Origin of the sequence: Halorientalis regularis (assembly GCF_023698535.1) — an archaeon.
GTDB classification, from domain to species: Archaea; Halobacteriota; Halobacteria; order Halobacteriales; family Haloarculaceae; genus Halorientalis; species Halorientalis regularis.
In genome coordinates this window covers 166,458-221,421 of record NZ_JALJCL010000005.1, presented here as the reverse complement: position 1 = coordinate 221,421, position 54,964 = coordinate 166,458, and the positions used below count along the sequence as shown (strand labels likewise).

The 54,964-nt window shown below is 68.3% G+C and carries 57 protein-coding genes (2 of these 57 only partly in view); 20 read left to right on the top strand and 37 right to left on the bottom strand.

The features are described from left to right. On the top strand, positions 1-485 hold the 3' portion of the coding sequence (locus MU521_RS08540; protein WP_092690228.1) for a hypothetical protein. It extends 472 nt beyond the left edge of the window; the window shows 485 of its 957 coding nt (coding positions 473-957); its start codon lies beyond the left edge, outside the window; its stop codon occupies positions 483-485. A 24-nt stretch (positions 486-509) separates the two neighbouring features. On the opposite strand, the gene MU521_RS21445 is transcribed toward MU521_RS08540, so the two are convergent. The 7 genes from MU521_RS21445 to MU521_RS08510 form a co-directional block, all read right to left on the bottom strand. Continuing rightward, a complete protein-coding gene (locus MU521_RS21445) occupies positions 510-644 on the bottom strand; it encodes a hypothetical protein (RefSeq protein ID WP_281187030.1) in 135 nt (44 codons plus the stop codon). 2 nt (positions 645-646) lie between these two features. Then, positions 647-1,573 carry a putative sodium/potassium/calcium exchanger gene (locus MU521_RS08535; RefSeq protein WP_092690232.1) on the bottom strand — a complete coding sequence of 309 codons (927 nt, stop codon included), beginning with the start codon at positions 1,571-1,573 and terminating at the stop codon, positions 647-649. Further along, the gene (locus tag MU521_RS08530) at positions 1,570-2,595 is read right to left on the bottom strand and encodes a signal peptidase I (protein WP_092690234.1); all 1,026 of its coding nucleotides are present in this window, start codon (positions 2,593-2,595) and stop codon (positions 1,570-1,572) included. Before MU521_RS08530 ends, MU521_RS08535 begins: the two co-directional genes overlap by 4 nt. Continuing rightward, entirely contained in the window at positions 2,592-3,713 is a 1,122-nt protein-coding gene (locus MU521_RS08525; RefSeq protein WP_092690237.1) for a hypothetical protein, read from the bottom strand. Before MU521_RS08525 ends, MU521_RS08530 begins: the two co-directional genes overlap by 4 nt. Then, positions 3,710-4,519, bottom strand: coding sequence for a hypothetical protein (locus MU521_RS08520; RefSeq protein WP_092690240.1), 810 nt, complete (start codon positions 4,517-4,519; stop codon positions 3,710-3,712). Before MU521_RS08520 ends, MU521_RS08525 begins: the two co-directional genes overlap by 4 nt. Before the next feature lie 225 nt (positions 4,520-4,744). Then, a complete protein-coding gene (locus MU521_RS08515; protein ID WP_092690243.1) occupies positions 4,745-6,166 on the bottom strand; it encodes a vWA domain-containing protein in 1,422 nt (473 codons plus the stop codon). Between the two features lie 3 nt (positions 6,167-6,169). Continuing rightward, positions 6,170-7,045: a TasA family protein gene (locus tag MU521_RS08510; RefSeq protein ID WP_092690247.1), complete on the bottom strand. Its 876-nt coding sequence runs from the start codon at positions 7,043-7,045 to the stop codon at positions 6,170-6,172. A gap of 302 nt (positions 7,046-7,347) precedes the next feature. On the opposite strand from MU521_RS08510, the gene MU521_RS08505 reads away from it, so the two are divergent. Together MU521_RS08505 and MU521_RS08500 are read left to right on the top strand one after the other, a co-directional pair. Beyond that, on the top strand, positions 7,348-7,881 hold the full coding sequence (locus MU521_RS08505) for a DUF7344 domain-containing protein (protein WP_092690250.1): 534 nt from the start codon (positions 7,348-7,350) through the stop codon (positions 7,879-7,881). Positions 7,882-8,017: 136 nt separating this feature from the next. After that, complete coding sequence (locus tag MU521_RS08500) at positions 8,018-8,641, top strand: DUF7344 domain-containing protein (RefSeq protein ID WP_092690252.1); 624 nt, start codon at positions 8,018-8,020, stop codon at positions 8,639-8,641. Between the two features lie 95 nt (positions 8,642-8,736). On the opposite strand, the gene MU521_RS08495 is transcribed toward MU521_RS08500, so the two are convergent. From MU521_RS08495 to MU521_RS08480, 4 genes are all read right to left on the bottom strand, one after another. Further along, on the bottom strand, positions 8,737-9,009 hold the full coding sequence (locus tag MU521_RS08495; RefSeq protein WP_092690255.1) for a Sec-independent protein translocase subunit TatA/TatB: 273 nt from the start codon (positions 9,007-9,009) through the stop codon (positions 8,737-8,739). Positions 9,010-9,079: 70 nt separating this feature from the next. Further along, positions 9,080-9,229 (bottom strand): KH domain-containing protein, encoded by a 150-nt coding sequence (locus MU521_RS08490; RefSeq protein ID WP_175452816.1) that lies wholly within the window; start codon positions 9,227-9,229, stop codon positions 9,080-9,082. A gap of 5 nt (positions 9,230-9,234) precedes the next feature. After that, positions 9,235-9,417: a hypothetical protein gene (locus MU521_RS08485; RefSeq protein WP_092690258.1), complete on the bottom strand. Its 183-nt coding sequence runs from the start codon at positions 9,415-9,417 to the stop codon at positions 9,235-9,237. A gap of 71 nt (positions 9,418-9,488) precedes the next feature. After that, positions 9,489-10,283 (bottom strand): enoyl-CoA hydratase/isomerase family protein, encoded by a 795-nt coding sequence (locus MU521_RS08480; protein ID WP_217630120.1) that lies wholly within the window; start codon positions 10,281-10,283, stop codon positions 9,489-9,491. An 88-nt stretch (positions 10,284-10,371) separates the two neighbouring features. Between MU521_RS08480 and MU521_RS08475 the strand changes: the two genes are divergently transcribed. Next, positions 10,372-10,653 carry a hypothetical protein gene (locus MU521_RS08475; RefSeq protein ID WP_092690261.1) on the top strand — a complete coding sequence of 94 codons (282 nt, stop codon included), beginning with the start codon at positions 10,372-10,374 and terminating at the stop codon, positions 10,651-10,653. Between the two features lie 40 nt (positions 10,654-10,693). On the opposite strand, the gene thiE is transcribed toward MU521_RS08475, so the two are convergent. Then, positions 10,694-11,326, bottom strand: a complete 633-nt coding sequence (gene thiE, locus MU521_RS08470; RefSeq protein WP_092690264.1) for a thiamine phosphate synthase — start codon at positions 11,324-11,326, stop codon at positions 10,694-10,696. 26 nt (positions 11,327-11,352) lie between these two features. Here thiE and MU521_RS08465 point away from each other — a divergent pair, with 26 nt between their 5' ends. Together MU521_RS08465 and MU521_RS08460 are read left to right on the top strand one after the other, a co-directional pair. Beyond that, complete coding sequence (locus MU521_RS08465; protein WP_175452817.1) at positions 11,353-12,024, top strand: homing endonuclease associated repeat-containing protein; 672 nt, start codon at positions 11,353-11,355, stop codon at positions 12,022-12,024. A 280-nt stretch (positions 12,025-12,304) separates the two neighbouring features. Next, the gene (locus MU521_RS08460) at positions 12,305-12,556 is read left to right on the top strand and encodes a DUF7577 domain-containing protein (RefSeq protein WP_092690266.1); all 252 of its coding nucleotides are present in this window, start codon (positions 12,305-12,307) and stop codon (positions 12,554-12,556) included. Here MU521_RS08460 and MU521_RS08455 read toward each other — a convergent pair whose 3' ends face one another. The 8 genes from MU521_RS08455 to MU521_RS08420 all read right to left on the bottom strand — a co-directional run bounded on the left by MU521_RS08455 (position 12,557) and on the right by MU521_RS08420 (position 18,479). Beyond that, positions 12,557-13,372 (bottom strand): hypothetical protein, encoded by an 816-nt coding sequence (locus MU521_RS08455; RefSeq protein ID WP_092690269.1) that lies wholly within the window; start codon positions 13,370-13,372, stop codon positions 12,557-12,559. Positions 13,373-13,481: 109 nt separating this feature from the next. Then, on the bottom strand, positions 13,482-14,204 hold the full coding sequence (locus MU521_RS08450) for a profilin-fold protein (protein ID WP_175452818.1): 723 nt from the start codon (positions 14,202-14,204) through the stop codon (positions 13,482-13,484). A 60-nt stretch (positions 14,205-14,264) separates the two neighbouring features. Then, positions 14,265-14,510 carry a DUF7861 family protein gene (locus MU521_RS08445; RefSeq protein ID WP_092690271.1) on the bottom strand — a complete coding sequence of 82 codons (246 nt, stop codon included), beginning with the start codon at positions 14,508-14,510 and terminating at the stop codon, positions 14,265-14,267. 32 nt (positions 14,511-14,542) lie between these two features. Next, on the bottom strand, positions 14,543-15,343 hold the full coding sequence (locus tag MU521_RS08440; RefSeq protein ID WP_092690273.1) for an ABC transporter permease: 801 nt from the start codon (positions 15,341-15,343) through the stop codon (positions 14,543-14,545). Then, positions 15,340-16,392 (bottom strand): ABC transporter ATP-binding protein, encoded by a 1,053-nt coding sequence (locus MU521_RS08435; protein WP_092690276.1) that lies wholly within the window; start codon positions 16,390-16,392, stop codon positions 15,340-15,342. Before MU521_RS08435 ends, MU521_RS08440 begins: the two co-directional genes overlap by 4 nt. A 23-nt stretch (positions 16,393-16,415) precedes the next feature. After that, a complete protein-coding gene (locus MU521_RS08430) occupies positions 16,416-16,868 on the bottom strand; it encodes a DUF4864 domain-containing protein (protein ID WP_092690278.1) in 453 nt (150 codons plus the stop codon). A gap of 442 nt (positions 16,869-17,310) precedes the next feature. Further along, positions 17,311-17,718, bottom strand: coding sequence for a hypothetical protein (locus MU521_RS08425; RefSeq protein WP_092690281.1), 408 nt, complete (start codon positions 17,716-17,718; stop codon positions 17,311-17,313). Beyond that, the gene (locus tag MU521_RS08420; protein WP_092690284.1) at positions 17,715-18,479 is read right to left on the bottom strand and encodes a hypothetical protein; all 765 of its coding nucleotides are present in this window, start codon (positions 18,477-18,479) and stop codon (positions 17,715-17,717) included. Before MU521_RS08420 ends, MU521_RS08425 begins: the two co-directional genes overlap by 4 nt. Before the next feature lie 87 nt (positions 18,480-18,566). On the opposite strand from MU521_RS08420, the gene MU521_RS08415 reads away from it, so the two are divergent. Further along, the gene (locus tag MU521_RS08415; RefSeq protein WP_092690286.1) at positions 18,567-19,829 is read left to right on the top strand and encodes a hypothetical protein; all 1,263 of its coding nucleotides are present in this window, start codon (positions 18,567-18,569) and stop codon (positions 19,827-19,829) included. A gap of 25 nt (positions 19,830-19,854) precedes the next feature. Further along, the gene (locus tag MU521_RS08410; RefSeq protein WP_092690289.1) at positions 19,855-20,868 is read left to right on the top strand and encodes a PAS domain-containing sensor histidine kinase; all 1,014 of its coding nucleotides are present in this window, start codon (positions 19,855-19,857) and stop codon (positions 20,866-20,868) included. A 2-nt stretch (positions 20,869-20,870) separates the two neighbouring features. Here MU521_RS08410 and MU521_RS08405 read toward each other — a convergent pair whose 3' ends face one another. Next, on the bottom strand, positions 20,871-23,795 hold the full coding sequence (locus MU521_RS08405) for a PAS domain-containing protein (protein WP_175452819.1): 2,925 nt from the start codon (positions 23,793-23,795) through the stop codon (positions 20,871-20,873). A gap of 147 nt (positions 23,796-23,942) precedes the next feature. Here MU521_RS08405 and MU521_RS08400 point away from each other — a divergent pair, with 147 nt between their 5' ends. Genes MU521_RS08400 through queC form a run of 3 tightly spaced genes read left to right on the top strand, consistent with a single transcriptional unit; the run spans position 23,943 to position 25,982 of the window. Further along, complete coding sequence (locus tag MU521_RS08400) at positions 23,943-24,404, top strand: 6-pyruvoyl trahydropterin synthase family protein (protein ID WP_092690294.1); 462 nt, start codon at positions 23,943-23,945, stop codon at positions 24,402-24,404. Then, a complete protein-coding gene (locus MU521_RS08395) occupies positions 24,404-25,216 on the top strand; it encodes a 7-carboxy-7-deazaguanine synthase QueE (RefSeq protein ID WP_092690297.1) in 813 nt (270 codons plus the stop codon). Before MU521_RS08400 ends, MU521_RS08395 begins: the two co-directional genes overlap by 1 nt. A gap of 22 nt (positions 25,217-25,238) precedes the next feature. Next, on the top strand, positions 25,239-25,982 hold the full coding sequence (queC, locus tag MU521_RS08390) for a 7-cyano-7-deazaguanine synthase QueC (RefSeq protein WP_092690300.1): 744 nt from the start codon (positions 25,239-25,241) through the stop codon (positions 25,980-25,982). On the opposite strand, the gene MU521_RS08385 is transcribed toward queC, so the two are convergent. Both MU521_RS08385 and MU521_RS08380 read right to left on the bottom strand, forming a co-directional pair. Beyond that, positions 25,973-27,814: a type IV secretory system conjugative DNA transfer family protein gene (locus MU521_RS08385; RefSeq protein ID WP_092690302.1), complete on the bottom strand. Its 1,842-nt coding sequence runs from the start codon at positions 27,812-27,814 to the stop codon at positions 25,973-25,975. The two genes, queC and MU521_RS08385, sit on opposite strands and share 10 nt — an antisense overlap. Then, positions 27,811-29,136: a DUF8128 domain-containing protein gene (locus MU521_RS08380; protein WP_092690305.1), complete on the bottom strand. Its 1,326-nt coding sequence runs from the start codon at positions 29,134-29,136 to the stop codon at positions 27,811-27,813. Before MU521_RS08380 ends, MU521_RS08385 begins: the two co-directional genes overlap by 4 nt. 187 nt (positions 29,137-29,323) lie before the next feature. Between MU521_RS08380 and MU521_RS08375 the strand changes: the two genes are divergently transcribed. Beyond that, positions 29,324-29,518, top strand: coding sequence for a hypothetical protein (locus MU521_RS08375; protein ID WP_092690308.1), 195 nt, complete (start codon positions 29,324-29,326; stop codon positions 29,516-29,518). 1 nt (position 29,519) lies between these two features. Here MU521_RS08375 and MU521_RS08370 read toward each other — a convergent pair whose 3' ends face one another. The 4 genes from MU521_RS08370 to MU521_RS08355 form a co-directional block, all read right to left on the bottom strand. Then, positions 29,520-31,130, bottom strand: a complete 1,611-nt coding sequence (locus MU521_RS08370; protein ID WP_092690311.1) for a spermidine synthase — start codon at positions 31,128-31,130, stop codon at positions 29,520-29,522. Between the two features lie 292 nt (positions 31,131-31,422). Further along, positions 31,423-32,859, bottom strand: a complete 1,437-nt coding sequence (locus MU521_RS08365; RefSeq protein ID WP_092690314.1) for a PAS domain S-box protein — start codon at positions 32,857-32,859, stop codon at positions 31,423-31,425. A gap of 730 nt (positions 32,860-33,589) precedes the next feature. Next, positions 33,590-33,961 (bottom strand): DUF7322 domain-containing protein, encoded by a 372-nt coding sequence (locus MU521_RS08360; RefSeq protein WP_092690317.1) that lies wholly within the window; start codon positions 33,959-33,961, stop codon positions 33,590-33,592. 32 nt (positions 33,962-33,993) lie between these two features. Next, positions 33,994-35,199 carry an MFS transporter gene (locus MU521_RS08355; protein ID WP_092690777.1) on the bottom strand — a complete coding sequence of 402 codons (1,206 nt, stop codon included), beginning with the start codon at positions 35,197-35,199 and terminating at the stop codon, positions 33,994-33,996. Between the two features lie 565 nt (positions 35,200-35,764). Between MU521_RS08355 and MU521_RS08350 the strand changes: the two genes are divergently transcribed. Further along, positions 35,765-36,499 carry an NAD(P)H-binding protein gene (locus MU521_RS08350; protein ID WP_092690320.1) on the top strand — a complete coding sequence of 245 codons (735 nt, stop codon included), beginning with the start codon at positions 35,765-35,767 and terminating at the stop codon, positions 36,497-36,499. A gap of 70 nt (positions 36,500-36,569) precedes the next feature. Here MU521_RS08350 and MU521_RS08345 read toward each other — a convergent pair whose 3' ends face one another. Further along, on the bottom strand, positions 36,570-37,706 hold the full coding sequence (locus MU521_RS08345; RefSeq protein ID WP_092690322.1) for an acyl-CoA dehydrogenase family protein: 1,137 nt from the start codon (positions 37,704-37,706) through the stop codon (positions 36,570-36,572). Between the two features lie 99 nt (positions 37,707-37,805). Further along, complete coding sequence (locus MU521_RS08340; protein ID WP_092690324.1) at positions 37,806-38,411, bottom strand: class I SAM-dependent methyltransferase; 606 nt, start codon at positions 38,409-38,411, stop codon at positions 37,806-37,808. Positions 38,412-38,522: 111 nt separating this feature from the next. On the opposite strand from MU521_RS08340, the gene MU521_RS08335 reads away from it, so the two are divergent. Further along, on the top strand, positions 38,523-39,629 hold the full coding sequence (locus MU521_RS08335) for an NADH:flavin oxidoreductase/NADH oxidase (protein WP_092690327.1): 1,107 nt from the start codon (positions 38,523-38,525) through the stop codon (positions 39,627-39,629). Here MU521_RS08335 and MU521_RS08330 read toward each other — a convergent pair. Further along, positions 39,626-40,237: a VOC family protein gene (locus MU521_RS08330; protein WP_092690330.1), complete on the bottom strand. Its 612-nt coding sequence runs from the start codon at positions 40,235-40,237 to the stop codon at positions 39,626-39,628. The two genes, MU521_RS08335 and MU521_RS08330, sit on opposite strands and share 4 nt — an antisense overlap. Before the next feature lie 57 nt (positions 40,238-40,294). Next, positions 40,295-41,926, bottom strand: a complete 1,632-nt coding sequence (locus MU521_RS08325) for a methyl-accepting chemotaxis protein (RefSeq protein WP_092690333.1) — start codon at positions 41,924-41,926, stop codon at positions 40,295-40,297. Positions 41,927-42,087: 161 nt separating this feature from the next. On the opposite strand from MU521_RS08325, the gene MU521_RS08320 reads away from it, so the two are divergent. Next, positions 42,088-43,095, top strand: a complete 1,008-nt coding sequence (locus MU521_RS08320) for an NADP-dependent oxidoreductase (RefSeq protein ID WP_092690335.1) — start codon at positions 42,088-42,090, stop codon at positions 43,093-43,095. A gap of 6 nt (positions 43,096-43,101) precedes the next feature. On the opposite strand, the gene MU521_RS08315 is transcribed toward MU521_RS08320, so the two are convergent. Further along, positions 43,102-43,902: a hypothetical protein gene (locus MU521_RS08315; RefSeq protein ID WP_092690338.1), complete on the bottom strand. Its 801-nt coding sequence runs from the start codon at positions 43,900-43,902 to the stop codon at positions 43,102-43,104. Between the two features lie 125 nt (positions 43,903-44,027). Between MU521_RS08315 and MU521_RS08310 the strand changes: the two genes are divergently transcribed. Next, positions 44,028-45,164: a site-2 protease family protein gene (locus MU521_RS08310; protein WP_092690341.1), complete on the top strand. Its 1,137-nt coding sequence runs from the start codon at positions 44,028-44,030 to the stop codon at positions 45,162-45,164. 3 nt (positions 45,165-45,167) lie between these two features. Here the strand turns inward: MU521_RS08310 and MU521_RS08305 are convergent, their stop codons facing one another. Further along, the gene (locus MU521_RS08305; protein ID WP_092690343.1) at positions 45,168-45,644 is read right to left on the bottom strand and encodes a hypothetical protein; all 477 of its coding nucleotides are present in this window, start codon (positions 45,642-45,644) and stop codon (positions 45,168-45,170) included. Between the two features lie 82 nt (positions 45,645-45,726). On the opposite strand from MU521_RS08305, the gene MU521_RS08300 reads away from it, so the two are divergent. After that, positions 45,727-47,100, top strand: a complete 1,374-nt coding sequence (locus tag MU521_RS08300; RefSeq protein ID WP_092690346.1) for a cryptochrome/photolyase family protein — start codon at positions 45,727-45,729, stop codon at positions 47,098-47,100. Positions 47,101-47,202: 102 nt separating this feature from the next. Here the strand turns inward: MU521_RS08300 and MU521_RS08295 are convergent, their stop codons facing one another. Then, positions 47,203-48,759: a GMC family oxidoreductase gene (locus MU521_RS08295; protein WP_175452820.1), complete on the bottom strand. Its 1,557-nt coding sequence runs from the start codon at positions 48,757-48,759 to the stop codon at positions 47,203-47,205. 153 nt (positions 48,760-48,912) lie between these two features. Between MU521_RS08295 and MU521_RS08290 the strand changes: the two genes are divergently transcribed. After that, positions 48,913-49,641 carry an SDR family NAD(P)-dependent oxidoreductase gene (locus MU521_RS08290; protein ID WP_092690348.1) on the top strand — a complete coding sequence of 243 codons (729 nt, stop codon included), beginning with the start codon at positions 48,913-48,915 and terminating at the stop codon, positions 49,639-49,641. Positions 49,642-49,663: 22 nt separating this feature from the next. Here the strand turns inward: MU521_RS08290 and MU521_RS08285 are convergent, their stop codons facing one another. The 3 genes from MU521_RS08285 to MU521_RS08275 form a co-directional block, all read right to left on the bottom strand. After that, positions 49,664-50,098, bottom strand: a complete 435-nt coding sequence (locus tag MU521_RS08285; protein ID WP_092690351.1) for a PaaI family thioesterase — start codon at positions 50,096-50,098, stop codon at positions 49,664-49,666. A 45-nt stretch (positions 50,099-50,143) separates the two neighbouring features. After that, positions 50,144-50,863 carry a DUF4396 domain-containing protein gene (locus tag MU521_RS08280; RefSeq protein ID WP_092690782.1) on the bottom strand — a complete coding sequence of 240 codons (720 nt, stop codon included), beginning with the start codon at positions 50,861-50,863 and terminating at the stop codon, positions 50,144-50,146. 127 nt (positions 50,864-50,990) lie between these two features. Then, positions 50,991-51,794 carry an N-acyl homoserine lactonase family protein gene (locus tag MU521_RS08275; RefSeq protein ID WP_092690354.1) on the bottom strand — a complete coding sequence of 268 codons (804 nt, stop codon included), beginning with the start codon at positions 51,792-51,794 and terminating at the stop codon, positions 50,991-50,993. A gap of 98 nt (positions 51,795-51,892) precedes the next feature. Between MU521_RS08275 and MU521_RS08270 the strand changes: the two genes are divergently transcribed. Both MU521_RS08270 and MU521_RS08265 read left to right on the top strand, forming a co-directional pair. Continuing rightward, positions 51,893-53,617, top strand: a complete 1,725-nt coding sequence (locus MU521_RS08270) for an acetate--CoA ligase (RefSeq protein WP_092690356.1) — start codon at positions 51,893-51,895, stop codon at positions 53,615-53,617. A 169-nt stretch (positions 53,618-53,786) separates the two neighbouring features. Then, positions 53,787-54,964, top strand: partial view of a class I adenylate-forming enzyme family protein gene (locus MU521_RS08265; RefSeq protein ID WP_092690358.1) — the 5' portion only. It continues 361 nt past the right edge of the window; only the first 1,178 of its 1,539 coding nucleotides appear in the window; its start codon is at positions 53,787-53,789; its stop codon lies off the right edge, out of view.

The window sequence follows — 54,964 nt, the reverse complement described above, 5'->3', positions numbered from 1 at the left end:
TCGGCGGCAAACTCGGCACGCTCGCGCTCTTTGGCTGTGCCACGACGGTCGCGCTGACCGGCTTCGACTACGCCAGCGGGACGGCACTCCCGTGGACGATGGCCCCGGAGATCGTCGCCGTCGCGGTCGTCGGTGCGGTCGTCACCGTCGTCCTGAGCGTCCGCCTCGGGCTGGGTGCGGTCGTCGGTTCCGCGGCGGTCGGGCTGGTCGCTGGCCTCGCGTTCCCGGCACTCCTCCCCGCTGTAGGGTCGACGCTCGCGACTGTCGCGTTCTGTGCTTCCTTCGTCGGGATGTCCTCGACGGAGCGACTGGCCGACGAGCGACTGGTTGCCGTCGCCGGCGTCCTGTGTGGCCTGGTGTTCGTGTTCGTCTCGCCGGCCCTCGTCGGTGCCGGCGGCAAGCTCGGCACCGTCGCCTTCGTCTCCGCGGTCTGTACTGTCGGGCTGACGGAGCTGTACGAATCCGTGTCTCCACGCCTGCGGTAGCCGGGCCCGACGGCCCGACCCCGATCAAAACAGTCCCAACAGATAGCTCACCGCGAGGGCGATGCCGAACAGGTAGACCAGCAGGACGACCGCGTTGCGTCGCGGTGCCCCCGCGGCCATGCCCGGCAGTCTGCACCCCCCGATTCCGGTCCGGGACATCATCACGCCGTCCCGTCCGCCGCCGTACCGGACGTGTCGCTACTCTCCGCGCTGTCCCCTCCGTCGTCGGCCCCACCGTCTCCCTCGCTCTCCGAACCGCTCTCGGAGCTCCCGTCGGATTCGCCGCTCGGGCCGTCCGCCCCACTGGCATCGCTCTCGCCGCCGTCCGACCCAGCGGACGTAGCGTCGCCGGCGCTTCCGGCGTCACCACCGTCGCTGCCGCCGTCGGACTCGCCTGTGGTGTCGGTCGATCCGCCGTCCGCGTCCGCCGACTCACCGTCGTCTCCGGTGGTGGTGTCGGCACTGTCGCCGGTGGCAGAGCCGTCGGCGTCACCCGACGTGTCGCCGCTGTCGACAGCGTCCGCAGTGTCGCTACTCCCGTCATCGTCGGGGTCGCTCGTCGCGACACCGTCCGTCCCACCGCCGGTCCCGGGACTCTCGGTGTCGGCGTCGCCACCGGACGCGTCCGTCGCTCCGTCCGTGTCGGCCGACGAGTCCACGACCGGATCGTCGTCGGACGCTGTGGCGTCCTCACCGTCGCTGCTGTCGGCCGGGTCGTCGCCCTGGTCTCCGTCCGTCGCGGGCGTCCCGGTCTCGCCGTCCCCCTGCTGGCTAGCTCCGTCGTCGCTGTCCGTCGGTTCGGGGACGGGCGACTCGGGCTCGGGGCTGTCGCCCGTGCCGTCGGCGTCCGACCCGTCGGTGCCGTCAGTCGCGAGTGCAGACGGCCGGACGGGCTCGTCGGTCGCCCGCACCCCGGACTCGTCGGGGTTCTCGCGAACGTCGAGGCGGTCGGCGTCGACGCTCGCGTCGAAGGTCGCGTTGAACCCCTCTTCGTCGGCGAGGAGTCCCGCAGCGCTGCCGAAGCCGGCCGTCGCGGCCGCGAAGATCGTGACCGCGGCGACGAAGCAGACGACCGTCGCGTGGCTCATCGCTTCGCCTCCGTGTCGCTCTCGACACCGCCGTCGGTCTCGGTATCGGGCATCGGCCAGTCCGCCTGTCCCGCGTCGTCAGGTTCGGCGGCGGCCGCCTGGCGCGTCTTCCGGGCGCTGTACCACGCGTGGCCCGTCACCCAGCCCGTGAATAACAGCCCGAGCAGGCCGGCCGTCAGCGCACCGACCGAGATTGGATCGGGAGCCCCCGCCAGCTGCAGTTCCGCGTAGACGTTCACCGCGGCGTAGACCGACAGCGCCAGCGACGCGAGGAGGCTCAGCTTCAGGTCCGCGACGGCGACGGTGACCGACGCCGACTCCGCCGATTCGGCGGCCACAGTCGACGCTACCGGCCGCTCGTGTTCTTCGCGCATCGTGTGTGTCATTGGTTCTGTCTCCGTGCCGCCGTTCGCCCCGTCCGCCGACTCGGCCACGACGGCGGGGTCCGGGTCGACTCCCTCGTCACGTTCGTCGTTCGCGTTGGCCGAACCTGCTCCCTCGTCGGCCGCGCCGTTGCGCCCCCGTGCCCACGAGAGCAGTTCGTTGCCGAGCAACAGGAGCAACGGCACTAACACGAGACCGATGTAGCCGGTCGGTGTGTTCACCCAGAGGACGACGTGTCCGATCAACGGGATCGTGAGGACGACCTTCCCGAGGACGTTCTCGGCCGAAACCGGCCGCGTGTCGCGGTTCTCGTTCGCGTCGCCTTTCGTCACCCACTGTCCGTTCTCCTCGGCGACGATCCGGTGTGTCACCGGTACGTCACTGTCCTCCGAGAACGTGATCACGTCACCGACACCGACCGAGGCCGAGGCGTCGACGATGACCACGTCGCCGGGCGCGATGTCCGGTTCCATACTCCCCGAGAGGATGACGAAGCCGTGGTCCGCACCGATTACCTGCGGGACGGCGAAAACCGCGAAGGGTACGACGAGGGCGATCACCAGCAGCGTTCCGAGCACGGCTCCGGCCTGTCTGGCCGAGGGAGTCCGGGCAGTCACGCGTTCCCGCAGACCACTCATCGCCCCCTCCCTGGCCCGCCGCCACTCGCGGCGGACCGGACGAGGTCGTCGGGGCAGTCCCACCCGGTCTCGGGCGCGCACACCTTCACCAGCACGTAGCTGATCCCGTAGCCGTCCCCGTTGCTGCGATTCGCCGGCGTGGAGACCAGTCCGTCGGTGTTTCCGTCGAGGGAATCGGTCGTCGTCCCGTAGGTGTCGGGCTCGCGGCCGTAGACCGCTTCGTTGCGACCGCCCTTGACCCGGACCTCACAGAGCGGCGGGGCGACGCCACCATCGGTAGCGACCAGCTCGAACGCGACAGCGTCGTCGCCGTCCGTGTCGGTCACCCGGATGCCGTAGCCCACGACGCCTTCCGTGAACTCGTAGGTCCGTCCGACATCGAAGCCGCCATCGTCGATCTCGACTTTCCCGATGGCCCAGCAGCAGTCACAGACGTACCCCGGCGGGCAATCTTCCTCGTCGATGGGGCCGAAGGGGTTCGTCGCCGGATCGGCGTTGCGACACTGCGTCGCCGCGACGTACAGCGGGAGACTGGTCGTCCCGTCGCCGACGTAGAGTCCGAGGTCGTACTCCACGAGGAGGAACGTCTCGTCGGTGAGACAGCCGTTCTCGTCGGTCGCGGTGGCCGGGTCGAGCCGGACGCCCGCCCGGACCTGTTCGGTGACATCGCGGAGCGACCCCGCGGCGATAGTGGTGTCGACCGTCCCGTCCGCGGTGGCGGAGGACAGTCGGAGTTCGAGGAACTCCGCCAGCGGGTCGGGTTCCGGACACGCTGTCCGGAGCCAGAGGCTCGCGGGGTTGTTGGCCCCGCCGTCGGGCTGGGGCAGTGCGAAGCGTACGAGCATGCTCCCCCGCGGTTCGTCGTCGTCCAGCGTCTCGACCGGCACGTCGATGCGCGGCCCGTCGACGACGCCGTCGGGGTCGGCCGGGTCGATCCCGCCGACCGCGCCGGGGCCGTCCACGAGCCAGTACTCGACCCGCAGGTCGACCAGCCCGGTCGTCAGGCTGTGCCGGCCGGTCTCGGTGTCGCCCAGTAGCGCGGCCGAGCCGGTCCCGGTGAGGGCACCGGCACCGCCGGCGGCCAGCGAGGCGAGCACGTGCCGTCGGGTCAGGCTCATCGCGCCTCCGCGGTGAACGGGCTCTCCCCGCCGGCCGGCACCGCGCCGAACGCCACGTCGAACGTCGCGCTGTCACCCTGCGACCGGTTCGTCGCCGCGTCGTACGGGAACGTCCACGCGAGCGCGACACACCGGCTCTCCCCCGGGTCGAGTCCCGTGAGTGCGAGCAGGCCGGTCGTCGACCCGGCGGCACTCGCCGCGCCGAACGCCTCCCGCATCGGGGCCCGTGCCACCAGCGGGTCTTCGAGGCTCTCGTCGAACTGTCTGTTCCCGTCGCAGGTGCCGAGCGGCGAGCCGTCGTTCCAGACCTCGACGAGGACTTCCTCGTCGAGCTCCCCGTCGCCGGCCGTCGTGTCACCGGCCCTCGATTCGGGACCGTTGATGCCGCGCTCGTCGTCACCGGTCACGGTGGCCCGGAACCACACGTCGATGGGTTCCGGCACGAAATCGGCGTCCGCGACCGCTTCGAGGCCGACGACGAGAGCCCCCTCGTCGCCGGGCATCACGTCGCCCACCGAGAGAACCGGTCCCGACGCGTCCGTGACGTACGTCGCTTCGGTGACGTAGGCCGGGTCCGTCTCGGGGTTGAGCGTCGCGTCGAGGCTCGCCGTCGTCCCGGTCTGGTTCTCCCGGAAGTCGCCGTTGTACCGCTCGTACCAGGCGACCCTGACCCGCCGGTCGTCGAGGTCCGCTGTCGCCGCGTACGTGTAGTGGGTGTACTCCGGCCCCCTTCGGCCGTGCAGCACACCGGCACCGACCGCTCCGATGCCGATGGTCCCCAACAGTTTCCGTCGTGTCAGTTGCATTGTTGTCTCTCCGTGCTGCCGTTCGCTACTCTCTCCAGGCTACCCGTCGGCATAGGTATGGACTCGTGGCCGACCGATACGGTCTCCCTATGGCCCGTTTCCCGGGCCGCCGCGGGCGGTACGGTCGTCCTACGGTTCGTCGGTCGGCCTCGCTGTGTACTGAAAACCGACGCGCGGGTCGAGTGGCCGTCCGCGAACGGTCCGGCGGCGAGGGACTGCCCTCGCTCAGATGGACTGGCCGAACGGTGCGTCGTTGTTACGGCTCTGTTCGGCCTCGACGCCGATGTCGAAGGCCACGGAGTCGGACTGGACCTGGTTGCCGACCTCGAAGGGCAGTTCCCACTCGAAGCCGAGACACTGTGTGGTCACGCCGGGGTACGGCTGGACGCCCGCCTCCTGACGGTTCCCGTCGAGCAGGACGCCCTCGGACAGTTCCGCGAAGACCTCGGCCATCGACCCTTCGAGGATCTTCTGCTCGCCCGCGAGGACGATCTGTGCGATCTCGGCGTAGACGGTGTCGAGGTCGGCCGGGTCGGGCGCGACGAACGCGTCGTCCGGGCTGGACGCGAGCGATTCGAGCAGGCTCGTGTTCGCGTTGCCCAGCGCGATGGTGAAGATGCGGATGCCCGCGTTCTGTGCCGCGGTGGCCGCGGACTGGGCCGTACTGGCACTGGAGTTCCCGTCGCTCAGCAGGATCATGACTTTCGACGCACCCGTGGTCGCGTTGGTTCCGTTGAGGAGTTCGTCGGCCCCCTCGTCGATCCCGGCGGCGATGGAGGTCGACCCACCTGCCAAGTAGTTGTTGATCGCGGCCTTGACGGCCTGGTAGTTGGTCGTCAGCTCCTGGTCGGTCTGGGCCGACCCGCTGAACGAGATGGCCGCCGCCTCGTCGGGCGAGGACAGGTTGTCGACGAAGTCGTTCGCCGCGGTCTTCAGCGCCGACAGCGGCGTCCCCTGCATCGATCCGGACACGTCGCTCACCAGCGCGACTTCCAGCTCCTGATCCTGGCCGGTGCCAGTGGGCTCGTAGACGTTGTCACAGTCCTCGTCGTACCAGACACAGACCTGGATCTCGTCTGCGAGTTCGCCGATGCCGTCTGCGTCCGCCCCCTCGGCGGCGATTTCGGGGTCGTTCTGGCCGTTCTCGGCGTTCTCGCCGAGTTCGCCGACCAGGCGGAGGAAGGCGGGGTTGTCACAGATGTGGATGCTGATCGTCACTTCGCCGTAGTCGCCGGGCTTCACGTCGTCGAGCGTGAACACCGGGACCCCGTCGCCGTTGACGAGGAACTCGTCGGCTTCCGGCGTACAGAAGACGAAGTCGTCGCCCTGCACGTAGTTCTCCCACTCCTGCATGTCCCCCGGGCTGGGGGCCTGATCGAGCAGGTAGACGCCGTCATCGAGGACCTCGGCGTCCGGGTAGTTCTGCTGCAGCGCCGCCAGCCGGCCCGCGCCGCCCTGGTAGGTCGCCCTGTAGTCGAGCTTCAGGTCGAGCGTCCCCGCGGTGAGGCTGTTCCCGATGAACGATTCGCTGTCGCTGAAGAACGCGGAGGTCCCGAGTCCTGCGCCAGCCGAGGCGAGGCCGATGCCACCGAGTCCAGCGAGCACTTTGCGCCGGCTGAGGTCGTAGAGTTGGTTGTCTTCTGCCATGATTTAGTTCTGTGAGGTGCTGTTCGTCTGGTTCGCGAACGGGGTGTCGTTGTTCCGGACCTGTTCGGTCTCGAACACGAGATCGAAGGAGATGCCGTCGCCCTGAATCTCGTTGCCGACTTCGTAGGGCAGTTCGAGCAGGAGGCAGAACTCGTAGGTGTCGGCCACTTCGGAGTCCGTTCCGTCGGAGTCGCTGCCGACCAGCATCGGGACGCCGGTGTCGTCTTTGACGATGTAGCCGCCCGAGAGGACGCCGTCGGCCTCGACCGCGTTGGTGTAGTGGGCGTCGAGGCCCGCCACGCCGTCTTCGTCGGGTTCGGCGTAGTCGATGGTCAGGAGGTCGCTGGCGTTGTTGAACACGGGATCGAGCGTCGAGAGACCCGCGCGGTCGCCGCTGTCGTCGTAGCTCTGCCAGACCGTGGTCAGCAGGGCCGCGCCCAGGTCGGCGTCGTTGTTCGCGTCGCCCTCCTCGGCCTGTTCGGGTTCGGGGTTCACACCGCCGGACTGCGCGAAGTTCTCCGTCGCGACCTGTACGTAGCCGGGGTTGTCGCCGACGCTGATCTCGAAGCAGACAATCGCCCAGTCGCCGGGCTTGATGTCGTCGACCTGGAGGCCGAAGACCGGCTCCTGGCTGTCGGCGACGACCGAGATATCGAGGCCGCCTTGGTCCATCCAGTACTGGTTGGCGGCCACCACGTCCGCGCTGACGCTCATGTCGAGTGTCCCCGCGGTGAGGCTGTTGTTCGAGAAGGATTCGGTGTCGCTGAAGTACGCGCTCGTCCCGAGACCCGCACCCACGGAGGCCAGGCCCACGGCACCGAGGCCGGCGAGCATTTTGCGGCGCGAGAGGTCGTACAGTTTCGGATTGTTGTCTGTCATGGTTGGTTCCACCCCGGCCCGGTCGTCCCACCCAGGGTCGGCCCGGTTCGGGTTACTTCCGTCCAGGCGGGATGGGGTATTACCTATGCAGTGATTCAGCCGTTTCGAGGCCTCGAACGTCCGTTTGTACGGTCTCGATACCGGTTTCGACCCCCAGAATACGGTGTCCGTATCGCCTCCGATGGGTCGCGTAGCCCGACCGTACCGCTCGGTCCAGTCCCCGTACCGATCCGTAACAGGCCGCTGCCCTCTCGGTACGCGGACTATACGTAAGATACCGTGCCACGTCCCTGAAATCGAGAATGTTTTCGCACGCGTCGATCCCGGAGTCGGACGTCCACCACCTGCTGAGTAACGCGCGCCGGCGCGAGACACTGGCGGCGCTGTGGCGCCGACCCGAGGAGGTGACGCTCCGTGACCTGTCGGAACTGATCGCGGCCGCCGAGGCCGGTGTCACGCCCGCGCCACGGCCCCTGCGCGAGAGCGTCTACAACGCCTTGCACCAGACCCACCTCCCGAAACTGCAGGCGTTCGGCCTCGTCGACTACGACCCCGACCGGAAACTCGTCCGCCCGCGGCCCGAGAGCCGGCACCTCCACCGCTACATGGACACCGTCAACGGCCTCGGCGTCACCTGGGGAGAGTACTACCGCGCGCTCGGGATCGGCGGCCTCTTCTCGGTCGTCGCCTCGCTGGCGGACCTGCCGGTGTTCGGCGCGGTCGACCCGCTCGTGTTCGCCAGCGCCTTGCTCGCCGTGTTCGCGCTCTCGACGGGCTATCAGTTGCTCGGCGGTCGCGGCGGCCGCCTGCGCGGGCTGGTGAACTGGCGACGGTGACGAACGGACGGGAATCCGACCACTCGTTACTATCCTGTCGTTATATTTTCGAAAACTTCCACAATCGAGGCGGAATAGGCTCGATATACGCTAGGTCTTTATCTCGGATGACCACTACGATACTACGGGTGGGTCAATGGCAACTACGCAGGCGGCAGAACGAACAGCGGCCGACGAGGGGTCGCTGTCGACGGAGACGATTTTCGAGACGTTGAGCAACAGACGACGGCGGTACACCCTGCACTACCTGAAACGGATCGACGAACCGGTGACGATCAGGGACCTCTCCGAACAGCTCGCTGCCTGGGAGAACGGCGTCGAACGCGAGCAGGTCAAGCCCAAGGAACGCAAGCGGCTGTACACGGCACTCCACCAGACCCATCTCCCGAAGATGGACCGGCTGGGCGTCGTGGCCTACGACAGCGACCGCGGCGTCGTGGCCCTGACCGAGACCATCGACCAGTTCGATATCTACTTCGACCTGGTCGCCGCCGACGAGATTCCCTGGAGCCAGTTCTACCTGGCACTGGGGAGCGTCGCGACTGCACTCGTCGCCATCGCGGCGCTTGGCGTCCAGCCCTTCGCCAGCCTCGGCGCCTTCGGCTACGCCCTCGCCGTCACGCTGTTGTTTACCGCCGTCGCGAGCTACCACACGCTCCGTGACCAGCGCCGGGTCGTCGGCTCGGCCGACAGGCCGCCGGAGACGACGATTCCGCCCGCCGACGAGATCGAGGCTACGTCCGACGGACGCGACGACTGAACGCACGCTCTTTTCCGATCACACGGTGTCGTCGCTCGCTCTGAAGTCGCTCGGAAAAATAGCGCCGACAGTCACTCCCCGAACCGAATCGCCGATCAGGCCACGTCCGCCGCCTTGGCTTCCGCCCCGTTCGCGTCCGCTCCGGTCTCGGGCCCGCCGTCGCCGTCGTCTTCCGTCGTACTCTCCGCGGCCTCGCGGAGTTCGGCTTCGATCTCCTGGCGTCCCTTCTTGAACTCGCCGAGTGCCTGCCCCGAGGATCGGGCCAGGGCTGGCAGTTTGTTCGCACCGAACAGTAACACGGCGATGCCGAGGATGATGAGCAGTTCCGGTCCACCGGGGACCCCCACGAACAGTTGGACGGTGTCCATGCCCCTACTGGGGGGGCTGGGGGCATCAGTATGACAGCCGTACGTAGCAGTCGACTGAACGGTTCTTGGCCTACGAAAACTCGAAGGAGTCGATGCAGTGCTGACACCGGTCGGCGTCGATGGGCAGTTGCTCGGTCTCGTCTTCCCGGTCGCCGTCGTCCGGTGAGTACTGACAGTCGGTCCTGTGCCACTTCCCGCTCGATGACTGGACGTATTCCATGTGAACTACCCGTTGCGTTCGACGTGTTCGCTCTCCCACCCAGGCCAGGGCTCGTGGTCACGGCGGCCGTGGTTGCTCTCCCCCGCGGCGTCGCTGTCGAACTCGCGTGTGACTTCCAGCCCCGTCGGGCCCGTCGGGCCAGCGATGGCGGCGAGACAGTCCCGCTGGAAGCCAGTGCAATCCTGCATGGTTGTATGCTGACAATCCTGGTCATAATTAGATTGGCGGTCGGTTCGGCTGGCCGGACTGCCCCCGCCGATCACGGCTTGTCGGTCCCGTGGACCCACTCCAGGGCGGCCTGAAGGCCCTTCTCGTCCCGGATCTCGCGGAACCGGGTCGCCGTCTCGCTCTCCATCGTGAGCGTCCCCAGCGCCTCGTCGAGGCGGCCGTACCGCCGATAGCCCTGGGTCTCCTGGACGTCGTTGACCATGTCCTTGACCAGCGCGACCGCGGCGCTCGGCGTCTTGCGGATGTGGTCGACCTCCTCGTCGACGGCCGCACCCAGCTCGCCGTCGGGGACGACGCGGTTGACCAGCCCCATCCGGTGGGCCTCGTCTGCGTCGACGGTCTTGCCGGTGTAGAGCAACTCGCGGGCGTGTTTCAGCGAGTCGGTGACGAACGGGAGGACGAACTTGGGCGGGGGTTCGCCGAAGTGCATGTCCGGATAGCCGAACTCGGAGCGCTCGGTCGCGAACGTCAGGTCACAGGCCAGCGCGAGGTTGCACCCGCCGGCCAGCGCGGGGCCGTCGACGGCGGCGATCACGGGCAGTCGCGCGGAGAAGATCGCCTCCAGGTGGGTCCGCTGGTCGCGGATGCGGTCGTCGACCGACCGCTCCGGTTCGTCCGCGCCGATGTCGTAGCCCGCCGAGAAGGCCTTCCCGTAGCCAGCGACGACGACCACCCGAACCTCCTCGTCGGCGGCGGCCCGGTCGAGCGCGTCCTCGAACTCTCCGAGTAGCGTCTCGTTCAGCGCGTTCATCGCGTCGGGGCGGTCGAGGCGGACGTGAGCCGCGGCCCCGTCGCGTTCGTACTCGATCGTGGTGTACTCTGTCACGGTGGGGCTCTCGTCCGGCACCGAAATAACTCTACCTGCGACCGCCCCGGACCCACAGGTACAACCGGCCCAAGGCCCTAGCCGTCTCGTGACCGATCCGCAGGCCTACCGCTGTGTGAACTGCTTCGACCGCGAGGTGACTCGCCGCTTCAACGTGTCCCACCTCTCGCGGACCTGCGATACCTGCGACGAGTTCGCACGCTTCGTCAACGGGACCGTCCTCAACCAGTTCGAGCGGTTCGAAGACGAGCCGCCCGCGGAGCTGGACTGGAACCGACTCGACCGCACGAAGAAGCTGTTCGTCGCCGAGCGACTCGTCCGCCACGGCCACACGCTGGACGACTTCGAGATGGAACCCGCCGAGGACTGATCGCTTTCGTCGCCGCCACCCGCGATGGGACCGCACAGAGTCACTCGCGGCCGCGCTCGACCGCCGCGCCGAGTGCACGGGTCGCCGCCGCGGGGTCGTCGGCGGCCGTGATCGCCGAGATGACCGCCACGCCGTCGGCCCCGGTCTCGATCACCGCCGCGGCGTTGTCGGGTTTCACGCCGCCGATGCCGACGGAGGGAATCTCGACAGCCTCGGCTACCGCCCGAATCCGGTCGAGTCCGATCTCGGTCCCCTCGGGGTCGGTGTCCTTCGAGTCCGTCGGGTAGACCGCGCCGACGCCGAGGTAGTCAGCCCCCCTCCGTTCGGCCTCGCGGGCGGCCTCGGGCGTCGAGACCGACCGGCCGACGATGGCGTCCTCGCCCAGCTGGTCGCGGGCCACGGAGATCGGCAGATCCGCGTCGCCGAGGTGGACGCCGTCGGCGTCGATGGCCGCCGCCAGGTCGATCCGGTCGTTGACGAGCAGCGGGACGTCCGCCTCCCGGGTCAGATCGCGCAGTTCCAGCCCGAGGTCGTAGCGCTTTCGCGCACTCATCTCCTTCTCGCGCAACTGCACCACGTCGATCCCCCCGTCGATGGCCGCTTCGACGATCTCGACCGTCGAGCGGCCCGCCGAGATCGCCTCGGCCGTGACGAGGTACGTATCGAGGTTCATGGCTGTGTCCTCGGTATGCCGGCGATATGTGGGTTGGGTTCGGTGGCGGCCACGCGCTGAAATACGAGGCCGGGACCAGCGGCGCACGGATGGTCACCGAAGACGACTGTATTCGCGCGCTCAGGGAGGCTGCCCAGTTGCTCGGCGACTCGCCGACGAAAGCCCAGTACGAGAATCTCGGCCTGACGCCGGCGGCATCGACGATCCTCCGGCAGTGTGGCGGCTGGAACGACGCCAAACGCCTGGCCGGACTGGAGACGAACCACTCGCGAGGGTCACGAGTCGAGCCGAAACCGGACGGCCTCGACCTGCCCGACGGGATCGAGTGGGACGAATTGAGCCAGGACCAGCGCTGGCACTACCGGAATCGGGAGCGGAATACGGCGCGGTCCCTACAGCGGCGGCGACGGTTGCGCCTGTGGGTGAACGAACAGACACGAGAGCGGGGATGTCGGGAGTGCGGTGAAGATGACCCAGCGTGTCTCGATCTTCACCACCGGAAACCCGTGGAGAAGGAGATGGAAATTTCCACGATGGTAACGTCGGGCTACGGGAAGGACCGCCTTCGGTCGGAGATCGAGAAGTGTGACGTGTTGTGTGCGAACTGTCACCGAAAAGAACACTACGAGAGGCCCGATCTCCGAACAACCACCGGCGTGCGACTGGTCGCCCGACTCCGCAACACATATAAATCGTAGTGGCCAACTGTGAATTACCTCGTGAGAGACCCAGTATGGGTGTCTAACGGGAACGTATCAGTCCCCTGGGGTAGTGGCCAATCCTGAAGCCTTCTGGGGGCTTCGACACAGGTTCGAATCCTGTGGGGACTACTTCTCTGCGACCAACAACCGAGCAGCGAAGCGTGTCGGCGTCCAGGAACGACAGGGAGCCGATTGCGCGCGTGCTGTCCCCTGCTATCCCGTCGCAATATTCCCGCGAACCGACGCGTTTTGAAGCGGGAATCGACTCGGGATAGACATGAGCGCGTTCGTCTGGGTCGCCGTGGCGACGCTCGGTGTCGTCCCGTACCTCTACCGGGGGTGGCACCACGAGGACTCGCTGCTGTCGGAGACCAGTGCCTACGGAACTGCTCGCGCCGAGTCCCGCGAGGGGTCACACCTCGACCTCGACTTCGGCGACACCGACGACGAAGTGGCGTGTCTGAACTGCGGGACGGCGAACGAGCCGACTTTCTCGTTCTGCCGGCAGTGTGAGACGCCGCTGTGCTGATCAGTCGTCGGTCGGCTGTTCCTCGGCAGTCGGAGCCTCGGCCGGCGAGTCCCGCGGTGCTGGCCCGTCCTCGCCGGCCCGTCGCCAGGTCGTCGGGTCGTAGAGGCGCTGGACCTCGCCGCCCTGCTGGCGGATGGCGACGGCGGTGGTGAACAGGAAGGCACCGGCCAGCACCGTGCCGACGAGCGCGAGGCCGTCGCCCAGCGGTGCGCCGGGGAGCGAGAGCGCGACGGCGTGGTCGGCGACGGCGACGACGGCGAAGGCGAGCAGGGCTGGCGTGAACTGGCGGGTGAACGCGGCGATGCTGGTCCCCTCCTCGGTGCGGACGGTGCCGACGGCGTGGTAGAGGGTGTAGGCGGTGGCGAGCAGGAGGCCGACGACTTCGAGGCCGGCGACGGCGGTGGCGCTGGCGAACAGGTAGGCCAGCCACCAGGCGGCGACGAAGCCGGCGACGACGGTCGGGCCGACCCACTGGAGCGTGTCGTCGCTGAGCAGGGAGGGGCCGCCGACCGAGCGGTGGATGGCCCGGACGCCGATGGCGGCGAAGAGGAACACGAACAGGGTCGCCCCACGGCGGAAGGAGCCCGCGGGGGCGACGCCGGCGGTTTCGGCGATGCCCGCGAGGCCGTAGACGGCGGCCGCGCCGATGCCGACGGCGAGGTAGCGCCACCGCTCGCGGTAGGGGCCGGCCAGAATCCGGCGCGCGTACTGCCTGAGATACCAGAGCAAACAGCCGGCGGCGGCCACGACGGTCAGATAGCCGAGATAGCGTGCGACCGTCAGTGTCGCGGCCGGATCGGTCTGTGCGGGGGTCATGTCCGTCTAGTCGGGTTGGACGGCAAAGAACGGATCGTTCGTTCCCAGTTTCCCAAAACTGGCTCCGAAACGAACTCCTCCCGGACGGCCGGCAGGATGGTTGCGCCGCTCACAGCGAGACGGTTGCGAGGTCGGATTCGAGGTCGTCGACGTACTCGTTGTAGGCGTCGACGAAGCCGGAGAACTGGGGCGCGTACTCCCGGAGGTCGGGCGCGGCCGGCGGAGCGTACTGGGAGAGCAGGTAGATGCCGCCCTCGCCGCCGACCCGGAGGTAGGACGTGCCGTCCTCGTCCCACTTGAGTTCCCAGCGGGTGCCGTCGACGCGGGTGGCGAAGGTGCCGTAGTCGCCGCCCTCGTACCGGCGGAGGGCGTGGGCGATAGCGTCGCAGGTGTCACGGATCGCGCCGACGATACGGTCACGCTCGGCGACGACGCCGTCCACAGGCGCGGGGTCGGGGAACTCGGTCGGCGAACCGTCGAGGACGCCCGCCAGGCTCGCGACGTGCTCGTCGAACGCGGCGACGAAGGCGTCGTAGTCGGCCAGCGCGGTCGCCAGCGGTTCGGGTTCGGGCGGCTGTTTCGTCGAGACGACGTAGACCTCGCTCCCCGACTTCGGGTCGAACCGGAGGTACTCCAGATCGCCGGCCTCGTACTTGACCGTCCACGCCCCGTCGTCGGTGTCGACGGTCCGCTGGCCGTAGTCACCGCCCTGGAGGCGGGCGAGGGCGTAGGCGATCTGCCCCGCGTGGTCGCGAACTGCGGCCACCACCTCGTCGCGGCGGTCGGCCACTGCCTCGGCGTCCGTGATATCGATATCGGGCCAGCCAGTCATCACCGACGGGAGGGGGCCAGCGGGCATAACGGCTGTGTTCCGGGCGGCCGAGACGGCGGTTCATCGGCCGCCTTTCTTCCGGTACCAGACCCGTTCGCCGACGGGCGAGGCGTCGGCGGGGATGTCGAGCCGGGAGACGAACAGGTCCCGGACGGCGAGGGTGACCATTAGGTCGACGGCGGTGCCGTCGTCGTCGACGGTGACGACGCAGTGGCCGTCCCGCTCGTCGAGGGCGGTGATCCGGCCGGTCGTCCACCGGTCGTGGTCGTGGGTCGGCTCGCGGGCGTGGATCCGGTCGTGGTTCACACGCGGTGTAGGGGCCGCCGGCACAAAACCGCTCAGTAGTCGCCAAGGACGCCCAGCCGTCGCGCCCGGCGGGTCGCACGCTGGAAGATCAGGTAGCCGAGCGCGAGGTAGCCGACGGCGGTGCCGACCAGTACGGCCAGGTCGACCAGCGGGAAGTCCCAGAGGCGCGTGCCGTCGATCATGGCCCGCTGGAGGAGCGCGCTCCCCTGGGCCAGCGGGAGGAAGCGGGTCCAGCCCAGATCGAAGGCGGGGGCGGAAATCAGGACGATGAACCCGAACTGGAGCAGGTTGAGCCAGTTGCCGATGCGCTTGTACAGCACGGAGACGCCGCCGGCGGCGAAGCCCAGCCCCAGCACGGAGGTGATGCTCAGGACGGCGACGACGACGGTCGTCAGGAGGTTCAACTGGAGTGTCGTCCCCGTAATCACGAGCATGACCGCGAGGATCACCGACGAGATCAGGAAGGTGCGGACGACCTTCGCGACGCCTTTCAGCAGGGCGACGGGGGCGAACCCGAAGGGGGTCATGATGTGCCGTTCGAGGGTACCCCACTGGACCTCGCTGCCGATGTCGTTGGAGATCGAGGAGTACGCGCCGACCGAGAGTGTCCACAGGAAGTAGCCGACGACGATGCCCTCGATGGAGTCGGTGAGCGCCTGGCCGGCGAGCATCCGCCCGCCGTAAAAGAGCAGGGCGAAAAAGACCAGCGAGAAGACGAGGCCCCCGGCGGCGTTGGCGGGGTAGCGGACGAAGATCAGGTACTCCCGGTAGAGGACCGCTTTCGCGAGATCGAGGTAGCCGGCGGGGCGGCTCTCGACGGGGGCGTCGCTCACCGGGAGTCACCGCCATCGTGCCCGGTTTCGTTCTCGCCGGTCAACTCGACGAACACGTCCTCCAGGTCCGGTTCGACCGTCGCGACGCTGGCGAGGGTGACGTTCCGCTCCCGGAGCAGGGCGGTCAGTTCGTAGAACCCGTCGCTGTCGGTCGCGACTTCGAGGGTCGTGGTTCCCTCTCGGGTCGTCGCGTCGGTCACGTCGAAGCGGTCGCGGACGGTCGCGAGCGTGTCGGCGTCGAGGTCGGGGCTGGTGAGGCGGAACGCACTGGTCTCGAACCCCTGCCGGAGGTTCGCCACGGTGTCGTCGGCCACGATGCGGCCGTCGTTCATGATGACGACCCGATCACAGACGGCTTCGACCACGTCCATGTCGTGACTGCTGATGACGGCGGTCAGGCCGCGTTCCTCGACGATCCGCCGGAGTTCCCGGCGCAGGGTCAGCGAACTCTCCACGTCCAGCCCCAGCGTGGGCTCGTCGAGAAAGACCACGTCGGCGTCGCTGGCGAGAACGCTGGCCAGCGACACCTTCTGTTTCATGCCCCGGGAGAGGTTCCGGACGGGCACGTCCGCCTTCTCGGCGAGGCCGAACTGGTCGAGCAGGCGGTCGTGGCGGTCGGCCACGGAGTCGGGGGCGACGCCGCCGATGGTGGCGAAATAGCGCAGGTTCTCCCGGACGGTGAGCCGCCAGTAGTCGTTGCGCGCCCCCTCGAGCATCGCGTCGACGCGGGCGTAAGCCTGCCGGGGGGCCTCGGCCACGTCGACCCCCTGAATCCGGACGGTGCCCGCGTCGGGCAGCACCATCCCCAGGATCGATTTGATCGTCGTCGTCTTCCCGGCACCGTTCGGGCCGAGCAGGCCGACCACGGACCCGGGGTCGATTCGCAGCGAGACGTCGTCGACTGCCGTCACGGGGTCGTCGCCGCTCCCGAACCGCTTGGTGAGCCCCTCGACGGCGATGGCCGCGGGCTCGGTCGACCGGTCGGCCGGGCGCTCGACGTCCGTGTCTGTCGGCGACCTCGTCGCGGCGGCGTACTGGTCGCTCGTCACGCACCGGCCTACGTGCTTGACGATCAAAAGGGGTCGTTCCTCGACGACTCCGCCGGCCCCACGACCCGGACGCCGTCGGTCTGCCAGCAGCCGTGGAACCGACCGCTGGCCTGCAGGGAGACCGCGAACTCGTAAGTGACCGTCCGGCCGCCGTGGCCGGTCACCGTCACCCGCTGTGTGGCGTAGTTGCCGTCGCGCTCGACCGGGCCCGTCGCCTCGTCGTCGAAATCGATCAGCGGGCGGTACCGGTGGGACCGGACCATCGTGGTGAACCGCTCCAGCGGCCCCGTCGCCCGGCGGTTGGCTGGCGACGCGAAGTTGTACGCCGTCATGATCCCGGCGTCGTGGCGCGGTTCGTCGTTCGATCCCAGCGCGTCGAGCTGGATCCCGATGGCGTCACCCGGGCCGTACGACGGGTCCGGCGTCGGCAGGTCCGAGACCGGGTACCCGTCGCTCGCTCCATTCGACTCAGTCACGATCTGAGTACGGGCCAAACGATAATGAGCGACACGGTGTGGCCACCTACGGCAACCGATGCGCGCTGGACGCCAGTCGGACGGCCGTCGTCGCGGTCGTCGGTGCTGGCAGTATCCGTTCCCACACCGCCGGCCAGATGCCGTCGACCGGTGCAGGCCTACCGTGTGGTAGTGACTCACTAACGTAATGAAAGACCATGAGGTTTAACATCCTGGACGTCACAGAGTTGGGTACGGACGGAAGTCCGTGAGTACCACAATGACAGCTCGACAGCGGACAGACGCCGACGGTCGACCAGCCCCGATGGTTCCGGAGACGCCCACGCGACGCGTCCAGCCCGACGGCGGGCGCGCGACGACGGCATCGAACGGCAAAGTGGTACTCGCGGAACGCGACGCACCCGTCGTCCCGGACCTCTCCTGAGGACTCTCGTAGCGGTTTTCAGTCTTCACTCCGACCGCCCAGCCCCGGGAGTACCGCCAGCGGGTTCCCGACTCCGAGCAAAACACAGGCCAGCAGGCCGAGGTAGGTCCCCAGCCCCCAGATCAGCGCACCCAGGAGCCACCGGGCGGCCCACAGCGCCAGCACGCCGAGGCCGGCCACTGCACCGACGCCGGCGAGCGCGACCGCGGGCCGCGCCCACAGTCCGAGCAGTCGCTCGGGGTAGCGGAGGAAGGCCGCTTCGACTGCGAGCGCGCCACCGACGCCGACGACGACGGCCCGCGGATCGAGAACGAGCCCGCCGTCGCCGGTCAGGGTACCGACGACGAGCAGCGCCGTCAGCGCGCCGCCGGCCAGCAGACCGTCGCGCGAGAGCGGGGCGGGTGCGGGCGACGGCGCGTCGGTCACTGGTCGGTCATCGGCGTCGAACACCGCAGACAGAGGGTGTGGCCGGCGACCCAGTTCACGTCCGTCGCGTCACAGGCCGGACAGCGGTGGTTCGCGTTGTCGTACTCGGTGGTGCCCCGGGGCGCGGCCAGATGCCCGTCGGCGAGGACCCGATCGAGGAGTTCCGGAAACCGCCGGCGCTTGTACCGGGCCCGGTGAGCGAGGAACGGCCCCGGGTTCGACGGGTCCGACCCGTGGAGGTCCTCCCAGGCGATCGCGATCTCGCCGTTGGCCACGCTCCGGGCCGCCTGCTGGAGCGGCCCCGCGGCGGCCTCGAACAGCGGCGTCGTCCCCCAGCGCTGGGGGCTCTCGACCGCGTCGGCGGCCGCCTCGTAGGCCTCGGCGGCCTCGCCGTAGGCCGTGGCGGCGTCGTCCAGCCCGCCCGCGACCCGACAGTCCGCGACGAACTCGTCGAGACAGGCGCGCTGGACGGGGTGATCGAGCGCCCGGTCGAGGTCGCGAGCGACTGCGACGCCCTCCACGCCCCGGTGCGTGGCACGCGACGGCCGGTCCGCGACGCGATAGGCCACGGCCGCGATCACGAGCGACGCGAGTCCCTTCCCGACCCAGCCGTTCTCGTCGGCCTCGAACGGGTTCTGTCCCGCCCGTGGCTCCGCGAGGCGCGCCCACGCGGAGCGCGTGTACGCGTCGCCGGCTGATTCGTAGTCCCGATCCGCGAGTGCGGCGACGGCCCGTGAGCGGTGATCGTCGGCAGTCGACATACCCGCTTCAGGGGCCGAGCGGACACAAACGTTGCGCGCGAGGGTGGCGGTCCAAGTCTTCTTGTCGGGGCTCGCCCAAACCCAGCCATGGCAACCGCGGCGCTGACGGAACCGCACGTCCTCGCGGGCGCGAAGGCGCACCTGTTCCCCGAGGACGGCACCGACGCCTACGCCGTCGTCGACACCCAGTTCGCACAGGACCGCTGGATCGACGACCGCCGCATCGACCCCGACCTCCAGGACCTGCTCGCCCCGTTCAACCACGTCCAGGTGGGGTCGGGGTATCCCGATCTGGTGGGCGTACCTGCGCTCGAAAACGACCTCCTGGCGGTCGACCGCGTGGGCGATCACCCGCCCCTGCTGGCCGTCGAGGCCAAGGGCCGGACGGCGACGGGAACCGCCGACGTGGAGCGGGGCATCGTCCAGGCCTACGACCGATTGGACGAGGCCAACGTCGCCATGGTCGCCGCGCCGGCCGGGTCGATCCCGCAGTCGGCGCTGACGCTGGCACGGGAGGTGAACGTCGGGATTCTGGCCGTCGCCGAAGACGGCACGGTCACGCCCGAGGTCCGACCCCGCGCCGTGGGCGCGCGGCCGACCGGCGAGGCCGACGCCATCCGCTTCCAGGCCAGCGCTCAGGGCGTCGCCGACCGGAACTTCGGGCTGAACCACCCGAAGAACTACCTCGCCTACCCGCTGGCGCTGGTCCACGAGGGAGACACCGAGGCGGTGCTGGCCGAGCGGGTCGTCGGCGCGACCGACGCGGCCCGGGTCGGCGCGGCCTTCCTCGACCTGATCGAGGACCGCCACGACGGCCCACGGCTGACGCCGCTGGGCGAGGAAGTCGTCCGCTTCGGCCTCCGGGCGTACGGGAGCGTCGACGCGGCACTCGACCAGTTCCGCGAGTGGAAACGCTCGCAAAAGCGGTTCTGCGACCTCGCGCCGCGCTGGGGCCAGCTCACCCGCCGCGTGGTGTACCAGTACCCCGCGACGCAACTGCTGGTCGACCGGCTCCAGCGGCTGGCCGACGACGGCCAGCCCGAGCCGTCACTGGTCGAACTCGTCGAGTACTGTCACGAGACCCACCCGACGTTCACCGTCGAGTTGTTCCTCCGGGGGACCGACGACGTGCGCCAGCGGGTTCTGACTGCCGAGGGTGACCTCCAGCGAGACGCGCTGACTGACGGCGTGGTGTACCACTCGCCGACGGTGTTCCAGCTGAAGACGATGCTGTACCACGCCGGAATCGTGACGGAGACGGGTGTGGAACCGTCGACCCTCGATCCCGAGGCCGACGCGTGGGCGCTCCGAGAGCCGCTCTCGCGGTTCCGGTCGCGGTCGGACAACTAATGTGGCCCCCAACCAATTCGACTGTATGTGCAGTTCTTACTCGGACGACCTCGATCCGGCCGTCTTCGAGGAGATGGTGGAGGCGGTCGGTGTCGGCGTCGCGATCTACGACGCGGAGGGGGTGTTCCGATACGTCAACGCCGCGTACGCGGACCTGCTGGAGACGACGCGTAACGACCTCGTCGGCCGACCCGTCTGGGCGGTCGCGACCGAACTCGAAGCCGACCGATTCGAGGACTACTGGGGCTCCTTCTCGGAGGGCGAGACCCGGACCGCGGACACCGAACACGCGGTGGGGGAGCGGACGGTCCCGGTCTCGACGGTGACGACCCGCCGCCGGATCGACGGCACGCCGTACAACTTCGGGACGATCCGGGACCGCTCGGAGCTTCGCGCTCGCGAGCGCGAACTCGAGGAGCGAAACGAGCGTCTGGACACCTTCGCCGGCATCGTCGCCCACGACCTGCGCAACCCGCTGAACGTCGCCCACTCCTATCTCGAACTCCTGCGCACCGACGGCGACAGCGACGAACTGGAGATGGTCGATAGCGCCCTCTCCCGGATGGAGAGCCTCATCGAGGACCTCCTGACGCTGGCCCGGGAGGGCGAGATGGTCGGCGAGGCCGAACCGGTCTCACTCGCCACCGTCGCCCACGATGCCTGGTCGACCGTCGAGACTGGCGACGCGACCCTCACCGTCGCGACCGACCGCGAAATCGTCGCCGACCCCCGCCGGCTCCGACAGCTCTTCGAGAACCTCTTTCGCAATTCGGTCGAACACGGCGACGGACCGGTCTCGATCCGGGTCGACACCACCGACGACGGCTTCGTCGTCGCCGACGACGGCCCCGGACTCCCCGACGGCGACCGCGACTGGCTGTTCGAGCCGGGCGAGTCCGGCGAGGAAGGCGGCTCCGGCATCGGACTGGCTATCGTCGCCAAGATCGCGAAGGCACACGGCTGGTCGGTCACGACGACCGACCGAGACGGGGACGGCACGGGCGCACGGTTCGTCTTCGGGGGCGTCGAGTTCGCCTGAGGTCACCGTGGGAGCGTGATCGCGACAGTCGTGCCGTCCGCGCGCTCTTCGAGCGTCAGGTCGCCGCTGTGCTTGTCGACGACCCAGCGCACGAGCCAGAGGCCCAGTCCCTGGGTGTGCTGGAGCTGGGTAATCTCCTGCTCGCCGGCCACGACGTCCCACTCGGATTCGGGAATCCCGGGGCCGTCGTCGCTGACCCGGATGGTGACGGTGTCGGGTTCCGGCCCGTCCGCGAGTTCGACCCCGACGTCGGGTGTCCCCTCGCCGCTGTGCTCCACCGCGTTGTCCACGAGTTCTTCGACGCCGACCAGCAGGTTGTGACTGAACGCCACGGTGCCGTCGGTCACGGTCGCGAGATCGGCCTCGGGGTAGCCGTCGAGGACCTCGTCGCGGATCTGCGCGCTGGCCTCCGTGACGGGGATCGAGGCCACTTCCTCGCCGTCCATCTGGAGGACGCGTTGGATCGTCCGGGCGGTGTCGGAGGCGTCGACCAGCGACGAACTCGCCTCGAAGATCTGCTGGGCGAACTCGTCGACCTGATCGTCGGTGTCGCTCTGCAGGAGCGTCTCGGCGTACCCCTGGATGACGGTGGTCTCGTTGCGGAGGTTGTGCCGGAGCAGGCGGTGGAGGACCTGCAGGTGGGTCTCGCGCTGGGCCAGGTCGGTCACGTCGGTCAGGACGACGAAGGCACGCTCGCCGTCGGCGCTCTCGTATGGCACCGTCTTCAGGATGTACTGCTTGCGCTCGGTGCCGGTCTGGGTCGTCACCTCACGCTCGACGCTCGCACCCGGCGTCGTGACGGGTGCCATCGCCTCGGCGACGCCCTCGGGCAGGGCCGTCCGCACGTCCGTCAGCGGGCGGTCGGTGAGGTAACGCTCGGTCTCGTCACAGAGCGCGGCGAAGGCGGCGTTGGCCCGGCTGACGACCGCGCCGTCGGCGCCGTACGCCACGTCCGCGACCGGATCGGACAGCGTCTCGAACAGTTCGGTGAACCGCTGGCGGTTGCGCGAGGCGGCCTGCTGGGCCGAGCGCAACGCCGAGAGGTCCTTGACCGTGCCGACGACGCCATCCCCGTAGGCACTGGAGAAACAGGCCGTCCGAATCCGGCTGGGGAGGCGGTCGCCGTCCTGGCTCCGGAGGTCGGTCTCCACGTCGCTGGGCCGGTCCAGGTCGCCGATCTCGGCGGCGATCTCCTCGGGGACGAACTCCGCGATGTCGTGGCCGGGCAGCGTCTCGCGGTCGTAGCCGACCGCGGTCGCGAACTGGTCGGTGGCGAGCGTGATCGTCCCGTCCGCATCGAGCGTGAACAGTTTGTCCTCGGCGGCCTCGACGACGGCCTCGTAGCGCCGGAGTTCCTCCTCGCGGGTGACCATCTCGAAGGCCGCGGCGGCGGTCTCGGCGAGCAGTTCCACCAGCCGGAGTTCGTCGTCGGTGAACCCCTCGCCGTCGCTGGAGCCGAAGCTGAGTGTGCGCCGCTCGCCCAGCGGACAGAAGCCACCGATCTCGACGCCGCCGCGGTCGTAGCCGTCGTCCATCCCTTCGAGGTCCTCCCGGACGACCAGTCGCTGCTCGGTGTAGGCGGTCCCGACCGCCCCTTCGCCAGGGTCGTAGGCGGGTCGCTCGCCCATCACGTCCGCCAGCCCGTCGGAGGTGGCCACCGGGATCAACTGGTCGGTCTCGGCGTCGTGTTCGCGGACGGCGGCGAGATCGAACTCGAAGACCTCGCGGATGGTGTCGACGACCAGCTGGGCCACCTCGTCGGTCGTAGTCGCGGCCATCATGTCCTGCGTGCTTTCGAGGATGCCGCTGAGGATGTCCTGCCGGCGGCGCTGGCGGCTAATGTCCCGGAGGGTGCCGACGGTCCCGGTGAACTCGCCGTCCTCGGAGAGGGGGCGCAGGGTCATCCGGTCGGTCGCCGGGATGCGCTCGTCGTCGCTGGTGAGCAGTTCTACGTCGAGTTTGGCGATGGGCATTCCACCGTTGTCGGCCTGTTTCCGGAGCAGGTCCCGGAGGGCGTCCTCGGCCTCCGTCACGGTCTCGTCGTCCTTGATGATGTGGACCGACGAGCCGAGCAGGTCCTCGCGGTCGTAGCCCGTCATCTCACAGAGCGCGTCGTTGACGAACGTGAACCGGCCCGCCGGATCGAGGATGTAGACGGCGTCACCGACGGTCTTCACGAGGTGTTCGTAGCGGGCCTGCTCGGTCTCGCGCTGTTTGCGCTCGGTCACTTCCCGGCCGTACAGCGACAGGCCCTCCGCCGAGGGGTAGGCGGTCACCTCGTACCACCGTTCGGTCGCCGCCGTCTGGAACTCCGTCGTGACGGTCACGCCCTCGTCCATCGCCCGTTCGAGCGACGGCCGGAGTCGCTCGGCCACGTCCCGCGAGAGGTGCTCCCAGAGCGGATCGCCGCGAACGTCGCCGTCCACGTCCCGCAGGACCGACGCCATCGCGTTGTTCAGGTAGGTGATCCGGAACTCGTCGTCCAGTGCCAGCACGCCGTCGCTGATCCGCTGGAGCGCCTGTTCGGGGACCGCTCGGTCGCCGTCGGCCGACTGCGAGCGCTCGTCGAGCCGATGGTGGAGTTTCGCCTCCAGCATCTCCCAGCCGTCCGCGGGCTCCCAGTTGAACACGGCCGTCGCACCGCGGTCGATGCCGGCCGTCACCACGTCCGCCGTCGTCGTGATCCAGATGGCAGGCTGGTCGGTCAACCCGTCCCGCTCCGGAACCGTCTCGGTGAACACCAGCGTCAACCGCCCGTCGCCCGGCTCGGGGGGCTGCCCGTCCAGCGCCCCGAACTGCTCGACCGACAACGACGATAGCGACCGGAGCCCGCGCCGCAACTCCTCGGCCGCCACCGGATACTGATCGTCGTAGTAGACGACCGCCTCCGGAAGTATTTTGCGTGATACTGACTCCGGCACCGTCATTACTGGATGCAAGGGCCCGACATACATCAGCGTTCGCCGCCGTTACCACAATTGATACCGATTTTCCGGGAGTCTGGCTGGCACCACTACGGGGTGAGGGCCAGCCACGGGAGATAGTTTTTTATATTCGCCTGATAATCCTGGGATATGACCGACAGCGCCACACGGGAGCGACGTGACACCGACGCTCTCACGGACGCGGGCGAGCGGACGCTCCACGTCGGCCGGGATCGGCCGATACGCATCAGTACGGGCCATCGGATCCGGCATCACGACGGGAAGTGTGCGCGACCACACGGCCACAACTACGAGATCAGCGTCGCCGTGACCGGCGAGCTGACCGCGGAGGGATGGGTCGTCGACAAGGGCGATATTACCAGGATAATCGACGAGTGGGATCACCGCTTCCTCGTCGAGCGGGGCGACCCGCTGGTCGAGGCCTTCGAGGAGAGCGGCGACGGCGACGCGCTGGTCGTCCTCGATCACCCGCCGACGGCCGAGGTGATGAGCGTCGTGCTCGAACGCCGCCTCGAATCGCGTCTCCCCGACACTGTCTCGGCGGTGGCCGTCGAGGTGGCCGAGACCGGCGAACTCTGTGCGGGGTTCTGATGCCGGTCGACGCCGATCCCGCGGACTTGGCCGGCGAGGGCGACGCGACCGACACCGAGGACGCCCTCCCGATCAACGAACTGTTCCACTCGCTGCAGGGCGAGGGCCGTCTCGCGGGCGTCCCCTCGGTGTTCGTCCGTACTAGCGGCTGTAACCTCCGGTGCTGGTTCTGTGACTCCTACCACACTTCCTGGGAGCCGTCCCACGCCTGGCTCGACCTGGACGAGATCGTCGCCGAAGTCGGGAACTACGGGGCCGACCACGTCGTCCTGACGGGCGGTGAGCCCCTGCTCCACGACGAGTCGGTGACCCTGCTCGACCGCCTCGACGCCGCGGGGTACCACACCACCGTCGAGACCAACGGGACGATCTACCGCGACGCCCCCATCGACCTCGCCAGCGTCAGCCCGAAACTGGCCAGCAGTACGCCCTCGGCCGACCGTGTCGGAGGCGAGGGTGAGACACCCCGCCCCGACGGGGAACCGGTCGACGCCGCGGCCGCCGAGCGCCACGAAACCGACCGGCTCGACCTGGACGCGCTGGCCCGCCTCGTCGAGACCTACGACACCCAGCTGAAGTTCGTCGTCACCGGCCCCGACGATATGGCCGAGATCGACCGACTCGTCGAGCGCGTCCGCGAGGCCGCGAGCGCAACTGTCGCCGACTCCGACGTGCTGTTGATGCCCGAGGGGACGACCCGGGACGCACTCGACGGGACGCGCGAGACCGTCGCCGAGTTGGCGCTGGACCGGGGCTACCGCTACACCCCACGGCTCCACGTCGACCTCTGGAACGACGCGCCGGGAACCTGACCGCCGACCGACACATCGACCCATGACCGAAGACACGCCACCCGACGACTCGACCGCCGACGCATCGACCGACAGCGACGACGACCGCCGCGCCGTGATCCTCGTTTCGGGCGGCATGGACAGCGCGACCGCCGTCTACGAGGCCATCGACCGCGGCTACGATCCCTACCTCCTGCACACCTCCTACGGCCAGGAGACCGAGGCCAAGGAACGTGAGTGCGCCGAGGCGCTGGCCACCGAGATCGACGCTCCGGACTCCCTCCACGTCGAGACGGGCCACCTCGCGGCCATCGGGGCCTCCAGCCTCACCGACGACGAGATGGAGGTCGCCGACGCCGACCCCGACAGCGACGAGATTCCCACCTCCTACGTCCCGTTCCGGAACGCGAACCTGCTCTCGATGGCCGTCTCCTACGCCGAGGCCAACGACTGCGAGGCCGTGTTCATCGGCGCTCACAGCGAGGACTTCTCGGGCTACCCCGACTGCCGACCCGCCTTCTTCGACGCCTTTCAGGCCGTGATCGACGCCGGCACGAAACCCGACACGGAGATCGACCTCGTCGCGCCGTTCGTCGAGTGGTCCAAGACGGACATCGCCGAGCGCGGCCTCGAACTGGGCGTGCCCTACGAGTCGACCTGGAGCTGTTACCGCGACGACGCGCCAGCCTGTGGCACCTGCGACGCCTGTGCCTTCCGGCTGGAGGCGTTCCAGAACTGCGGCGTCCGGGACCCCATCGACTACGCCGAGCGACCGGACTACACCTGATCGCCGCCGTCGAGACGGCTGGTCGCCGGATCGTCGACGGGGTCCCAGCCGTCGCGGGCCAGCGCCCGCTCGATGAGCCGGTCGCGCTCGTCGCGGGTCCGCACCGGCGGGAACGGTGGATGCGTGTACACCCGGAACGCCGCCGACCGCTCCATCGACTCCGAGAGCGTCGTCCGGAGCCAGGCGTGGTAGTTGGACTCGCCGGTCAGCGTGTCCACGTCCACACCGAGTTGACTGTTGTAGGTCTCGGCCTGCCGGCGCGAGCCGGGGTTGAAGGAGACCACCGTGTCGCAGTTCGAGACCAGTCCCTCGACGACCGACTCCGGGAGCTGGCCGGGGTACTGCGTGCAGAAGGTGAGCGAGAGGCGGTAACTCCGGCTCTTGGAAAGCATCGCGGTGATCGTCTCGTCGGCCAGCGCCACGTTGTCGAACTCGTCACAGAACAGGTAGAACGGGTCCCGGTCCCGGCGATCCCGCTCGGCGCGGGCCCGGATCGCGCTCCAGATCCGGCGCAGGACCGCCATCGAGAGCTTCCGTTTCAGCTCCTTCGGCTCGCCACCCATCCGCACGAGCAGAATCTCCCCGTCGGCGACCGCGCGGGGCACGCTGATCTCCGAGTCCCGGGCGGCGACCAGCCGGCGGGTGATCGGGTTCTCGATCCAGGGGACCAGCGCCTCCCGCACCGCCGTCCGCGTCGCCTCGGGGACCGCGCCGAACCGGTCGGCGTAGTCGGGGTCGAGGTCGACGTCCGCGGCCGCCACGCGCTCGGCGAACCGCTCCCGGGCCGCCGGATCGGTGAGGAGGTGTGCGAAATCGACCAGCGTCAGGTCCGGTTCGTCGGGCCGCGCCCGGTTGTGCGCGTTCACCGCGGTGACGGTCTCGCTGGCCAGCTGGTTCAGGTGCGGACCCCAGACCTCGTTCACGCCCAGAAGCGCCACCAGGTCCTCGATGAGCGCCGCCAGCGCCGTCTCGTACGCCGGGTCGGCCGGGTCGAGATCGAGTTCGAGGAAGTTGAAGCCGCTGACCGCACCACGGCTGCTCCCGGGTTCGAGCCAGCGCAGTTCGTCCAGGCGGCGCTCGGGTAGGATCTCGACCAGTCGCTCGCTGTCGTCGCCTTTCGGGTCGACGAAACAGCCCCCTGCGCCGGCCTCGACGAGTTGTTTGAACTCGTTGGTCAGCAGCGTCGACTTGCCGTAGCCGGTGACGCCGAAGATCGCGCGGTGGCGAAACAGGTGGTCCTTCTCGATGCTGGCGTCCCGTCCAGCGCGGGTTCCGGTGCCGACGAACAGCGGGGCGTCCGGGTTCTCCCGTGGCACCTGTTCGATCTGCTCGCGGGCGCGGGGCCCGGCGAACACCGATTCGGTCGCCCCGGCGAGGCTCCCGTCCGCGGCGTCGTCCGACCGGTACCCCAGCGACCGGACCGGCTGGCCGTGTTCGTGCTCGACCGCGGTCTCGACGAACTCGTAGGGGAACTGTTCGGCGTCGGCGACTCGTTCGTCGAGGTCGTCGAGCCGGCCCGCCAGCCGCCGGAGGTCGCGGTCGCTGACGCTCTCGCGTAGCGCGGTCGGGTCGAAGGCGTCCCCGAATTCGGCCAGCGTCGTCGCGAGTTCGCTCGCGCTCGGGTCCGCGTCCGGCGGGACGTGCCGCAGGGCGACGCTATCGACGGTGAGCCGGTCGCCCACGACCAGCACCGACAGCACCGCCTCGGCGACGGGCTCGCGGTCGGGGGCCGCCAGCTGTCGCCCGTCGAGGGTCGTCACGACGGCGTCGACGGCGTCCCGGATCCGTTCGACGCTCGCTCCGCGCCCCGTCTCGTCCGTCGCGTCACTCATCGCTCGCGCTCCCCGGACCGGTCTGCACCGGTTTCGGGTTCCTCGGTCCCACTCCCCTCGCTCGCTCGGTTCGACCCGCTGTCGGCGTCCAGCGGGACGTTCACGTCGGCGTCGGCGGCAGAGACCGGCTGGAACCGGTTGTCCGACTCCTCGACCGCGCCGGCCGTGGCCACGTCTTCCATCTGGGTCGCCGCCGGCGGGACGCCCGGGCCGGCGTCCATGTTGGCCCAGTCGACCGCGGGCGCGTTGATCGCGTCGGTCGGGAGGTGACAGAGCCCGGCCAGTTCCGGGGCGGTCACGAGGAACTTCGTCGGGTTCAGCCGTGTGAGCCGATCCGTCGCCGAGAACTCGTGGTCCCGGCCGGCCACGTCTTCGAGGAGGTCGGGGACGTTCGCCGGTGGGATGGGCGTGGCGACGAGGCCCTGCTCGGTCGCCGGGTGGGTGTAGGCCTCGTAGCCGGCCGCGATCCGGCGGACGCGCTGGCTGGCGGTCTCGGGATCGCTCGCGACCGCGACGACGCGCATCGTCACGTAGTAGCCCCGTGCCCCGGCCTGCTCGCCGATCAGGCGGCCGACCGCCTGTTCGCGGGGGGTCGGTTCTACCGTCCGAACGCCCCCGCTGAGGCTCTGTTCCTGGTGTGTCTCCCGGCGTTCGTAGGCGGTCACGCTCACGTCGTGGCCCCAGGGACCGCCCCGCGACCAGGCGTCCCGGGCCGGCTCGAACACCGTCTGGACGAGGACGCGGCAGTCGTCGCCGCTCCCGCCGCCCCTGTCGGTGCCGGCGGCGTCGGCCACGATATCCGCGTAGGGGTCGGCCAGCTCCTCCCCGTCCACGCCGGCGGTCAGCGGCGACTGGAAGGGATACCAGAACTCCCTCGCCAGTCCGAAGCTCGCGCCGGCGGCGTACTCGCCGGCTTCGAGTTCCGGGACCGCGCTGTCGGTCTCCGCGACGGTGACGCCGTCGTAGGACGAGCGCACCTGGCGGTCGAACCGGTCGGCGGCGTCCGCGGTCGGGGCCACCCAGTGGAACGCGATCCGGTCGCCGTCGCCGTAGATCTCGTGGGCGTGATGCTCGCTCTCGTTGACGACCCCCAGCCGTACTTCCACGTCGTGGATCGTCTGGAGCAGGGAGACGGCGGCGTCGATCCCGCCGCTATCCCTCGGCGGGCGCGTCCGTACCACGACCCCGCCGTAGTTCCGGTAGACGGCCGCCGCGTCCTCGATCGCCGATACGTCGCTCTCGGTCAACTCGTAGCTCTCGTGGGGCTGTTGGCCGACGCCGAGCCAGCCGAACAGCCACTCGATGCCATTGCTGATCCCCATCCTGCGGTCCCCCGCCACCCCCCATGTGGTGGCTTGCCAGAGTACAGGTGGCTGTGTCTGTTCAATCTTTCGACGGTGGGGACGTGCCGTCCGACCCACCGGCGGCAATCGTGCAGGCAAGCGGTAACTACAACGCCTGTTTGTCACTCGAGGAGATTTATGAGACCATCCGCCGATGGGTCAGGTGATGGCGCCCTCCCCTCGCCCCGCACTGCGTGCCCTCCCGCTGTCCGCGGTCGATCTCGCCGTCGCCGCCGCGGTCTACGAGTTCGTCAGCCCCGCTATCGGCGTCCTGCTCGGCGTCGTCGGCGTGCTCGTCCTCGGCGTCGTCGTCGTCAGACTCTACCGCGTCGCCTCCCAGCGCGTCCCCGCGCGTCACTGACCTACCCTGTACCGGTCGTCACGTTCCCACCCGGTCCGGTCTGTGAGACGACGTATCGCCGCCCGGCCATCGGCTCCAGCAGCGCGTTCACTGGCGCTCTGTCGTCGGTGAGGACCGGCACGCCGCCGGTGTCGACCTCGGCCTGGTAGTCGGCCAACTCCGTCGAGAGCCCGATGCCGATGTCACGGCGCTCGTCGCGGGCTTCGAGCTGGGCCTGGCTGACCCGCGCGTCGGATTTCGTCGCGACCACCTCGATGTTCTGGACGACCGACCCGCCACTCGTCGGGAAGCTGTACACCTGCGGGTACACCCGGTTCATCGTCTTGTACTCCGCCCGGTAGAACTGCGAGGCCGGCCCCGTCGGCGCGGAGATGATGTTCGCCAGCAGGATGCCGTCCTCGTCGAGTCGGTCGGCGGTCAACTGCATGAACTCCCGCGTGGTGAGCTGGAAGGGCACCTTGTCCTTCTTGTACGCATCGAGGACGATCAGGTCGTAGGTCCGGTCCGTGGTCCGGAGGAACTCCCGGCCCTCGGCGTTGTAGATGTTCAGCCGCGGCCCCTCCTCGACACCGAAGTACTCCTTCGCGACGCGGATCACCTCGGGATCGATCTCGACCACGTCGACGGTGACGTTGTAGTCGTTCACGAACCGCTTGGGGCCGGTGAACCCGCCGCCACCGATGAAGAGGACTCTGTCGATGTCGCCCGACTGGTGCGGTGCGCTCGCGGTCGTCTCGTTGCGCCAGTCGCCCAGCAGAAAGGGGACGTGGAAGTAGCGCGTGTACTCGAAGACGTGTCGGTTCGGATACTCCAGGTCCATCGCGCTGTGGGGCTGGCCGTCCAGATAGAGTGTCCGCGTGTCGCCCAGGTCCGCGACGACGAGTTCCTGATACGGTGTCTGGGTCTGGTAGACCGTCTCCCCGCGGACGGAGTACCCCGCCGAGGGCACGGCGACCGCGCCGACCAGCAGGACGCCGACGACGAGTGTCGCCAGCACCGTCCGCCGCGGGAACGACGGCGCGAGGATCACGAGCGACGTGCCCACGAGCAAGAGGCCGAAGACGAGCCCGATCAAAGACACCGAAAGTGATGGGATCAACAGGAAGGTCGCACCGAACGCGCCGACGATGCTCCCGATGGTCCCGACCGCGTAGACGTGGCCCGAGGCTGCCCCCGTACTCTCCTTCCGGGAGAGTTCCGCGCCGTAGGGACTGATGAATCCCAGCAGGTACGTCGGCGGGCCGAACAGGACCGTCACCGCGGGCAGGGAGGCAAAGCGCGGCGGGAGCGGGAACCCCGAGAGTCCGGCCAGCAACAGGTCCCCCGCCAGGATGAGGACGGCGACGAACGCCCCCGTCGCGAGCAACACCCGGACCAGTCGCTCCTCGGTGGCGCGCCGACTGGCCCGCTTCCCGCCCTGGTAGTAGCCCAGCGACAGCGCCGCGAGGAAGACGCCGATGATCGACCCCCATGTGTAGATGCTGCTCCCGAACTGGGGGGCGACCATCCGGCCCGCGAGAATCTCCAGCCCCATGCTGACGACGCCGGAGACGAACACCGCCAGCTCCGGACTGGACACCCCGCCCGAGAACCGCCGGGACAGCGCACTCATTCACAGGTGGTACGGGCGGGAGTGTCTAAAGTAGCGTGGCGGCCCCAGTCGTTCGCCGGGACCGAGCCGACCTGTTGTTTTGGGCTGTCACAGTATCGTTCGACGGTGGTTGATTTTGGGACAGGAATGAACTCCCCGCTCAGTGCGTCTGCTAACGGACTGCTGGTGGTTCTATCAGATTGTGGTATCGTTCAGCAAGTCGTGCTGCAGACAAAGCGCATATCTCGTACACGCTACCGTCGGTTTTCTACCGAACTTTTCGGTATATCGCTGACAGACCTCGTCCAAGCACTCACGCCAAGTCTTTCTGCTTCGCCATCTCGATCTCAAACCGCGCTCCGCCATCGGCTCCATCGGTTATAGACAACTCCCAGTCATGGGCTTCCACAATCCGTTTTACGATGGTCAACCCGAAACCAGTCCCACTCCGTGCTGACGAATGGCCGGGATCGAACACTTTCTCGCGCTCTCCGACTGGAATTCCCGGCCCATCGTCCTCGACGTAGATCCCATCTCCATCGTGACATCCGACACGGACGGTCACGTCGGACCCACCGTGTTCAACAGCGTTGCGGAACAGGTTCTCGAAAACGTGCCGTAACCGGTCGCGATCACCTTGGAAGGCCATCTCGTCGACAATCTCGATGCTCGCGTCCTTCGTGTCGACTGTCCCCCAGCACTTCCCGACGAGGTCAATCAAGTTGATCGACTCAGTTTCGCTTATCGTGTTGCCCTGGCGAGCAAGCGTCAACGTATCCTCGACAATCGCCTCCATCCGGTCGAGCGCCTGCACGAGCGGATCGAGATGATCGCTTTCTGCCTGCTCGGCAAGGAGCGTAGCACGACTCTGCGCGACGTTGAGCGGGTTGCGCAAATCGTGGGAAACAACACTCGCAAACTCTTCGAGGCGCTCGTTCTGCTGGCGTACCTGTCTTTCCCGCTCAACGCGTTCGGTCACGTTCCGAGTGACCCCAACCAGACGCGCAACGTCACCATCCTTGACCACCGGCGCGAGTTTCGTCTGCCAGAAACGTGCTCCCTCGTCGACCTGGAGTTCCTCTTCGTACGAGATAGGTTTGCCAGCGTTGACACAACGGTGATAGTTCGCTTCGAGCTCGGCTCCCTGCTCCTCGCCGAACACATCTCGTGGCGTCTGGCCCTGTACTTCCTCTGTCGTAATTCCGGTCTGGCGCTCGTAGGAAGGGCTGAGGCGTTCAAATTCAAATCGGACACTATCCTCACCCTCTTCGACATTGAGGAGGAAGATAGCATCCTCGACGTTGTGCAAGAGGGCTTCGTACTCTTCGGCGAGTTCCTGGGCCCTGGCCTCGTATTCCTTTCGCTCGGTGATATCCCGACTGCTGAGGAGAATCCCATCGATGATCTCGTCGTCAAGTCGATTCCGCATTGTGGCTTCGATCCAGCGCCACGAGTCGTCGGCGTGGCGGAACCGGACTTCGACAGTCTCGGATTCAGACGGATTCGAGAGAACGGTCTCCAGCGCATCGGCGTTTCGTTCCCGGTCCTCGGGATGGACGAACTCGTATCCCTCATGGCCAACCAATTCGTCGGGATCGTAGCCGAGAACCCGTGTGACAGCCGGACTGACGTACGTTATCGTCCCGTCGGGAGCAACGACTGTTGCGAGATCGCTTAGTTCCGCAACGAGCGTCCGATACCAGTCAGCCCCGTGTTTATCGTTCTCTCGGGGAGTCGTCTCGTCTTCCATTAGTCGTACTGTGTCCAGTACATATGTATGCATTTTGAACCCCCGTTCTCTCTCCAATAGAAGCGGCCGCTGGACGGTCACACCGCTACTGACGGAGATGGACCAACTGGCGGGCGCTGCCGAATAGATCGCGTACTGACGCACGGATAGGTTCGATCTCCAGTGGAATTGTTGCCGTTTTTGAAATTTTGGGTGCAGTTCGCACAGTAGTGATCGGCAGCGATCACCTGTCCGCAGATCTGGCTCCGACAGAAGTCTGGTGACAACAGGGATCCCACGGTACACAGAGCGCGTACTGCAAGGGATCTACTGTGAGGGTCCGTCAAGCACTATTCCGAGCCGTGCCTCCCGATTCCGACCGCGATCAGCAACAGCACGAGTACGATGGGGTGTGAACGAGTTCCCCGGGATACGTCATTATTCCCACGAACATCGCGGCAACGAAGATGACCACGTTCTTCCAACGTGTACTCACTCGCCGCTGAATCGCTCCGTTCACGTGTACGTTCTGTCTGTTAGCTGTCACTCCGATTTACTCTGTAGGTGACCGTCAGTGTTTGTACCACCGTCTTCGATGGCAGGGTGACAGGAACGATTTCTGTCTGGGGATCACGACTACGCGGTCACCGTGAATATTTGCGTTCCTCGGTGCTGCATTCACACTCTGTATTCAGCGGCTTCCCTCTGGCAGATACTAATGGAGTCACGGTCTGCTCCGCATCGCAGACGCTCACTCCCCCGGCGGTCCGCCCTCCGCCAGCACCCGCCGGTACACCAGGTAGCGGTGGACGCCGTAGACGCAGGTCACGAGCCCGGTGGCGGTGATGACCTGTGCGTAGTACCCGCCACCGCGGAAGGCGAGCAGGTACGCGCCAAGCGCGAGCGCGAACAGGCCGACCCGGAACACCGCGACGAGCCCGAGATAGCCGCTCTCGACGGCGGCGACGACCTCGCGGTCGCGGCTGTAGGCACGATCCGAACCGGTGTCCGGACGGGCTCTGCGACCGATTTCCTCGGGAACCGGTTCCGAGTAGGCGGGGAAGGGATCGACGGACTCCGGGAATGGCGGGTCGGGTTCGTCCGGCCAGGTCTCACCGAACATACATCCGTGTAGGGTGGCCGCGGGTATAGCTGTCATGCCGACGACGCTGTCGTCCGTGTCCGGAGCAGGCCCCGGGCCAGCAGGCCGGCGGCGACGAGTAGACAGACCGCCAGCCCGACGAAGGCGACGGTGTAGTCGGCCGCGGCCGCGACCGAGCCCACGTAGACCGGCCCCAGGGCCCCGACGCCGAGAAAGAGGGCGCGGGCGGCCCCGAGGTCGCCGCCGGTGTTGTCGTCGGGGGCGGCGTCCAGCAACACGGCGTCGGCCACGGGAAAGAGCGCCTTGTACCCGAGCGCGAACAGCGCGATGGCACCGATCACGACCCACAGCCGCGACGCCACGACGACGCCGACCAGCGCCGCGACGGCGAGCGCGAGGCCGGCGACGCCGACCGCCCGGCGTGGCACCCGGTCGGAGACCAGTCCGGCGAGCGGTTTCGCCCAGACGCCGACGAGGAACACGACGGCGAACAGCGCCGCCGCCAGCGATTCGCTCATCCCCTTCCCCTGTGCGAGGTAAGTCGGCAGGAAGTTGACCCACGCGCCGACGACGAAGAAAAACAGGGCGAAGGCGATCAGCGCCTCCCGCTGGGCGGTCGTCGTCGAGAGCCGCCGGACCGTCTCCCGGAGGCCCAGGTCCATCCGTCCCAGGTCGTAAGGGTCGCGATTCCAGCGGACGTACACCACGCCCAGCACGAACAGCGCCACGGCCACCGGGAGGAAGGGTGCCCGCCACGAGAGTCCCGGCACCGTGGGGACGAACCCGCCGACCGGCCCGAGATCGGCGGCCGCGCTCCCGGTGACGATCAGCGCCGCTATCGAGGCCAGCACGCCGCCCGCGTCGGTGCCAGCGGCGTACAGGCCGAGCGCCTGGCCGCGGCGCTCGACGAACAGATCCGACAGCAGGGCCCGCGAGGGAACCGCGTAGAGCCCTTTCCCGATTCCCAGCAGGAGCGCACCGCCGACGAAAAACAGGGGCGAGACCGACCACGCGAACAGGAAGAAAGCGAGGGTCAGCGCCGCGAGGCCGGGGACGATCAGGGCCGCTCGCGAGAACCGGTCCGAGAGACGGCCGCTGGGGTACTGGACGACCGCGTAGACCGCCTGAAAGCCCCCGAGGACGAACCCGGCGGTCACGGTCGTGATGCCCAGGTCGTCGATGATGGCGGGCAGGAGCGGCGAGAGCAGGAATCGGCCGAGCTGGAGCACGGCCCAGGCCAGCGCGAGACTGCCGAGCATCCGACCGCCGTAGCCCGACAGGAGAGACTCGTCCGTCACGTCGACCCGTGCGCTCTGGATCCTCTTGGTACGTACGACTTTCCTCCCATCTCTGACCTGCCCCACGTTCACGTTACTCCCGTGTAACCCGGTTTGTGACGGGTTAGCGTCCACTTTTGTGTCTCGCGCCCCTGTATCTTGATACGCTATGTCCGAACAGCACTGTCTCGTCTGCCGGACGGACTATCGCGACGCCGACCGACGCATCGCACGAAAACTCCTCTGTGAACGCGGCTTCCGGAACGCCTGCGAACGCTCGTAACGCGTTCAACTACCGGTACTTTTCTGCGACTCGACACCGTAGTCGGCGGTATGTCACTGCGTCGAGCACGGCGCCGGGCCTCCCTCGACGGCGCCCTCACCGGGGCGGTCACCGCACTCGCGCTCGTCGCCAGTCGTGACGAGGAGCGAGGGTCGTCGCTCTTGTCCGCGCCCTCGCGCTCCTCGCCGGGGATCTCGCCGTTGCCGCCGAGGAACGGGCGCAGGCCGCCGAGTGAATCTTGAAGCTCGGGCCCCTACGGCGGATATGAACGAGAACCGTGCGACCGTCCTGGTGGCAGGGGCCAGCGGCGAAACTGGGCGCGAGATCCTCCGACTCCTCGACGGCCGTGACCCGACGGTCCGGGCGCTGACCCGCGACGAATCGAACGCCGACCGCCTGCGGGCCTGGGGGGCCGACGAGGTGGTCGTCGGCGACCTGCTCGCCGAGACCGGACTGGACGCGGCCGTCGAGGGGGTAGACGTCGTCCTCTCGGCGGTCGGATCGACGCCGAGCGCCGTGCTGACGGCCGAGCAATTCGTCGACGGGGTGGGCACTATCGCCCTGCTGGAGGCGGCCGTCGACGCCGGAGCCGAGGCGTTCGTCATGGAGTCGGCCCTGGGGGTCGGTGGCGAGGGCGGGAGCGTGCTGGCCCGTCTCTTCGACGCGGCCATCGGGCCGATCCAGGACGCCAAGGCCCGCGCCGAGGCCGCGATCCGGGCGGCCCCAGTCCGCCACACCATCCTCCGGCCGGGCGTGTTGACGAACGGCCGGCGGACCGACGACGTGACCGTCGCGCCGGCGGACACAGGTCTGTGGGGCTCTGTCTCCCGGGCCGACGTGGCGCGACTGATGGCCGCGGCTCCCTACACCGGCGCGGCCGCCGACCGGACACTCGAAGCCGTGGCGACGCCGTCACACCGCGAGGTGGGGCTGGCTATCGACTGGCGACTCCCGCGGGCGAGAGCCGAGGAGATCAGCGTCGAGGTGGTCGACGGCTGACTCGGCGGTCGCCGGACGCGTGGCTTTGGGGCGGTGTCGAAAGAAGGGGTATGGACCAGTTGCCGGCGGATCAGAGCCGGTCGGCGATGATGTTCTTCTGGATCTCGCTGGTGCCCTCGTAGATCTTGGTGATCCGGGCGTCGCGGTAGTAGCGCTCGACGGGGTGGTCGGTGACGTAGCCCGCGCCGCCGTGGACCTGGATGGCCTCGTCGGCCACGTCGACGGCGTGTTCGGAGGCGAAGAGCTTCGCCATGCTGGCGAACTTCGCGGCGGTCTGGTCGCGACCGGCCTCGACCGTACTCGCCGCGCGGTAGGTCAGCGAGCGGGCGGCCTCGACGTTGGTCGCCATCTCGGCGAGCTTGTGCTGGATGGCCTGGAACTCGTCGATGGTCTGACCGAACTGCTCGCGCTCGCTGGCGTACTCGATGGCGGCGTCGAGTGCGCCCTCGGCGGCCCCGACGGCCTGGGCGGCGACGCTGGTCCGACCGGAGGCGAAGAAGTCCATCAGCTGGTAGAAGCCCTTGTCGACCTCGCCGATCACGTTGTCCTCCGGCACGCGCACGTCGTCCAGCATGACCTCCGCCAGGTCCGAGGCGCGGATGCCGAGCTTGTTGTCGATCTTCTCGGTCTGGACACCCTCGGTGTCCATCGGGACGAGGAAGGCGGTGATGCCGCCGTGGCCCTCGCCGGGTGTGGTCTTGGTCATGCAGACGCCCACGTCGGCGACGGTACCGTTCGTGATCCACATCTTGTTGCCGTTGATGATCCACTCGTCGCCGTCTTTCTCGGCGTGGGTCTCGATGCCCGCCACGTTCGAACCGTGGGCGGGCTCGGAGATCATCGAACAGGACGCGGAGTCACCGTTGGCGATGGACGGCAGGTACTCCTCTTTCATCCACTCGTCGCCGTACTCGACGATCATGTCCGTCCCGAAGCCGGCGGAGCCGACCGCGCTCCCGATGCCCGGATCGGCCCGCCACAGTTCTTCCGTGACGATGATCGAAGACAGGAGGTCCATCCCCGCGCCGCCGTACTCCATGGGGATGTTCGGTGCGACGAAGTCGGCCTCCGCGGCCTTCCGGCGAATCTCCTCCGGATACTCCTTGTTCTGGTCGTGTTCCTTGGCGACGGGCTTTATCTCCTCCTCGCCGAAGTCCCGAACGGCCTTCCTGATCGCGCGGTGTTCGTCCGATAGCTGGAACGACATACGCCATCATAATGGCTGTCCTGTAAAATATATTCCGGGAACAGATTACGGTGTTAAGAATACACTCGGGAACGAAGATGTGTGTAAATAACCCCTTTTTCAGGGCGACGGGATTTCCGGGTAGGACTGGCGCTGGCCGGTGGAGTTGCGGGCTAGCACGCGGACCGTAGCCCCGCGGCGGCCGTCGCGGCGCTCGGTGCGCTCGTCGTAGTGGACTACCGTGAGATCCAGACAGGCCCGCAGGAGTTCGTTGGCGGCGAAGCGGTACCGATCCGTGCTGGGCCCTCGCTCCACCGCGTCCGTGGTCCGGAGGTGGTGCTGGACGAACAGGTAGCCGCCGGGTTCCAGCGCGGCCGTGATGTCGGCGAGGCGGTCGAGCGCCCGGTAGAAACTGATCGTGATCACCGCGTACCGCGATTCGGGGAAGGCGTGGCTCGGCACGTCCGTCTGGACGAGTTCGAGGCGGTCGGCGACGCCGCGCTCGCGGGCGTTCTCGCGGGTGATCTCCAGCCCCGCCCGGGACTGGTCGAGCGCGTCGACCCGGTAGCCCTCGCTCGCCAGGAAGACGGCGTTGCGGCCGGTGCCGGTCGCCACGTCCAGCGCTCGGCCCTCGGGGAAGGCGTCGACGGCGCGTTCGAGCAACGGATCGGGGTCGGGGTCCTGTGGGTACTCGCCCGCGCGGAACCGCTCGTCCCAGCTTGGCATGCTCGAAGCGAGGGCCGCCGGGACCGTGAAGGACCGGGGTCGACGGTTCCGGAACCGGCCCGTCTCGCCGCGAGCGCGGGGGACTTGAGCCGGCACTGTGTTCGGTCCGTGATGACGGACGATCTCTTTACGCCGCTGACGCTGTCGGAAACAACGCTGCCGAATCGCGTGATGGTCTCGCCGATGTGCCAGTACTCCTGTGACGACCGCGACGGACTCGCGACGGACTGGCACTTCCAGCATCTGACCAGTCGCGCTGTCGGCGGCGCGGGCGTCGTGATGACCGAGGCCACCGCCGTCGAGCCGCGTGGCCGGATCTCCCCCGAAGACCTGGGCATCTGGAGCGACGAACACGCCGACGCGCTCACCGAGATCACCGATTTCGTCCGCGAGCAGGGCTCCGTTCCGGCGATCCAGCTGGCCCACGCCGGCCGGAAGGCCGCAACGTCCCGCCCCTGGGATGGGCACGACCCGCTCCAGCCCGACGACGGCGGCTGGGAAACGGTCGCACCGACCGACCAGCCCTACCCCTACGAGGACGACGCGCCGCCGACACGGGCGATGACCGAGGCCGACCTCGCCGACGTGCGTGAGGCCTTCGCCGACGCCGCCCGCCGCGCGCTGGACGCGGGGTTCGAGATCGCCGAGGTCCACGCCGCCCACGGCTATCTCCTCCACGAGTTCCTCTCGCCGGTCACGAACACCCGTGACGACGAGTACGGCGGCGACTTCGACGGCCGCGTCCGGTTCCCGCTGGAAGTGATCGAGACCGTCCGCGAGGTCTGGCCCGACGACAAGCCCGTCTTCGTCCGCATCTCCGCGACAGACTGGCTCCCCGACCGTGAGTCCTGGACGGTCGCGGACTCGATCCGCTTCGCCGACCGCGCCAGCGAGGCCGGCGTCGACCTGATCGACGTGTCCGCCGGCGGCATCCACCCCGACCAGCAGATCCCCTCGGGCGGCCCGGGCTACCAGATCCGCTACGGCCGCCGGGTGAGAGAGGGCTGTGATGCGGCCTCCGAGGATCTGAAGATCGGTGCCGTCGGCGGCATCACGACGCCCGAACAGGCCGATTCCCTCGTGCGAAATAGCAGGGCCGACCTCGCTATCGTCGGCCGCGAGCATCTTCGGGACCCGTACTTCACGCTGCACGCTGCGCAGAAACTGGGACGGGAGGACGAAGTTGACGTACCGCCGCAGTACTACCGGGCGTTCTAGAGCTCCGACCCGCTCGACGCGTCGGGGAGTTCGACCTTCTCGTACTCGATGCCGAGTTCGTTCAGCGCCGCCTCCACGTCTTCCTCGCGGGCGAAGTCCGCGCCGGCCTCCTCCCGGATGCGCTGGGCGGTCGCCAGCACCTCGCCCTTCCGCTCGTCGGGGATGGAGAACTTGTCCGTCGACAGTTCCAGCAGGAAGCCGTTGTGATCGCGGGTGTACAGCGAGTGGAAGATGCCCCGATCGAACTCGTTGTAGTGCCGGTCGGCGTCGTCGAGGGCCTCGCGGATCTCGACGAACCGCTCGGGGTCGATCGACAGCGCGAGGTGGTGGACGCCGCCGACGCCGGCCCGTGGGGGTTGCTGGTTCGACGGCCGGTCGCCGACGAAGAAGGTGATGATCCGCCCGTCGCCGGTGTCGAAAAACAGGTGGGTCGAGGAGGGGTCGTCGAGGTTGGGCTGGCGGAGGACCAAGGGCATGCCCAGCAGGTCGCGGTAGAACGCGATGGTGTCCTCCTCGTTGCTGCCGACCAAGGTGATGTGGTCGGTGCCGGTGGTGTGGATCGGGCTGTCCGGGAGGTCCGCGGTTACGTCGGGCGTGTCGTCAGTCATGCAACCGTGTAGCGGCGGGAGCCGCTTGGGCCTGTCGCCGAGTCCGGAACTCCTCGATCAGTCCGTGAGGACGCCCTCGATGCGACCGCCCGACTGGGTGCCGTCGGTGACGGTGAAGCCGTCGAGCAGATCACGAAGATCGCGGGCGCGCTCGGAGAGGCCGGTCACGTCGTCGCGCACGCCGGTGATGGCGGTCGTCTGCTCGCTGGTCGCGTCGGCGGCCTCGTCGGCCCGTGTTGCGGTCTCCTCGCTGATGGTCCCCACGTCGTCGACCATCGCGACGACCTCCTCGGCGGAGGCCGCCTGATCGTCGGTCGTCGTCGCGATGGACTGGACACCGTCGTTTGTCTCCTCGATGTACGTGACGATTTCGCCCAGCGTCTCGGCGGTCTCCTCGACGGCCGCGACGCCCTCGTCGATGCGGTCGTCGGCCCTGCGGATGTCCGTGACCGCCGTCTCGGTCGCGGTCTGGACGTCCGTGATGAGCCCCTCGATCTCCTCGGTCGCGTCGGCGGTTTCCTCCGCGAGATCTTTCACCTCGTCGGCGACGACGGCGAACCCCTCGCCGGCCTCGCCGGCGCGAGCGGCCTCGATGGAGGCGTTCAGCGCCAATATGTTCGTCTGCTCTGCGATGTCGTCGATCAGGTCGATGATAGACTCGATCTCGTCCATCTCGGTCCGGAGCTGTTCGATCTCCTCGACGGCCGTTCGGGCGGCCTCGCCGACAGCGGTGATCGTCTCGACCGCCTCGTCCGCCCGCTCGCGCCCCGCCTCGCCGAGCGTGGCGGCGGCCTCGGACTGGTCGGCGATCTCGTCGGTCGCGGACGCGACCTCCTCGATGGTCGCCGAGAGGTTCGTCAACTCGTCGGCGGCCTGCCCGACGTTCTCGCGCTGGCGCCCCGCGTCTTCCGCGATCCGCTCGACCGTCTCGCTCACCGACTGGCTGGTGTCGGTCACGCGGTCGGTCTCGGTCGCGATAGTCCCGCTCTCCTCGTCGACCGTGACGGCGAACTCCCGGATGCGGACGATCGTCTCTTCCAGTTGCACGACCATCTCGTTGAACGCGGTCGCGATCTCGGCCATCGCCTCGTTGTCCTGGTCCGTGTTCAGCCGGCGCGTCAGGTCGCCGTCGGCGGCCGCCGCCATGACCGCGCCGAACTCGCGGGCGCGGGATTCGAGGTCGGCCGCGAGGGCTTCGGCCTCCTCGTGAGCCTGCTCGGCGTCTGCCTGTGCCTCTCGTGCCCTTTTGCTGGCGTCTTCGGCCTCTTCGCGAGCCTCCTCCGACTCCTCGATGGTCTCACCCAGGGACTCCGCGGTCCGTTCGAGCGAGTCGAACACGCGCCCGATCTCGTCGTGGCGGTCCACGTCGAAGTCGATGTCGTAGTTCCCGTCGTCGACCTCCCCGACCTTCCGGTCGAGGACGACCAGCGAGTGGTACATCTCCGCGTAGGCGAGAAAGCCGGTGAGGATCGTCACGACAGAGACTCCCAGCGCGGCGAGCAACGGGTCCCCGATGGTCAGCCCGAACACGAACGGACTGACCCCCAGCGACAGGACTGCCATGCCGAGCAACCGCGCTCCGAGGTTCCGCCGGATGACGGCCGGAAAGTACTGTTCGATCCGGACCGCGATCGACCCGAACCAGGTCATGATCCGCTCCGAACCGCTCGTGGAACGTGTGGCTGTCATAGCTCGAAAACACCAGTGTATGCTATCTCTCTACCCGGTCGCACCCTCTAAAACGCTCGCACGCGGTTATCATGGGTGATACCGAATCTCACGGACGCTGGGGATAGCTGGCGAGCCGCGGACCCGAACACTCAACAGGGAGACGCCCGTCCCGGTGAGTCATGGCTGGCACCAACCGGCAGTGGATTCTGGGGAGTCGTCCGACAGGTGAACCGACGATGGACAACTTCGAGCTCCGGGAATCGGAAATTCCCGAACCGGACCACGGCGAAGTCCTCGTGGAGTCCCGGTATCTCTCGGTCGACCCGTACATGCGCGGCCGGATGCGCGACGCCGAGTCCTACGCCGAACCGTGGGACGTGGGCGACGTGATGCAGGCCGGCGTCGTCGGCGACGTGGTCGCGTCCAACCACCCGGATTTCGAGGAGGGCGACGTAGCCACGGGCAACCTCCGCTGGGCCGAGTACACCGCCGCCGACGGCGACGACCTCCAGCCCGTCGATCCGGACCTCGCGCCCGTCTCGACGGCGCTGGGCGTGTTGGGGATGCCCGGCCGGACGGCCTACTTCGGGACGCTGGAAGTCGCGGAACCCGAACCCGGCGACACCGTGCTGGTCTCGGGCGCGGCGGGCGCGGTGGGATCGGTCGTCGGCCAGATCAGCAAGCTCGCGGGCGCTCGCGTGGTCGGCATCGCCGGTGCCGACGAGAAGACCGACTGGCTCACCGAGGAACTGGGCTTCGACGCCGCGATCAACTACAAGGAAGCGGACGACCTCTACGCCGCGGTCGGGGAGGCCTGCCCCGACGGCGTCGACGCCTACTTCGACAACGTGGGCGGCGAGATCACCGACGCCGCCTTCGCCCACCTCAACGTCCGGGCCCGCGTCGCCGTCTGTGGCCAGATCTCGCTGTACAACGCCACCGAGCAACCGATGGGGCCCCGGAAGCTGGCGGGGCTGATCGAGACCCGCGCCCGCGTCGAGGGCCTGCTCGTCCGGGACTGGGCCGGCCGGTTCGGCGAAGCGACCGAACAGCTGGCCGAGTGGGTCCAGACCGGTGACGTGCAGTACCGCGAGACCGTCACCGAAGGCTTCGAGAACATGCCCGAGGCCTTCCTCGGACTGTTCGACGGCGTCAACATCGGCAAACAACTCGTCAAAATCGAGTGACGGACCTCAGGCGGTGTCGTACCGGACCGAGCCGTCGGTGACCGTCGCCACCGTCCAGGCCCGGGCCAGACGCGCGTTCTCGCGAAGGTGGTGTTCCGGGACGAGCGGCAGCGGCACAGGTCGATAGCCGCGGGCCTTCATCGCGGCGACGCCGCTGAATCTCCCGATCTCGCGCCCGTGACCGGCGAGGTGCATCTGCCTGTCGTCACCGCGGCTGTACCGGTAGGGAAACGCGGCCGGATCGGGCCCGGGACAGCGGAGCGAGTCGACCGATTCGAGCGCCACCCGGACCGTGCCGTCGGCCGCGCAGACGAGTCTCCGGTCGCCGGTCTCGTCCGCGTCGGGGCCGGAACCCGTGGGTTCTTCCCGCCAGGTTACGGTCTCGTCGGCCTCGACACACGCGTAGCTGTCGTCGGACAACATGATCCGGTCGGGAACCGTGTAGAACGTCCGGTGCCCGTCCGTGCTGGCCCGGCACAGGAACGGATCGGCCAGGAGGGCACGGACCGCCGCGGCGGTCTCGGGGGCCGCGACGAACAGCGTCGCCTGTCCGTCCCGGGCCGCGGCCGCGAGGCGGGCGACCACCGTCAGCGCGAGCGTGTCACCGCCGAGCGCCGACCGGCCGCCGACGCCGCGCCGGCCGGCGAGTGGCTCGACGGCCAGCGGCCGATCCGTGACGGCGTCGGGTGCCGAACCGTCGACGGCGACGGCGGCGGGCCCGTCACCGGACAGGCGCGTCACCTCGAACCCGCGGTCGCGGAGGTCCGACAGGACCGGTTCGGGGTCGGGTCGTGGTGTGTGTACCATCGCCCACGGTTAGGGCTGGATCGACATGAACGCACGGGGCGACCGCGCACAGCCGCTGCCTCCCTGGCGGAACCGACCGCTCGCGGGCGAACAGGTATTTAGTGCTCGCGGCCCTAGACCCGTCGATGTCGACCCCTTCGTCGTCGACGCCAGCGGCCTTGCCGTCGGAGCTTCCCGACCCGGAATCGCTGTCGGAGACGTTCCGCGTCTACGACGTCGAGATCGCCGACGGGGACGCCCGGTACTACGGCGAACCGATGGCCGCCCAGGACACCGTCGTCCAGCAACTCGCCCCGCGCTTTCGCGAACGGGGCTACCGCGTCCGACTGGCCCGTGAAACCGGCGAACACGTCCTGGTGGCGACCGAACGATCCCCCGGCGTCGAGGGCATCCCCTGGACCAACGTCGGGCTGTTTTGCCTCACGGTCGCGACGACCCTGTTCGCGGGCGCTCGATGGTACGGGTTCTCCCTCGAAGGCGGTCCCGCCGCCCTGCTCGGGGCCTGGCCGTTCGCACTCTCCGTCCTTGCGGTGCTGGCGGTCCACGAGTTCGGCCACTACGTCCTCTCGCGCTACCACGGCGTCGAGGTCTCCCTGCCCTATTTCATCCCGATTCCGAACGTCCTCGGGACGCTGGGGGCGGTGATCCGGATGCGGGATCATATTCCCAGTCGCCGGGCGCTGTTCGACATCGGCGTCGCCGGTCCGCTGGCCGGCCTCGCCGCGACCGTCGTCGTCACCGCGGTCGGTGTCTCCCTGCCCCCCGTCGACGTGGGGGCCGCCGCCGGCACCTCCTTCGCCCAACAGTACCAGCTGGGGTACCCGCCGCTGATCCAGGGCATCGCCCTGTTGCTAGGCGAACAGCTCTACTACAGCGATCCGTCGCTGATCGCCAACCCCGTCGTCATCGGCGGCTGGGTCGGCGCGTTCGTCACCTTCCTGAACCTGCTCCCGGTGGGCCAACTCGACGGCGCGCACGTCCTCCGGGCGCTGATCGGCGAGTACCTCGACACCGCACAGTTACTGGTGCCCGTCGGCCTGCTCGGGCTGGCGGCGTACGTCTACGTCGTCGAGAGTGCCACGATGGTCGCCGTCCTCTGGGGGTTCTGGGCGTTTCTGGCGTTGCTCTTCACCCGAATCGGCGGGGCCGAACCGCTCGACCCGAGCCCGGTCGACTCCCGTCGTCGAGCGGTCGCGGCCGCCACACTCGTGCTGGCCGCCCTGACGTTCACGCCGATTCCCATCTCCGTCACCGGGTTCTGAGCGCTACTGGAGGAATCCCGACCCGATGGCGACGAGCGGCACCAGAATCGCGAGGTAGACTGCCGCCGAGAGCGCCCAGTCGAGGCGGGTTCGCTCGACCCGAGCGCGTGTCAGTCCCCGCGACTGCGGGAGGACGACCACGACGAAGAAGCCGACCATGGCGAGGTACATGATCGCCGTCGTGAGCAGGTACGTGCTCGCGGACGCGCCGAGCAGTCCCTCCCCGAACAGCAGGAGGGTGACGAACAGCGGCCCACTGGCCCCCCCGGCGAGGTAGTGGACGACCGCGGCCAGCCGTGGGTGGGCGTCCGCGGGCCGGCGGTCGGTGAGGACGCCCGCGGCGACCTGTGGCGGCGTCATGCCTTCCGGGAGGCGTGCCATCACGCCGTCCATCCCGAGCGTGGCGATCACCCCCGCCACGACGCCGACGACGAGTCGAAGCGGTACCGCGAGCGACGGTGTGGCGACCAGCGGTTCCATACCCCTTCCTGAGGCTCGCGACCACTTCGGCGTTCCCGTTCGGGAGCGAAGCTCCCAAGCCGTCTCAGGCCCTGGCACGCGTATGCGTCTGTTCTGGCACCGCCGCGACCTGCGCACCCGTGACAACGTCGGCCTGGCCGCCGCCGCGACCGACACCGTCGTCCCCGTCTTCGTCGTCGACGGAGATCTGTTCGACGCCGTCGGTGACCGTCAGCAGGCCTTCTTCCTGCGCGGCGTCGAGCGACTGCGCGAGCGCTACCGCGAGTTTGGGAGCGATCTGGTCGTCCGGACCGGCGACCCCGAGTCGGTCCTCCCCGCGCTCGCCAGCGAGTTCGACGCCGACGGCGTGACCTGGAACGAACACTACCGGGCGGCCCGCCGGAACCGGACCCGGCGGGTCCGGGCGGCGCTGGACACCGACACCGCCGAACACACCGACCACGTGCTTGTCGACCCCGGCCGCCTGGACCGGGCCTACCCCAACCACAGCCAGTTCCACGACGACTGGCAGGCGGTGCCCAAACACGACCCCGCACCGGAGCCCGACCCGGCCGACCTCGCCGACGTGACCGACGACGGCGACGTTCCGGCGGTCGACCCGGACATCGACCTCCCGACGGCCGGCTACGACGCCGCCCGCGAGCGATACGACGCGTTCCTCCAGGACGGCATCTACAGCTACAGCGACACCCGGGACGACCTCGCCGCGGCCGTCGACCGCCCGACACAGGCCGTCTCGCGCATGTCGCCGTACCTCGCCGCGGGGATGATCGGCATCCGGGAACTGTGGCGTGACGCCACCGAGATCCACGACGCCGTCGACGGCCCCGACCGGCGCAACGTCTCGAAGTACCGGTACGAACTCTCCTGGCGGGAACAGAACTACCACCTCCTGCACTACAACCCGGACCTGCCCGTCGAGAACTACGAATCGATGCCGAACGACATCGCGTGGCGCGACGACCCCGAGGACTTCGCGGCCTGGCAGGCCGGCGAGACGGGCTACCCCCTCGTCGACGCCGGAATGCGCCAGCTGAATCAGGAGGGGTACGTCCACAACCGCCCCCGGCAGGTCGTCGCCTCCTTCCTCACGAAACACCTGTTGATCGACTGGCGCAAGGGTGCCCGCTACTTCACGAAACAGCTGATCGACCACGACCCGGCCTCGAACCACGGCAACTGGCAGTGGATCGCCTCGACGGGGACCGACTCCGTCGACGTGCGCATCTTCGACCCCGTGAGCCAGACGAGCAAGTACGACGACGGCGCCGACTTCGTGAAGGCGTACGTTCCCGAACTGCAGGACGTCCCGGCGAAGAAGGTCGTCGACTGGCCGACCCTCCCGCCGGCAGAACGTGACGAGCTGGCCCCGGACTACCCCGACCCCATCGTCGACCGCAACGAGGGGTACGAACGCGCCCAGCGCGTGTTCGAGGAGGCGCTTGGCAAGCGGTAGCTGTCGGGATCGTCGTGGAAGCGCACCCGTTCGTCACGACAAAACGGATCGACAGTGCCGAAGGATCGACTCCGAACCTTCCGGATGGCTACGACCATCCCTCTAGTCGTCGCCGGCGGGCACCGCCCGGTCACTGGCGATCATGTCCGCGGCCTTCTCCGCGATGGCGATGGTCGGTGCGTTCGTGTTCCCGCTACTGATCGTCGGCATGACCGACGCGTCGACGACGCGGAGCCCGTCGACGCCGTGGACGCGCAGGCGGTCGTCGACGACGGCCATGTCGTCGTCGCCCATCTTGCAGGTGCCGACGGGGTGGTAGACGGTGTGGGCCGTCTCGCGGACGTGTTCCTTGATCTCGGCGTCGGTCTGGACGTCCTCGCCGGGCCAGACCTCCTCGCCGCGGAACTCGTCGAGCGGCTCGGCCTGGGCGATCTCCCGCGAGCGTTTGACGCCCTCGATCATCACCTCGAGATCCCGATCCTCGCTGAAGTATCGGGGGTCGATCACCGGGTCGTCGAACGGGTCCGCCGAGGAAAGCGTGATCCGCCCGCGACTCTCCGGGCGGACCTGCGTCGCACCGATGGAGAAGCCCATCCCCTCCTCGGGGTTGGCGAAGCCGTGCTCCATATAGTAGACGGGGGCGAAGTGGAACTGGAGGTTCGGCGCGTCCAGATCGGGTTCCGTCCGGACGAACCCGCCGCTCTCGGCGATGTTGGTCGTCGCCGCGGGCTCGGGCGGGCCGCTGGTTCGCTCGTAGACGGTGAAGGCGAAGAGGTGATCCTGCAGGTTCCGGCCGACACCGGGCAGGTCTACCTGTACGTCGATGCCGTGGTCGGCGAGGTGGTCGGCGGGACCGATCCCCGAGCACATGAGCAACTGCGGGGAGTTGACCGCGCCGGCGCTCAGGATCACGTCGCCGTCGGCGGCGACCTCGTGGCGGTCGCCGTCCTGTTCGTAGACGACACCGGTCGCCCGGCCGCCCTCGAGGGTGACCTCGGTGACCTGTGCGCCCGTCTCGACGGTCAGGTTGTCACGTTCCATCGCCGGCTTGACGTAGGCCGCGGCCGCGCTACACCGCACGCCGTCCTCCTGGGTGACGTGGTAGTAGCCCACGCCCGCCTGTTCGGCCCCGTTGAAGTCGTCGTTGCGGGGGATGCCGACGGACTCGGCGGCCTCGATCAGCGCCGCCGAGGTCGGGTGGGGGTCCATCGGGCCGGCGACGTTCAGCGGCCCGCCCTCGCCGTGGAACTCGTCGGCCCCGGGCTCGAAGTTCTCGGCGCGCTTGAAGTACTCCAGCATGTCCTCGTACCCCCAGCCCTCGTTACCCTGCTCGGCCCAGGTGTCGTAGTCGAGTTCGTTGCCCCGGATGTAGATCATCGCGTTGATCGAACTCGACCCGCCCAGCACCTTCCCGCGGGGCCAGTACAGCTCCCGGTCGCCCATCTCCGCCTGTGGCTCGGTGTAGTACTCCCAGTCCACGTCGCTCTTGAACAGCTCCCCGAACAGCGCGGGGACGTGAATCTCGTCTTTCTCGTCCGGCTGCCCGGCTTCCAGCAAGAGGACGTCGGCGTCCCCGTCGGCCGAGAGACGGTGTGCCATCGCGCAACCGGCCGACCCGGCACCGACCACGATATAGTCGTGGGTGTGGGTGGTTCCCATGACACGCTACATGGGCGATTAACTATTAAAGATGGATGGTAACAAGTCTCAATCCACAAGCCGAGTGCTGGCATCGGTGTGGGACGGTGGCGGTGCCGGGCGGGGCAGGACTGACCCCAAGGAGTAATGTGGCGACCCGTCGGAATCCCGGGTATGACTGAGGCGAGACAGCGAGCGATGGTGGTGGGGGCCTCCTCGGGCATCGGCGAGGCGCTGGCGCGCGAACTCGCGGACGCGGGCTGTGACGTGGGCCTGACCGCCCGCCGCCGGGAGCTGCTGGAGGACCTGGGCCGGGTCCTCCCGACGAAGGCGTACGTGGCACGCATGGACGTGACCGACCTCGACGCGGCCCGGGAGACGTTCCACGAGGTCGTCGACGCGATGGGCGGGGTCGACGTGGTCGTTCTCAACGCTGGCGTGGCGTTCGAGAACCCCGATCTGGAGTGGGAGCCCGAACGGGATACCGTGGACACGAACGTCCGTGGATTCACCGCGCTGGCGACCGCCGCGATGGACCGCTTCGAGACGCAGGGCCACGGCCACCTCGTCGGCCTCTCCTCCGTCGCGGCCCGCTTTGGCAACGGCGAGTGGCCCGCCTACAGTGCCTCGAAGGCCTTCGTCTCGAACTACCTGGAGGGCCTGCGCTACCGGGCGGGCCGTATCGACGCCGACGTGGACGTGACGACCGTCGAACCCGGGTACGTCGACACGGACCTCGCTGGCGGTGATTTCTGGAAGGCCGACCGGGAAACCGCCGCCGAACAGATCCACCGCGCCATCGAGAAGAAACGCCGGCACGCGTTCATCACGCGTCGGTGGGTGCTGGTCGCGAAACTCATCGACTACATGCCCGACGTGTTGAAACGCCGGCTGTTCCGCTGAGCGGGTCGAGCGCCGATCTCGCTCAATCCAGTGCGTAGCCGATATCCTCGGTCAACTCCACGTCGCTCTTCCTGAAGGTGCCCGTCCCGCGGGCCAGCTCGTTGCCCTCGTCGTCGGTGGCGACCGCGCCCGCGATCAACTGGCTGGGGTTGTCGTTCAGCACTCGCCCTTCCGCGGTGATCGTCCCCTCCGAGACCGGTCGTTCGAGATAGAGGTTGAAATCGGTGGTCAGCACGAACACGTCCTCGACCAGCGAGTTGGCCGCGAAGAAGGCCGCGTCGTCCAGCGCCTTGAAGTACAGCGAGCCGTGGACTGCCCCCAGGGCGTGGTGGTACTCCTCGTCGACCGGGATCTCGAGGGTGGCCTCGCCCTCCCGGATGGACAGCTCGCCGGGGACGTGGTCGTTGACGTTCGAGCCGTGGTACATCGCCTCCAGTTTCCGGTAGTGGTCCGACATGGCCCGTCACAGACGCGGGTCGGGCAAAAACGGCCCGGTCGCACCTCAGTCCGCGGCCTGCGCGCCCCCGTTGCCCATCTCGGCGGGGTTCTGCATCCCCTCTTTGACCCCGAACCGGACGAGCGCGACGTTGATAGGGAACGCCGCGAGAAAGCCCAGCGACAGAGACAGCGACAGCGCCAACCAGAACAGCACGTCGGTCACGTGGGCGCTGGCGGCCAGCAACAGGTCCGACCCGATGGCGACGACCTCCATGATCGTGATCGAGGGCGTCTCGCTGTAGAGGGCGTCGCTGAGTGCGTCGCGGAACCCGACGCCCTCCTGCAGCAGCGGGCCGACCGTGAGACCGAACCCGAACAGGTATGCGAAGCCGAAGGTGACGGCGGCGACCCAGCCGACCACCAGACCCAGAATCGCCTGCGCGAGGGTGATGCCGACGATCTCGCCGGCTCCACAGCCCGAGTAACAGTGGGCGGTCGAGCGCAGGCCGCGCCGCCACAGCGAGTCACGACTGATCTGTGTCCGGCCGGAGACCCAGTAGATGGCCAGCCCGAACGGGCCCGAGTACAACACGACGAGCGTCCAGACCCCCTTCATGAGCGAGGGGAGGGCCTCGTTGCGCTCGCGGAGGTCCCACCACAGAACGACGACCGCGGCCGCGACGACGACCACCCAGCCGACCAGCAACCGCGGATCGGACAGGATCGGCGTCAGTACTTGTCGCGCCGGTTCGAGCGCGCGTTCGATCCGTGTGAGTAGACTCATGTTGCCCTCCTGGATACGTCGAGCGCCGACCGCACTGCCGTCGATCACACCATTGACGGTGGTGCCTCTATGCAGTTGTGGCTGTCACTCCGAAGCGAGTTCGCCCCATTGCTTCGGAAACCAAAGTTCAGGGCAACTCCTCACGCAGCCGTTCCACGTCGTCGCTGTCGTGGCCACAGAAGACGGTGGCGTCGGTCCGGCGCGCGAGGTCTTTGAGGAACTGCAGGCTCTCGAACCAGTCGCGTTTGCTCCAGAGCATCGGTCCGCCCATGGGCTGTTCGCCGTCGTAGTTGGCCCGCGTGAACACCTCGTCGCCGGCCAGGATCGCGGTGCCGAACCCGTCGAGGTCGAGTTTCACTCCCAGCAGGCCCGGCGTGTGGCCCGGCAGGTGGAGGAGTTCGAGGCCCTCGAACAGTTCCGTCCGGTCGCGGTGGATCACTGCCCAGTTCAGGTCGTGATCGAAGTCCGCGGCGACGTAGGCGTCGTCGCCGGCGTCGGTGTTCGCGCTGTAGTAGGCGTGTTTCAGTTCGGCCTCGTGGACGTAGATGGGAACGTCGGTCCCGTCGAAGTGGTGGAGGCCACCGGCGTGGTCGATGTGGAGGTGCGTCTGGATCACGGCGTCGATGTCCGAGACGGCGTAACCGACCGCCGCCAGCGCGTCCGGCAGCGGGTACTCGTCGGCGTCGTAGTGTTCGAAGGCGTCGTAGAGGGTTGAGGGCCAGTGACCCTCTCCCGCCTCGGGGTGGGAGCCGGTGTCCCAGAGGATCGTCGCTTCGGGGTGATCGATCACCAGATTGTACACCGCGCCGTCGCCCATCACCGTGTCCGGGTTCGGCTCGGTGGCGGTGCCGACGGAGAACCCCTCGATGATGTAGTTCACGTCCGAACGGACCGAACCCCGGTCGACGACCGTGACCGTCGCGTCTACCATGGCCGTGGATGCGAGCGTGACGTGTTAAAATTTCGTCTCCCGGCTCGTGTGCGTATGGGAAACGCGTATCAGGACCCCGCTCGACGGTACAGGCTACCATGGCACGTGGCGACCGGCTCGACGCCTATCAGTTCTACGAGGAGGACTGGGACAGCTACGAGCAGTTGCGCGAGGACTTCGAGTGGGAGGTCCCCGACCAGTTCAACATGGCCACCTACGTCTGCGACCGCTGGGCGACGGACCGGCGACGGGTGGCCCTGTTCGGCGAACGCGAATCCCAGGGGGAGCCGTCGACGCAACCCGACGCAACCGGCGTCCCCGCGAGCGACCGCGAGACCTACACCTTCTGGCAGTTCCGGAACATCACGAACCGGCTGGCGAACTACCTGCGCGAACGGGGCGTCGAGCGGGGCGACCGCGTCGGCGTGAACGCGCCCCAGCGGCCGGAGACGGTGTTCGCCCACGTCGCCGCCTGGAAACTCGGCGCGGTCTCGGTGCCGCTGTCGACGCTGTTCGGCCCCGACGCCGTCGAGTACCGGCTGGACGACTGCGACGCCGTCGCCGCCGTGGTCGACGCCTCGAACCTCGACAGCGTCCGGGAGGCCCGCGAGTCCCTGCCCGCGCTGGAGACGGTCGTGACCGTCGGGGACGCCGACACGCGGGACGACGAGGTCGCGTTCCAGGACGCCGTCGCCGACCAGCCCCGGACGTTCGAGACGGTCGCAACCGACGCCGAGGACGACGCCATCATCATCTACACCTCGGGGACGACTGGCGATCCGAAGGGCGTCCGGCACGCCCACCGCATGCTGCTCGGTCACCTCCCGCTGTTCGTCACGACGATGCTGAACGTGGAGTCGCCCGAGGGCGGCGTGTTCTGGACGCCGGCCGAGTGGGCCTGGATCGCCTCGCTGTTCGACGTGGTGGTGCCCGCGCTCTACTACGGCCAGCCGGTCGTCGCCTACGACGGCGGCCAGTTCGACCCGGAGATAGCCTTCGAGGTGATCGAGCGCTACGGGGTCACCAACTTCTTCGCCCCGCCGACGGCCCTGCGGATGATGATGCAGGTCGAGGACACCGACCGGTTCGACGTGGGGACGCTGGACACCATCGCCAGCGGCGGCGAGTCGCTCGGTCAGAACATCGTCGACTGGGCTGCGGACACCTTCGGCGGGACGACCGTCCACGAGGGCTACGGCCAGACGGAGGCGAACATGCTGGTCGGCGGCTGTACTGCCCTCACGGAGTTCCGCGAGGGGTACATCGGCCGCGCCGGCCCCGGCCACGAGATCGCCATCGTCGACCCCGAGACGGCCGAGCCGACCGTCGACCGCGGCGAGGTCGGCGAGATCGCCCTCCGGTACGAGGGCAACCCCGTCTGCTTCGTGGAGTACTGGAACAAACCCGAGAAGACCGCGGGCAAGGTCCGGAACGGCTGGCTGCTCACGGAGGACCTCGGGCTGCTGGACGAGGACGGCTACCTCCAGTTCAAGAGCCGCAAGGACGACGTGATCATCTCCGCGGGCTACCGCATCGGCCCGGAGGAGGTCGAGGACAGCGTCGCCGGCCACGAGGCCGCCGCCGACGCCGCCATCATCGGCGTCCCCGACGACGAGCGCGGGACGGTCCCGAAGGCCTTCGTCGTCCTCGCCGAGGGCTACGACCCGACCGAGGAGACCCGTGAGTCGCTCCGCCAGCACGTCCGCGACCGCCTGGCCAAGTACGAGTACCCCCGCGACATCGAGTTCGTCGACGACCTCCCCAAGACCGCGACGGGGAAGGTCAGACGCGCCTCCCTCCGGGAGCGCGAGGGGCTGGACTAACTGGCCACCGGCCGCATTGACCACTCACGCCGCCGAGGAGTGCAGCACGTCCGGAGCGGTTCAGCATCGAACGTTCCTCGTGACTCCGCCGAGCTATCGGGTTTAATCGACCGAGAGCCGTGTGAACACTTCCCGAAGGTACATCACGCCGCCCGGAGCAGTGTGGGGCATGCGTATCGAGGAACTCCTCGAGACCCGGACCGAGAAGACGCCCGCGAAGCCGTTTCTGACGTTCCCGGACGAGGCGTACACCTACCGCGAGGTGACCGTGCGGTCGAAGCGCTACGCCAGCGCGCTGGCCGACCTGGGGGTCGACGCCGGCGACCCCGTGGCGCTGTTCCTCCCGAACACACCGGAGTTCCTCTTCTGTCTGTTCGGGTGTGCCTACCGCGACGCCGTCGCCGCGCCATCGAACCCGGCGTACACCGCCCGCGAACTCGAACACGCCCTCTCCCTCTCGCGGCCGGACCTGCTCGTGACGACGCCCGACCTGGCCGGGACGGCTCGGGCGGCCGCCGAAGAAACCACCGTGGAGCGCATCGTCACGACCGAAGCCACTGCCGACCACGACTCCCTCCCGGCGCTGGCCGACGACCAGTCGCCCGAGGTCGCCGACCACGGCGGCGACGCCGAGTCGATCGGGCTCCACATGTACACTTCCGGGACCACGGGTCCGCCCAAGGCCGTCGAGTGCCAGCACGAGAACTGGACCATCAGCGCCGTCGACTTCCAGAAGCGGATGGGGTTCACCCACGACGACACGCTGTTTACCGCCCTGCCGCTCTTTCACGCCAACGCCCAGATCTACTCGACGCTGGGGGCCGCGGCCGCGGGCGCAGAGGTCGTCATATACGAGGACTTCTCCACCTCGAACTGGTGGGACTGGTGTCGCGAGCACGGCGTCACGGAGTTCAACGCGATGGGGAGCATGCTCAAGATGCTCGACAACGTCCCCGAGCAGGAGGACGACGCCGACAACCCCGTCGAACTCGTCTTCTCTGCGGGCACACCACCGGACCTCATCGAACCCTTCGAGGCGCGGTTCGACCTCCGGGTCGTCGAGGGCTACTCGCTGACCGAGGACCCCATGCTGGTCCTCAACCCGACCGATCCCGAGAAGCGAAAGGTCGGGTCGATCGGACTCCCGCCGGCCGAGAAGCGGATCCGCGTCGTCGACGAGGACGGCGACCCGGTGGATCCGGGCGAGCGAGGCGAGATCGTCCAGGACTGTCCCGCGCTGATGGCAGGCTATCACCGCCAGCCCGAGAAGACCGACGAGGCGATCCGGGACGGCTGGTTCCACACCGGCGACTACGGGAAGATCGACGAGGACGGCTTCGTCTACTT

Excerpts from the sequence above, each read along its gene's own strand:
- MU521_RS21445 (WP_281187030.1), bottom strand. The coding sequence starts at position 644 with ATGTCCCGGACCGGAATCGGGGGGTGCAGACTGCCGGGCATGGCCGCG.
- MU521_RS08535 (WP_092690232.1), bottom strand. The coding sequence starts at position 1,573 with ATGAGCCACGCGACGGTCGTCTGCTTCGTCGCCGCGGTCACGATCTTC.
- MU521_RS08530 (WP_092690234.1), bottom strand. The coding sequence starts at position 2,595 with ATGAGTGGTCTGCGGGAACGCGTGACTGCCCGGACTCCCTCGGCCAGA.
- MU521_RS08525 (WP_092690237.1), bottom strand. The coding sequence starts at position 3,713 with ATGAGCCTGACCCGACGGCACGTGCTCGCCTCGCTGGCCGCCGGCGGT.
- MU521_RS08520 (WP_092690240.1), bottom strand. The coding sequence starts at position 4,519 with ATGCAACTGACACGACGGAAACTGTTGGGGACCATCGGCATCGGAGCG.
- MU521_RS08515 (WP_092690243.1), bottom strand. The coding sequence starts at position 6,166 with ATGGCAGAAGACAACCAACTCTACGACCTCAGCCGGCGCAAAGTGCTC.
- MU521_RS08510 (WP_092690247.1), bottom strand. The coding sequence starts at position 7,045 with ATGACAGACAACAATCCGAAACTGTACGACCTCTCGCGCCGCAAAATG.
- MU521_RS08505 (WP_092690250.1), top strand. The coding sequence starts at position 7,348 with ATGTTTTCGCACGCGTCGATCCCGGAGTCGGACGTCCACCACCTGCTG.
- MU521_RS08500 (WP_092690252.1), top strand. The coding sequence starts at position 8,018 with ATGGCAACTACGCAGGCGGCAGAACGAACAGCGGCCGACGAGGGGTCG.
- MU521_RS08495 (WP_092690255.1), bottom strand. The coding sequence starts at position 9,009 with ATGGACACCGTCCAACTGTTCGTGGGGGTCCCCGGTGGACCGGAACTG.
- MU521_RS08490 (WP_175452816.1), bottom strand. The coding sequence starts at position 9,229 with ATGGAATACGTCCAGTCATCGAGCGGGAAGTGGCACAGGACCGACTGT.
- MU521_RS08485 (WP_092690258.1), bottom strand. The coding sequence starts at position 9,417 with ATGCAGGATTGCACTGGCTTCCAGCGGGACTGTCTCGCCGCCATCGCT.
- thiE (WP_092690264.1), bottom strand. The coding sequence starts at position 11,326 with ATGAACCTCGATACGTACCTCGTCACGGCCGAGGCGATCTCGGCGGGC.
- MU521_RS08465 (WP_175452817.1), top strand. The coding sequence starts at position 11,353 with ATGTGGGTTGGGTTCGGTGGCGGCCACGCGCTGAAATACGAGGCCGGG.
- MU521_RS08460 (WP_092690266.1), top strand. The coding sequence starts at position 12,305 with ATGAGCGCGTTCGTCTGGGTCGCCGTGGCGACGCTCGGTGTCGTCCCG.
- MU521_RS08455 (WP_092690269.1), bottom strand. The coding sequence starts at position 13,372 with ATGACCCCCGCACAGACCGATCCGGCCGCGACACTGACGGTCGCACGC.
- MU521_RS08450 (WP_175452818.1), bottom strand. The coding sequence starts at position 14,204 with ATGACTGGCTGGCCCGATATCGATATCACGGACGCCGAGGCAGTGGCC.
- MU521_RS08420 (WP_092690284.1), bottom strand. The coding sequence starts at position 18,479 with ATGTCGACTGCCGACGATCACCGCTCACGGGCCGTCGCCGCACTCGCG.
- MU521_RS08415 (WP_092690286.1), top strand. The coding sequence starts at position 18,567 with ATGGCAACCGCGGCGCTGACGGAACCGCACGTCCTCGCGGGCGCGAAG.
- MU521_RS08410 (WP_092690289.1), top strand. The coding sequence starts at position 19,855 with ATGTGCAGTTCTTACTCGGACGACCTCGATCCGGCCGTCTTCGAGGAG.
- MU521_RS08405 (WP_175452819.1), bottom strand. The coding sequence starts at position 23,795 with ATGACGGTGCCGGAGTCAGTATCACGCAAAATACTTCCGGAGGCGGTC.
- MU521_RS08400 (WP_092690294.1), top strand. The coding sequence starts at position 23,943 with ATGACCGACAGCGCCACACGGGAGCGACGTGACACCGACGCTCTCACG.
- MU521_RS08395 (WP_092690297.1), top strand. The coding sequence starts at position 24,404 with ATGCCGGTCGACGCCGATCCCGCGGACTTGGCCGGCGAGGGCGACGCG.
- queC (WP_092690300.1), top strand. The coding sequence starts at position 25,239 with ATGACCGAAGACACGCCACCCGACGACTCGACCGCCGACGCATCGACC.
- MU521_RS08385 (WP_092690302.1), bottom strand. The coding sequence starts at position 27,814 with ATGAGTGACGCGACGGACGAGACGGGGCGCGGAGCGAGCGTCGAACGG.
- MU521_RS08380 (WP_092690305.1), bottom strand. The coding sequence starts at position 29,136 with ATGGGGATCAGCAATGGCATCGAGTGGCTGTTCGGCTGGCTCGGCGTC.
- MU521_RS08375 (WP_092690308.1), top strand. The coding sequence starts at position 29,324 with ATGGCGCCCTCCCCTCGCCCCGCACTGCGTGCCCTCCCGCTGTCCGCG.
- MU521_RS08370 (WP_092690311.1), bottom strand. The coding sequence starts at position 31,130 with ATGAGTGCGCTGTCCCGGCGGTTCTCGGGCGGGGTGTCCAGTCCGGAG.
- MU521_RS08365 (WP_092690314.1), bottom strand. The coding sequence starts at position 32,859 with ATGGAAGACGAGACGACTCCCCGAGAGAACGATAAACACGGGGCTGAC.
- MU521_RS08360 (WP_092690317.1), bottom strand. The coding sequence starts at position 33,961 with ATGTTCGGTGAGACCTGGCCGGACGAACCCGACCCGCCATTCCCGGAG.
- MU521_RS08355 (WP_092690777.1), bottom strand. The coding sequence starts at position 35,199 with ATGCTCGGCAGTCTCGCGCTGGCCTGGGCCGTGCTCCAGCTCGGCCGA.
- MU521_RS08350 (WP_092690320.1), top strand. The coding sequence starts at position 35,765 with ATGAACGAGAACCGTGCGACCGTCCTGGTGGCAGGGGCCAGCGGCGAA.
- MU521_RS08345 (WP_092690322.1), bottom strand. The coding sequence starts at position 37,706 with ATGTCGTTCCAGCTATCGGACGAACACCGCGCGATCAGGAAGGCCGTT.
- MU521_RS08340 (WP_092690324.1), bottom strand. The coding sequence starts at position 38,411 with ATGCCAAGCTGGGACGAGCGGTTCCGCGCGGGCGAGTACCCACAGGAC.
- MU521_RS08335 (WP_092690327.1), top strand. The coding sequence starts at position 38,523 with ATGACGGACGATCTCTTTACGCCGCTGACGCTGTCGGAAACAACGCTG.
- MU521_RS08330 (WP_092690330.1), bottom strand. The coding sequence starts at position 40,237 with ATGACTGACGACACGCCCGACGTAACCGCGGACCTCCCGGACAGCCCG.
- MU521_RS08325 (WP_092690333.1), bottom strand. The coding sequence starts at position 41,926 with ATGACAGCCACACGTTCCACGAGCGGTTCGGAGCGGATCATGACCTGG.
- MU521_RS08320 (WP_092690335.1), top strand. The coding sequence starts at position 42,088 with ATGGCTGGCACCAACCGGCAGTGGATTCTGGGGAGTCGTCCGACAGGT.
- MU521_RS08315 (WP_092690338.1), bottom strand. The coding sequence starts at position 43,902 with ATGGTACACACACCACGACCCGACCCCGAACCGGTCCTGTCGGACCTC.
- MU521_RS08310 (WP_092690341.1), top strand. The coding sequence starts at position 44,028 with ATGTCGACCCCTTCGTCGTCGACGCCAGCGGCCTTGCCGTCGGAGCTT.
- MU521_RS08305 (WP_092690343.1), bottom strand. The coding sequence starts at position 45,644 with ATGGAACCGCTGGTCGCCACACCGTCGCTCGCGGTACCGCTTCGACTC.
- MU521_RS08300 (WP_092690346.1), top strand. The coding sequence starts at position 45,727 with ATGCGTCTGTTCTGGCACCGCCGCGACCTGCGCACCCGTGACAACGTC.
- MU521_RS08295 (WP_175452820.1), bottom strand. The coding sequence starts at position 48,759 with ATGGGAACCACCCACACCCACGACTATATCGTGGTCGGTGCCGGGTCG.
- MU521_RS08290 (WP_092690348.1), top strand. The coding sequence starts at position 48,913 with ATGACTGAGGCGAGACAGCGAGCGATGGTGGTGGGGGCCTCCTCGGGC.
- MU521_RS08285 (WP_092690351.1), bottom strand. The coding sequence starts at position 50,098 with ATGTCGGACCACTACCGGAAACTGGAGGCGATGTACCACGGCTCGAAC.
- MU521_RS08280 (WP_092690782.1), bottom strand. The coding sequence starts at position 50,863 with ATGAGTCTACTCACACGGATCGAACGCGCGCTCGAACCGGCGCGACAA.
- MU521_RS08275 (WP_092690354.1), bottom strand. The coding sequence starts at position 51,794 with ATGGTAGACGCGACGGTCACGGTCGTCGACCGGGGTTCGGTCCGTTCG.
- MU521_RS08270 (WP_092690356.1), top strand. The coding sequence starts at position 51,893 with ATGGCACGTGGCGACCGGCTCGACGCCTATCAGTTCTACGAGGAGGAC.